Origin of the sequence: Pseudomonas pseudonitroreducens (genome assembly GCF_021603645.1) — a bacterium.
GTDB classification, from domain to species: domain Bacteria; phylum Pseudomonadota; class Gammaproteobacteria; order Pseudomonadales; family Pseudomonadaceae; genus Pseudomonas; species Pseudomonas pseudonitroreducens.
In genome coordinates this window covers 167,785-225,455 of record NZ_BQHJ01000007.1, presented here as the reverse complement: position 1 = coordinate 225,455, position 57,671 = coordinate 167,785, and the positions used below count along the sequence as shown (strand labels likewise).

The 57,671-nt window shown below is 59.0% G+C and carries 46 protein-coding genes (2 of these 46 only partly in view); 27 read left to right on the top strand and 19 right to left on the bottom strand.

Features of this window, described 5'->3' with window-relative positions:
- From L6D89_RS18585 to L6D89_RS18575, 3 genes are all read right to left on the bottom strand, one after another.
- On the bottom strand, positions 1–204 hold the 5' end (the start) of the coding sequence (locus tag L6D89_RS18585; RefSeq protein WP_236200747.1) for a cytochrome b family protein. 435 nt of this gene lie to the left of the window's left edge; only the first 204 of its 639 coding nucleotides appear in the window; its start codon is at positions 202–204; its stop codon lies beyond the left edge, outside the window.
- A 136-nt stretch (positions 205–340) separates the two neighbouring features.
- Positions 341–1,651 carry an ATP-binding protein gene (locus L6D89_RS18580; protein WP_236200746.1) on the bottom strand — a complete coding sequence of 437 codons (1,311 nt, stop codon included), beginning with the start codon at positions 1,649–1,651 and terminating at the stop codon, positions 341–343.
- Positions 1,648–2,388 carry a response regulator gene (locus L6D89_RS18575; protein WP_024767564.1) on the bottom strand — a complete coding sequence of 247 codons (741 nt, stop codon included), beginning with the start codon at positions 2,386–2,388 and terminating at the stop codon, positions 1,648–1,650. The genes L6D89_RS18580 and L6D89_RS18575 overlap by 4 nt, the downstream gene beginning before the upstream one ends.
- 225 nt (positions 2,389–2,613) lie before the next feature.
- On the opposite strand from L6D89_RS18575, the gene L6D89_RS18570 reads away from it, so the two are divergent.
- Both L6D89_RS18570 and L6D89_RS18565 read left to right on the top strand, forming a co-directional pair.
- Positions 2,614–2,886 (top strand): DUF2790 domain-containing protein, encoded by a 273-nt coding sequence (locus L6D89_RS18570; protein WP_236174836.1) that lies wholly within the window; start codon positions 2,614–2,616, stop codon positions 2,884–2,886.
- A 92-nt stretch (positions 2,887–2,978) separates the two neighbouring features.
- The gene (locus tag L6D89_RS18565; protein ID WP_236200745.1) at positions 2,979–4,199 is read left to right on the top strand and encodes a cytochrome c biogenesis protein DipZ; all 1,221 of its coding nucleotides are present in this window, start codon (positions 2,979–2,981) and stop codon (positions 4,197–4,199) included.
- A 68-nt stretch (positions 4,200–4,267) separates the two neighbouring features.
- Here the strand turns inward: L6D89_RS18565 and L6D89_RS18560 are convergent, their stop codons facing one another.
- The 3 genes from L6D89_RS18560 to L6D89_RS18550 form a co-directional block, all read right to left on the bottom strand.
- Entirely contained in the window at positions 4,268–4,993 is a 726-nt protein-coding gene (locus tag L6D89_RS18560; RefSeq protein ID WP_236174838.1) for a hypothetical protein, read from the bottom strand.
- A gap of 168 nt (positions 4,994–5,161) precedes the next feature.
- Positions 5,162–7,003, bottom strand: coding sequence for a sensor domain-containing diguanylate cyclase (locus L6D89_RS18555; protein ID WP_236200744.1), 1,842 nt, complete (start codon positions 7,001–7,003; stop codon positions 5,162–5,164).
- A gap of 181 nt (positions 7,004–7,184) precedes the next feature.
- The gene (locus L6D89_RS18550; protein WP_218435701.1) at positions 7,185–7,394 is read right to left on the bottom strand and encodes a cold-shock protein; all 210 of its coding nucleotides are present in this window, start codon (positions 7,392–7,394) and stop codon (positions 7,185–7,187) included.
- A 281-nt stretch (positions 7,395–7,675) separates the two neighbouring features.
- On the opposite strand from L6D89_RS18550, the gene L6D89_RS32820 reads away from it, so the two are divergent.
- Positions 7,676–7,846, top strand: a complete 171-nt coding sequence (locus tag L6D89_RS32820) for a hypothetical protein (protein ID WP_236225480.1) — start codon at positions 7,676–7,678, stop codon at positions 7,844–7,846.
- Positions 7,847–8,209: 363 nt separating this feature from the next.
- Here L6D89_RS32820 and L6D89_RS18545 read toward each other — a convergent pair whose 3' ends face one another.
- Positions 8,210–8,851: a substrate-binding domain-containing protein gene (locus tag L6D89_RS18545; protein WP_003158902.1), complete on the bottom strand. Its 642-nt coding sequence runs from the start codon at positions 8,849–8,851 to the stop codon at positions 8,210–8,212.
- 106 nt (positions 8,852–8,957) lie between these two features.
- Here L6D89_RS18545 and L6D89_RS18540 point away from each other — a divergent pair, with 106 nt between their 5' ends.
- Positions 8,958–9,278: a helix-turn-helix domain-containing protein gene (locus L6D89_RS18540; RefSeq protein ID WP_457926123.1), complete on the top strand. Its 321-nt coding sequence runs from the start codon at positions 8,958–8,960 to the stop codon at positions 9,276–9,278.
- 37 nt (positions 9,279–9,315) lie between these two features.
- Here the strand turns inward: L6D89_RS18540 and L6D89_RS18535 are convergent, their stop codons facing one another.
- Positions 9,316–10,206 carry a LysR family transcriptional regulator gene (locus L6D89_RS18535; RefSeq protein ID WP_023124781.1) on the bottom strand — a complete coding sequence of 297 codons (891 nt, stop codon included), beginning with the start codon at positions 10,204–10,206 and terminating at the stop codon, positions 9,316–9,318.
- A gap of 278 nt (positions 10,207–10,484) precedes the next feature.
- Here L6D89_RS18535 and L6D89_RS18530 point away from each other — a divergent pair, with 278 nt between their 5' ends.
- The 20 genes from L6D89_RS18530 (at position 10,485) to L6D89_RS18435 (ending at position 43,475) form a co-directional block, all read left to right on the top strand.
- Positions 10,485–11,393, top strand: a complete 909-nt coding sequence (locus tag L6D89_RS18530) for a BrxR family transcriptional regulator (RefSeq protein WP_023124780.1) — start codon at positions 10,485–10,487, stop codon at positions 11,391–11,393.
- 12 nt (positions 11,394–11,405) lie between these two features.
- Positions 11,406–14,639, top strand: coding sequence for a helicase-related protein (locus L6D89_RS18525; RefSeq protein ID WP_023124779.1), 3,234 nt, complete (start codon positions 11,406–11,408; stop codon positions 14,637–14,639).
- Between the two features lie 14 nt (positions 14,640–14,653).
- Positions 14,654–16,441 (top strand): DUF262 domain-containing protein, encoded by a 1,788-nt coding sequence (locus tag L6D89_RS18520; RefSeq protein WP_023124778.1) that lies wholly within the window; start codon positions 14,654–14,656, stop codon positions 16,439–16,441.
- Entirely contained in the window at positions 16,438–17,247 is an 810-nt protein-coding gene (locus tag L6D89_RS18515) for a DUF4391 domain-containing protein (RefSeq protein ID WP_023124777.1), read from the top strand. The genes L6D89_RS18520 and L6D89_RS18515 overlap by 4 nt, the downstream gene beginning before the upstream one ends.
- 26 nt (positions 17,248–17,273) lie before the next feature.
- Complete coding sequence (locus L6D89_RS18510; protein ID WP_012206008.1) at positions 17,274–19,259, top strand: site-specific DNA-methyltransferase; 1,986 nt, start codon at positions 17,274–17,276, stop codon at positions 19,257–19,259.
- A gap of 11 nt (positions 19,260–19,270) precedes the next feature.
- Positions 19,271–22,276: a type III restriction-modification system endonuclease gene (locus tag L6D89_RS18505; protein WP_008266576.1), complete on the top strand. Its 3,006-nt coding sequence runs from the start codon at positions 19,271–19,273 to the stop codon at positions 22,274–22,276.
- Between the two features lie 80 nt (positions 22,277–22,356).
- Positions 22,357–23,091 (top strand): vWA domain-containing protein, encoded by a 735-nt coding sequence (locus tag L6D89_RS18500; protein ID WP_012206007.1) that lies wholly within the window; start codon positions 22,357–22,359, stop codon positions 23,089–23,091.
- Positions 23,091–23,360 carry a WXG100 family type VII secretion target gene (locus tag L6D89_RS18495; RefSeq protein ID WP_012206006.1) on the top strand — a complete coding sequence of 90 codons (270 nt, stop codon included), beginning with the start codon at positions 23,091–23,093 and terminating at the stop codon, positions 23,358–23,360. Before L6D89_RS18500 ends, L6D89_RS18495 begins: the two co-directional genes overlap by 1 nt.
- Positions 23,361–23,421: 61 nt before the next feature.
- Positions 23,422–24,687 (top strand): hypothetical protein, encoded by a 1,266-nt coding sequence (locus L6D89_RS18490; protein WP_236200742.1) that lies wholly within the window; start codon positions 23,422–23,424, stop codon positions 24,685–24,687.
- On the top strand, positions 24,684–25,028 hold the full coding sequence (locus L6D89_RS18485; protein ID WP_031757237.1) for a hypothetical protein: 345 nt from the start codon (positions 24,684–24,686) through the stop codon (positions 25,026–25,028). Before L6D89_RS18490 ends, L6D89_RS18485 begins: the two co-directional genes overlap by 4 nt.
- The gene (locus L6D89_RS18480; protein WP_031757235.1) at positions 25,021–25,251 is read left to right on the top strand and encodes a hypothetical protein; all 231 of its coding nucleotides are present in this window, start codon (positions 25,021–25,023) and stop codon (positions 25,249–25,251) included. Before L6D89_RS18485 ends, L6D89_RS18480 begins: the two co-directional genes overlap by 8 nt.
- Entirely contained in the window at positions 25,248–27,923 is a 2,676-nt protein-coding gene (locus L6D89_RS18475) for an FtsK/SpoIIIE domain-containing protein (RefSeq protein WP_023124776.1), read from the top strand. Before L6D89_RS18480 ends, L6D89_RS18475 begins: the two co-directional genes overlap by 4 nt.
- Entirely contained in the window at positions 27,920–29,683 is a 1,764-nt protein-coding gene (locus L6D89_RS18470; protein WP_023124775.1) for a Card1-like endonuclease domain-containing protein, read from the top strand. Before L6D89_RS18475 ends, L6D89_RS18470 begins: the two co-directional genes overlap by 4 nt.
- The gene (locus L6D89_RS18465) at positions 29,680–30,168 is read left to right on the top strand and encodes a hypothetical protein (protein WP_023124774.1); all 489 of its coding nucleotides are present in this window, start codon (positions 29,680–29,682) and stop codon (positions 30,166–30,168) included. The genes L6D89_RS18470 and L6D89_RS18465 overlap by 4 nt, the downstream gene beginning before the upstream one ends.
- Complete coding sequence (locus L6D89_RS18460) at positions 30,165–30,881, top strand: PP2C family serine/threonine-protein phosphatase (protein ID WP_023124773.1); 717 nt, start codon at positions 30,165–30,167, stop codon at positions 30,879–30,881. Before L6D89_RS18465 ends, L6D89_RS18460 begins: the two co-directional genes overlap by 4 nt.
- Entirely contained in the window at positions 30,874–32,217 is a 1,344-nt protein-coding gene (locus tag L6D89_RS18455) for a protein kinase domain-containing protein (protein WP_014603592.1), read from the top strand. Before L6D89_RS18460 ends, L6D89_RS18455 begins: the two co-directional genes overlap by 8 nt.
- A complete protein-coding gene (locus L6D89_RS18450; RefSeq protein WP_008266894.1) occupies positions 32,214–35,570 on the top strand; it encodes a DEAD/DEAH box helicase in 3,357 nt (1,118 codons plus the stop codon). The genes L6D89_RS18455 and L6D89_RS18450 overlap by 4 nt, the downstream gene beginning before the upstream one ends.
- Positions 35,564–37,504: a hypothetical protein gene (locus tag L6D89_RS18445; RefSeq protein ID WP_023124772.1), complete on the top strand. Its 1,941-nt coding sequence runs from the start codon at positions 35,564–35,566 to the stop codon at positions 37,502–37,504. The genes L6D89_RS18450 and L6D89_RS18445 overlap by 7 nt, the downstream gene beginning before the upstream one ends.
- A gap of 2 nt (positions 37,505–37,506) precedes the next feature.
- Positions 37,507–40,143 carry a hypothetical protein gene (locus L6D89_RS18440; protein WP_023124771.1) on the top strand — a complete coding sequence of 879 codons (2,637 nt, stop codon included), beginning with the start codon at positions 37,507–37,509 and terminating at the stop codon, positions 40,141–40,143.
- Complete coding sequence (locus tag L6D89_RS18435; protein ID WP_012205995.1) at positions 40,140–43,475, top strand: cold shock domain-containing protein; 3,336 nt, start codon at positions 40,140–40,142, stop codon at positions 43,473–43,475. The genes L6D89_RS18440 and L6D89_RS18435 overlap by 4 nt, the downstream gene beginning before the upstream one ends.
- Before the next feature lie 30 nt (positions 43,476–43,505).
- Here the strand turns inward: L6D89_RS18435 and mobH are convergent, their stop codons facing one another.
- The gene (gene mobH, locus L6D89_RS18430; protein ID WP_023124770.1) at positions 43,506–45,362 is read right to left on the bottom strand and encodes a MobH family relaxase; all 1,857 of its coding nucleotides are present in this window, start codon (positions 45,360–45,362) and stop codon (positions 43,506–43,508) included.
- Between the two features lie 307 nt (positions 45,363–45,669).
- On the opposite strand from mobH, the gene L6D89_RS18425 reads away from it, so the two are divergent.
- The 3 genes from L6D89_RS18425 to L6D89_RS18415 are packed head-to-tail and all read left to right on the top strand — an operon-like array spanning position 45,670 to position 46,847.
- Complete coding sequence (locus L6D89_RS18425) at positions 45,670–45,987, top strand: type II toxin-antitoxin system PrlF family antitoxin (protein ID WP_014596084.1); 318 nt, start codon at positions 45,670–45,672, stop codon at positions 45,985–45,987.
- On the top strand, positions 45,987–46,445 hold the full coding sequence (locus L6D89_RS18420; RefSeq protein ID WP_023124769.1) for a type II toxin-antitoxin system YhaV family toxin: 459 nt from the start codon (positions 45,987–45,989) through the stop codon (positions 46,443–46,445). Before L6D89_RS18425 ends, L6D89_RS18420 begins: the two co-directional genes overlap by 1 nt.
- 27 nt (positions 46,446–46,472) lie before the next feature.
- Positions 46,473–46,847 carry a DUF3742 family protein gene (locus tag L6D89_RS18415; protein WP_014596086.1) on the top strand — a complete coding sequence of 125 codons (375 nt, stop codon included), beginning with the start codon at positions 46,473–46,475 and terminating at the stop codon, positions 46,845–46,847.
- Positions 46,848–46,866: 19 nt separating this feature from the next.
- Here the strand turns inward: L6D89_RS18415 and L6D89_RS18410 are convergent, their stop codons facing one another.
- From L6D89_RS18410 to L6D89_RS18365, 10 genes are all read right to left on the bottom strand, one after another.
- Positions 46,867–48,384 (bottom strand): conjugal transfer protein TraG N-terminal domain-containing protein, encoded by a 1,518-nt coding sequence (locus tag L6D89_RS18410; protein ID WP_023124768.1) that lies wholly within the window; start codon positions 48,382–48,384, stop codon positions 46,867–46,869.
- 12 nt (positions 48,385–48,396) lie between these two features.
- Entirely contained in the window at positions 48,397–48,768 is a 372-nt protein-coding gene (locus L6D89_RS18405) for a hypothetical protein (RefSeq protein ID WP_014596088.1), read from the bottom strand.
- Positions 48,765–50,171 (bottom strand): integrating conjugative element protein, encoded by a 1,407-nt coding sequence (locus L6D89_RS18400; RefSeq protein ID WP_008266424.1) that lies wholly within the window; start codon positions 50,169–50,171, stop codon positions 48,765–48,767. Before L6D89_RS18400 ends, L6D89_RS18405 begins: the two co-directional genes overlap by 4 nt.
- Before the next feature lie 10 nt (positions 50,172–50,181).
- Positions 50,182–51,129 (bottom strand): TIGR03756 family integrating conjugative element protein, encoded by a 948-nt coding sequence (locus L6D89_RS18395; protein ID WP_014596090.1) that lies wholly within the window; start codon positions 51,127–51,129, stop codon positions 50,182–50,184.
- Positions 51,126–51,572, bottom strand: a complete 447-nt coding sequence (locus L6D89_RS18390) for a TIGR03757 family integrating conjugative element protein (protein ID WP_008266034.1) — start codon at positions 51,570–51,572, stop codon at positions 51,126–51,128. Before L6D89_RS18390 ends, L6D89_RS18395 begins: the two co-directional genes overlap by 4 nt.
- A 164-nt stretch (positions 51,573–51,736) precedes the next feature.
- Positions 51,737–52,231 (bottom strand): RadC family protein, encoded by a 495-nt coding sequence (gene radC / locus L6D89_RS18385; RefSeq protein ID WP_023124767.1) that lies wholly within the window; start codon positions 52,229–52,231, stop codon positions 51,737–51,739.
- 178 nt (positions 52,232–52,409) lie between these two features.
- Positions 52,410–53,174 (bottom strand): DsbA family protein, encoded by a 765-nt coding sequence (locus L6D89_RS18380; RefSeq protein ID WP_023124766.1) that lies wholly within the window; start codon positions 53,172–53,174, stop codon positions 52,410–52,412.
- 15 nt (positions 53,175–53,189) lie between these two features.
- On the bottom strand, positions 53,190–56,099 hold the full coding sequence (locus L6D89_RS18375; RefSeq protein ID WP_236200741.1) for a conjugative transfer ATPase: 2,910 nt from the start codon (positions 56,097–56,099) through the stop codon (positions 53,190–53,192).
- Entirely contained in the window at positions 56,099–56,548 is a 450-nt protein-coding gene (locus tag L6D89_RS18370; RefSeq protein WP_012205987.1) for a TIGR03751 family conjugal transfer lipoprotein, read from the bottom strand. The genes L6D89_RS18375 and L6D89_RS18370 overlap by 1 nt, the downstream gene beginning before the upstream one ends.
- Positions 56,529–57,671: the 3' portion of a TIGR03752 family integrating conjugative element protein gene (locus tag L6D89_RS18365; RefSeq protein WP_012205986.1), read on the bottom strand. Its footprint extends 267 nt past the window's final position; the window shows 1,143 of its 1,410 coding nt (coding positions 268–1,410); the start codon falls outside the window, past its right edge; its stop codon occupies positions 56,529–56,531. The genes L6D89_RS18370 and L6D89_RS18365 overlap by 20 nt, the downstream gene beginning before the upstream one ends.

Sequence of the window (57,671 nt, the reverse complement as noted above, 5' to 3'; positions counted from 1 at the left end):
CAATGCCATCAGGGACGAGGCGAGAAAGGTGGCGAGGAACAGTGCGAAGGACGTGCGGGCGGTGACGCGGATCGCGCTGCGCAGGGCTTCGACCCATTGCGGTTGGCTCCACAGGGCCAGCGCGGTGACGAGCAGCACCAGGGCTGACAGCAGGGAGAACAGGCGCCAGCCATGCAGGCTGGCGTTTTCGGTGGGACGGTTCATGGCAGGCTCCTTTGGGGAACGCGGCGGGCGGGTTGCCGCCGCTGTTCGTGGAGCCATCTTGGCGAGGGGCTTTATACCGGATGTGTCCGGGGATGGCCGTCTTGTATCTCTGTGTACACCTCTCTCAAGAGCAGCCTCAACTGGCCGGGGGCAATTCCAGCTGCGCACACAGCCCGCCGCTGGCGCGGTTGGACAGGCTCAGCGTGCCACCCAGGGCCTGGCTCAGTTGCTGGGCAATCGCCAGCCCCAGGCCGGTGCCGCCGGTGCCGCGGTTGCGCGAGCTTTCCACCCGGTAGAAGGGTTTCAGCACTTCGGTGAGCTCGTCCTCGGGAATGCCGGGGCCGTCGTCGAGTACACGAACACACACGACACCCTGGGCATCGCGCTCGACCTCCACCTGGGCGGAGCCGCCGAACTTCAGCGCGTTATCCACCAGGTTGGTGAGCACCCGGCGCAGCGCGTGGGGGCGGGTTTCCAGCACGGCATGGCTGCTGCCCAGCAGCTCCACGGCCTGGCCGCTGTCCTGATAGTCGAGCACCAGGCTGTCGAGAAAGGCGTCGAGGTTGACCTTCACCGCCGCCTCGCTGGCGCCGTCCATGCTGCGGGCGTAGGCCACGCCCTCGCGGACCAGATGCTGCATTTCTTCCAGGTCGCTCCACAGGCGTTCGCGTTCGGGCGAGTCGTCCATCTGCTCGACGCGCAGTTTCATCCGCGTGATGGGCGTCTGCAGATCATGGGAGATAGCGGCGAGCAGTTGCATGCGCTCCTTGAGGTACGAGCCGATACGACCCTGCAGCGCGTTGAAGGCGCGGGCGGCGTAGGCGACTTCGCTGGGGCCGCGCTCGTCCAGCTCCGGCGCCGGGGCGTCCGGGTCGAGATGATCCACCGCCTGGGCCAGGCGCGTCAGCGGGCGAATCGCCAGGCGCACCGCAAGCCAGGTGCAGAGCAGCAACAGCGCCAGTTGAACGATCAGTACCCAGGGCAGCCACTGCGCCACGGGCACGCCCTTGGGTGTCACGTCGATGGTCAGCGGCATGCCGTCGGCGAGTTTCAGGTGCACCTGGAAGTGCGGGGTGGCGCCGGGGATGTTCTCGAAGCGCAGCCCGTAGCGCGGGCCGATGGCATCGGCGATGGAGGTCGCCGCCATCGGCGCCTGCGCCATGTTCATCGGCTCGCCGGGCTGGCCGCCATCCAGGCGGTAGCGGTAGTTGGGGCGCTGGACCATGGGCAGCCAGCGCTCGCGTTCGTCCAGCGGCAGGCGATCGAGCAGTGCGACGGCGGTGCTGACGTCGGTTTCCAGGTTGCCCAGCATCATGCTGCGCGCGCTCTGGTAGCGCTCGTAGAACTGCGAGCAGAACGACAGGCTGTAGGCGAACACCAGCCCGGCGAGAAAGATCAGCGCCAGGCGCGCGGCCAGCGTACGCGGCCAGTGCAGGACGGATTTCATGCGTTGGGCTCGAGCAGTTCGACGGCCAGGGCGAAGACGTAGCCTTCGCTGCGCACCGTCTTGATGTAGGCGGGTTCGCGGGCGTCATCCAGCAGGCGCTGGCGCAGGCGGCTGACCAGCAGGTCGATGGAGCGATCGAAGATGTCCGCCTCGCGGCCTTGCGTGAGGTTCAGCAATTGTTCGCGGCTGAGCACGCGTTGCGGGTGATCGACGAACACGCGCAGCAGGCGGTACTCGGCGCCGCTCAGGGCGACCAGGGTGCCGTCTTCATCGAGCAGGTGGCGCGCGGTGGTGTCGAGCTTCCAGCGACCGAAGCCGATCAGCCGGCTCGCCTCGCTGACCTGCAGGTTCGGCGGCAGCATGCGCGTGCGGCGCAGCACGGCGTTGATCCGCGCGAGCAGCTCGCGGGCAGAGAAGGGCTTGGTGAGGTAGTCGTCGGCGCCCATCTCCAGGCCGATGATGCGGTCGGTCTCGTCGTTGCGCGCGGTGAGCATCAGCACCGGTGTGGACTTGTGCTTGCCCACGCGCAGCTCGCGGCACAGCTTCAGGCCGTCGTCGCCGGGCATCATGATGTCGAGCACGATCAGGTCGACCGAGTTGGCATCGAGGAAGGCGCGCATCTGCCGGCCGTCCGCCGCCAGGCTCACGCGCAGGCCGTTCTTCTTCAGGTAGTTGCCGACCAGCTCGCGAATCTCGCGGTCGTCGTCGACGATCAGTACGTGATCGACATGGTCCATGCCGGTGCCTCATTCACAGTGGGTTGAGGCGAGTTTATAGCGCAGCGCCACGCTTGCCTTCCGTGCTTTGTATTCCACTGTATCTACAGCCGCCGCCGATACCCGGCGCGGCAAACCAAGGGCCTGCGCGACACAAGCCCGATACCTCCTGAACGTGAAATGGGCAGCAACGGCGAGGCACACAGCCTTCGCCGGCCAAACCCGACACAGGACAGGAGAACCACCATGAAAGCCATCCAGATCGCCAATGCTTGCCTCTTCGCCGCCGTTGCCGCCTTCGCCAGCTTTGGCGCCCAGGCTGCCGACACGCAGCCCGTTGAGCAGTACCACTACGGCCAGAAACTCGACGTGAAAAAGGTCGTTGCCATCCAGGAAGAGGCGGCGTCGCCCTTCGACTGCGGCATTGTCAACGCCCGCATGGATTACCTGGATTCCCACGGCCAGCCGCACAGCCTGGCCTATCGCAAGTTCGCCACCAACTGCAACGAAGGCGGCTGATTCCCCTGAGCCGCAGCCACGGATGGCCGCGGCGTTTTTCCTGCTGTTCACTCCAGAAAAAGCCCACGGGCCGCCGGCCCATCGAGGTTTCCATGCTGCTCATCGCCTTTCTCGGCGGGGCGCTGACCCTGCTCAGCCCCTGCATTCTTCCTGTGCTTCCATTGTTGTTGCAGCGTGTCGGCGGTCCGGCGTGGTCGCCGTGGGTCACGCTGCTCGGCCTGGCCAGCGGGTTCGCCGTGCTGGCGAGCCTGGCGAGTGTTTCCAGCAACTGGGTGATTGCCGCCAGCGAATGGGGCCGGTGGTTTGCGCTGGTACTGCTGTCGGTCTCTGCACTGGCGCTGCTTTGGCCGCGCTTCAGCGACTGGCTGGCGCGACCCTGGGCCTGGCTCGGTGATCGTCTGCACGGCGAAGCCCGATGCATGCCGCCGGTGTTTTCCGCGTGGATGATGGGCTTTGCCGCCGGCCTGCTGTGGGCGCCCTGCGCCGGCCCGGTGCTGGGGCTGATTCTCTCCGGCGCGATGCTGCAAGGCCCGAGTGCGCAGACCAGCCTGCTGCTGTTTGCCTATGGGCTGGGAAGCGCCACGGTACTGGGCGTGGTTCTCTTCGCCGGTCGCCGGCTGATGCAGCACTTGCGGCCGCGCCTGGCGGTCGTCGAAGGCCTGCGACGCGCCACCGGTGTGCTCGCCCTGCTGGCGGTGGTCGGCATCGCCAGCGGCACCAGCGCGCAGCTGGCTTCGGGTAGCTCATCGACCCTGGTGAACAGTCTGGAGCACAAGGTCATCGACGGCGTGCCCGCGCTCATCAGCCAACTGATGCCCGGTGACATGGCCCACGGCGCAGAACGCCTGCCCGACCTGGGCCCGGCCCCCGAGCTGCAAGGCGCGGTGGAGTGGATCAACAGCCCGGAACTGAACCTGCGCGACCTGCGCGGCAAGGTAGTGCTGGTCGACTTCTGGACCTACGACTGCATCAACTGCCAGCACAGCCTGCCTTACGTGAACGCCTGGGCGAAGAAATATGCGGACCAGGGCTTGGTGGTGATCGGCGTGCATACACCGGAGTATCCGTACGAGCGCGTCCCCGCCAATGTCCGCGCCGCTGTGCAGAAGCACGATATCCATTACCCCGTGGCGCTGGATAACCAGTACCGCATCTGGAACGCCTTCGCCAACCAGTACTGGCCGGCGCACTACTTCATCGACGCCCAGGGGCGCGTGCGCCACCTGTCGATCGGGGAGGGTGGGTATGAGGAACAGGAGCAGGTGATTCAGGCGTTGTTGAAGGATCGCGGAGCAGTCAGCCCGCAGATCTGATCTTGCGGTCGGCTGTTGTTTGGCAAGTAGATTCCGGTGAGTGCGAACTCACCGGGACCGTCCATGGGTTATGCGTCGACGAGCTCGCCGACTGGTTTCACGATGAGAGCCAACTGTTCCAATTGATCTTGACTGTCGGCCGCAATGAATACCTGACCACAGTTGCCCAGATGGAGCATCCCCCCAAGGCTGGGGAAGTGAATGGAAATCTGTTCACCGTAGACCAGTAGGTGATTGATGAACTCTTCTTCGGCACTCTGCGCCGGGTCTCGATAACCAAACTCCGAGAAGTTGTAGTAGACGGAGTTGCTCAGGAGGGCATGGAGTATCTCAGGGGAGGTAACTTCATAGCCGACGATTTCCTCCTCCAGATCCTTGAAGACATAGGCTGGCAGGTGGGCGCCCAGGCAAGCCGCAAGCTGTTCACTCTCTTGCTCAGCGACCCTGGCAACATCGGCAATCGATACACCGTCGTACTTGAACGACGCTGCTGTTTCCGGGTCCACCGCAGACATTCGTCGATACAGGTCGGTATAAGCACCAAAGCTCCAACTACGCTTCAGGCGTTTCGCCACATAGCAGGATTGTCCATCATCCAGATCGGAAGCAAGATTCGGGTCCGCCCGCTGGATTTTGCCAGTTAATGAAGGAATTCGATGGAGATCGAGTCGAACGAAGCCCGGCTCGGTCAATGAGCGGTAGAGATGGGGAATGTAGGAGTCGAGCTCCTCATTGCCGTCATTCTTGCCTTCGTCTTCCAGTACTTCTTCCAGGATTGCAGTCAGTTCGTCCATGAAATTCGTCATTTCCGTTCCTTGATTGCCTGCTTGAGGGGCCGTTATCCAACTTGCCCAAATATCATAGTCAGTACCGGCTGATGGCCTCCAGTTTGATGTTGCGCATCTGGGAGGTGGTTGATCTTACAATGCTTGTGCGATCGGGATCGACTGGCGCACAGACCGTCATGCGACTTGATTGCGCCCCTGCTTCTTCGCCTCATACAACGAAGCGTCTGCCTTAGCCACCAGCGTGTCGGCGGAGGCTTCCTGCCCCGGCGCTGCTGCGGCGATACCGATGCTGACGCTCACCCGCCCCAGTGGTGAAAGCTCATGGGGAAGGGCGAGGGCTTCCACCGCCTGCAGTAGCTTGTTCGCCATGCCACGCACGCCGGCGAGATCGGTCATTGGCGCGAGGAAAACGAACTCCTCGCCGCCGTAGCGCGCCACCAGGTCGGTGGAGCGGTTGACCGTGGTGGCGAGCGCCTGGGCGATCTCGCGCAGGCAGGCGTCGCCGGCGGGATGGCCGTAACGATCGTTGTAGCTTTTGAACCAGTCCACATCGACTACGGCAAGCGCCAGCGACTCACCCGAACGGCGCGCGTGCCCCCATTCCTGCGCCAGCACCTGGTCGAAGCGTCGACGGTTGGCGATGCCGGTGAGGGCGTCGGTCAGGCTCATCGCTTCCAACTGGTTGTTCAGCTCGCGCAACTCATCGGTGCGCTCGGCGACGCGCAGTTCCAACTCGTGCTCGGAGCTGCGCAGGTTATCCACAAGCTGCTGCTGGGTACGGATCAATTCCTCCTGCACCCTTGCCTTCTCCCGGCGCATCACGTTGAAGCGGTCGGCAAGGGCGAAGGCCAGCACGAGCATCTCCATCGCCGAGCCCAGTTGCAGGCCGTCCACGGTAAACAGGTTGGTCGGCACGATGCCCATGGCGCGCAGCGAGGTCATCGCCCCGCCCAGCATCAGCAACGCGAAGGCGGCGAGGAAGAAGAATGCGCTGCGCTGGCGCTTGAACGCGGCGACACCGGCGCCTGCCAGGAGGATCACCGCCGTGGCGAAGTTCAGCAGGATGCCTGCGCGGGACACATACGGCAGCGCGATGGCATAAGCGATGAGGCTGAGCAGGTAGAGCAGGATCATCCCCCGCAGCACCCAGTCCAGACGCGGCAATATCCGCTCGAACTGCATCATCCGTCGGGCAAACTGCAGCAGTGCCGCAAGTGCCAGTGACACGCCGGAGTAGTAGATGACGTTGGCGTTGAGCGGCATGCCGAACAGCGACCAGTCCGGCGCCAGGCCATTCTTGATCGCCAGTGCCCCGGCGGTGCAGCTCACGAAGACTACATAGAGCAGGTAGATCGGATCCCGCAGCGCGAGGAGCAGCATCAGGTTGAACAGGATCATCGCCACTGCGATGCCGAAGTACCACGCCTTGCCGGTGTAGTCGTCGCGTTCGTAGGCGTGGAAGGCCTTCACCGGCCACAGTTGCAGCGGTACCAGTAACCCGATGCTCGACTCGACCCGCAGGTAAAGCGTTTGCTCCGAGTGCGCCGGCAGCGTCAGCGGAAAGACGAAGTTGCGGTTCGGGTAGACCTTGCTCGACTGCGGGACGTCGCTGCCGGTATTGATCGCCCTGTACGAGCCATCCGCCTGTGGGATGTTCGCCTGCACATGGGAAACCCTCGGGTTCTCCAGTACCAACAGGCGCTGCAACGGCATATCGCTGGAGTTGCTCAGGTTCAGCCGCAGCCAGAACGCCGAGCGGGTGAAGCCCATCGCCAGTGAGCTGCCCGGCGGCTGATCGGCCTTGAAGCGGTTCTGCAGCTCGGTGGACTGCACGTCTGCCAGTGTCAGCTTGCCGGTCGGGTCCTCAAGGACAGAGACGTAGCTGGTGAGCGTGAGCGGCTGGGTCACGACGCTGGCGGCGTCGACCATCGGTTGCGCCCACGCCAGGCGAGCAAGCAGGAAGAGGGGAAGCAGGAGCCAGGACATCAGCTGCCGGTGCAATGCGGAAGCGGGCATACGGTGAGTCCGGGCTGAAGATGGGAGCGCTCAGGCGGTGGAGAGGGGAATTCTACAAGAGCCGCCGTGCCGCTGCCAAAAGGCACTGTGACCGTGATCAATCCGCTTGCAACGGACTGGAGAGCGCTCGAGCAGAAACGAAAAAGCCCCGCATTGGCGGGGCTTTTCCTAACCGTAGCGGTTAGATCACTTGCACTTGCTCGGCCTGCGGGCCTTTGGCGCCGGCAGTGACGTTGAAGCTGACGCTCTGGCCTTCGTCCAGCGACTTGTAGCCGGTACCTTCGATAGCGCGGAAGTGGACGAAAACGTCCGGGCCGCTTTCCGGGGTAATGAAGCCGAAGCCTTTCTCAGCGTTGAACCATTTGACGATACCGGTTTGGCGAGTTGCCATGATGAAACTCCAATCAAGAATTAATCAGGCCATGCAGCATGCGTGGTCTGACTGGATGCGAAGTGAAGGGACCGCAGAGATGGAGAATCAAGAAGACAAATCATCGAACCGGTGCCGCTAAACCGAGCAGGCAGACGGGCAGCATACAGAGTTGGCAGGGAATAGGTAGCGATTTCGCGGGAAATTACATAAATCGGTCCGGCGGTCGGGATAGCGAGCATTCCACGCGTATAGTGGTTCGCTAGCCGCCAATCTGGTGGCTCATCACCTCGGGTGACCTGATGTCCGATTCAGAGACGAAAAGCGCACGTTTGGAGCTGGATAAGAAAATCTCGGCCTTTCTCTCCAAGGGCGGGGAGATCCAGGAGATCCCCGCTGGGAAACACGGTCGCAAGGAGCCCTACAAACGGGCCGAATTCACCATCGCGAGGCCCAGAAAGCCTGACGCCTGATGTCAGCGCTGGTGCAGCGAAAAAGGCCGTATCGTTGGATACGGCCTTTTTTGTGCGCCATGGAGCGGCGGGTATTACCGGCGTCGTTTCGCCTGAATCACAGCAGGTGAGCTGCCCGCTCGCAGGTTGCTCGATGGACCGCCCCAGAAAACAAAAGCCCCCGGCAACTCAGGCTGCCGGGGGCTTTTATATGGAATCTGGAGCGGGCGAAGGGAATCACCCAAGGCAGCCAACCCATTGATTAATAAAGATTTTTTCTGGTTATTAAAACCAGAAGTGGCCTCTGAATGTACCACATCACCCCTCTTGGCGAAAGGCATAAATCCACCGCCTTCTGCTGGCAGCTACCGACAGCCACTGCGATCAGGAAGGGAGCGCTTTTGCGATCTGCAGTGCCCTGCGCTCGAACCGTTCGGAAACAGGGTTCGCTTGCCCCTGGGGCCTATGCAGGTGCGCCACGATTTCGTAGGGGCCGTCGTCCAGTGGTCGCATGCTGACTCCCCATCCAGGGGCGTGCTTGATACGCGATTGTGCGGATACCCCGACACCGTAGCCGGCAGAAACCCATAGCGCCATCATCTCGAAGGAAGTCACGTACTGAAGGTTCTGCGGGTCAGCAGGCAGACGCGCGAGCAGCCGACGATCCAGCGAAGAACAGGTCTCAGCCTCCCAGCGAAAGATCGGATAGTTCTGGAGGTCGGCGATGGTGAGCGATGCCTGCTCAAGCAAGGGAAGCCTCAGCGGTATCGCAACGGCCATGTGCTCAATCCACAAGGGCTGGGTTTCCAGGGCCGGATCGCTCGCTCCTTGAAGCGACATTCCCACGTCGTAGCGGCCTTCACGAAGCCCATCAAGCAGCTCGTCACCTGCCACTTCAAAGAACGTGATGCTGACCTCGGGTTCTTCCGCTCGTTGCAGCGCGAGCAGCGCCGAGAGCTGAGATGACGATACGCCTGGCGCAATCGCAAGCCTGAGGTGGGCGGGTTGGCTGGTGATGTTGTCCACGGAGAACCTACAGAAGCGACGAAGCAGGTCAAGGGCAAACCAGCATCATAGTAAAGAGAGAACTTTAACGTCTATATGTTTAACGTGGTTAATTTAAGATGATTGTTTGACGCTTCTGTCGATGCAGAAGCTTACTATTCAGCCAGGTCGTCCACCTGGCACACCCACCTATGAATCCGAACCAGCATTAGCTTTCGGGCGGGCCGTGCGTGCCGCTCGCGTCGCGCAAAGCGTCGCTCAAGACGACTTTGCATTTCAGGCTGGAATATCGCGTTCACACATGGGCAAGATCGAGCGCGGGGAGCATGTGCCGACGCTTCCCCTGATACTGAAAATTGCTGCCGCGCTCGGGATCAGCGCCAGTGAGTTGATGGCGGCGACTGAAAAGAACCTCAACTCTGGCAGTGAACCGCAAGGCTCGCCATAAACAGCCGCGAACTTCAGTAGCAGCCCTTGCCGCCCGATCAATCGCCCGAGTGCGCGCGCAGGCGCGCAATGAACCGCTCCGCCGACACCGGCATATCCACGCTGACGGGCCGAAGCAAGTAGGTCGTGATGACTGCGGAATCCATGGCCAGGGGGCGGATCACCACATCGGGGCGCTGGCTCGCCGCGACCCTGGTTGCCCTGATGAAGCCGACTCCGTAGCCCGCACCGACCAGGGTGAGCATCATGTCCAGCGAAGACACATGCTCGGCGACGTCAGGCTGACGCTCCAGCGGCCGCAGGAGCCGCGCCAGTTCACGGTAGTAGCCTTCGTATACCTGTGGATCGCATAAGACCAGTGGGTAGCTCGCGAGCTTGTGCAGCGGAACAGTCTTATGTGAAAGCAAGGGGTGCCGGGCGGGCACCGCAACCACCAGCGAGTCGTGCCAGAGTGGCTCGGTCAGGATGTCATCGCCGACCTCCGCCGTGTGCGCAAACCCGATCGAGAAGTCGCCCGAGCGCAACCCACGCAACTGCTCGGCCAGCGGCACTTCGGACAGGCGAATCTCGATCTCCGGCTCTTCCTCGCGGCAACGGGCCAGGAGAGCCGACAGCCGTGGATCGATGGCGCCGTCGGACACGGCAATGCGAAGGTTTCCACTCAGGCCTGCGGCAACCGCCTGGACGTTCTCCTGAGCCTGCTTGAGGACGGTGAACACCCTGCGCACGTCTTGCAGGAACGTTGCTCCCGCTTCGGTCAGTACCGTACCTCGACGGTTGCGTTCGAAGAGCAGCACGCTCAGATCGTCCTCAAGCTCTTTGATGGCACGGGACAAGGGTGGCTGTTCGATATGCAGGCGCTCGGCGGCCCGTGTGAAGTGCAGCTCCTCTGCGAGAGCCACAAAGCAGCGAAGGTGTCGCAGTTCCATAGGCCGTACTCCTGTTTCCTTTCAAGGATCTATTCGCGCCAGTTTTCGTCCGCGATGGCCTACTGGATGCATGCTATTGCACGCCGCTTCTGGTGCGCTCCGCTGGGCTGATCGCCTACTCGTCCACGTCAAATCGCTCATTTGCGCCTCAAAAAATGGTTATCATAATGCGGCATACTAACAAGCTGAATTTGATTTATAGACGTCTTTTTACACGGGCCATATACTTCCGGCAGAAGTCTGCATAAGCATTCGTCAACCCGAACGAGCTACCCAGGATGTCCCAGCAACAGCTTACCGATCTAACCCAGCCACAGCGTGACCGGCTCGCGTTCGTGGAGTTGCGCCTGCGCTTCATTGGGGAGATGCGCCGCCAGGACCTGGTTGCGCGCTTTGCTATCCAGTCCGCTGCTGCGTCCAGGGACCTGGCGCTGTACAAGGAACTCGCCCCCGGCAACATCGACTACGACGGCAAAGGCAAGTTCTACGTCCTCGGTCCGAGCTTCCAGCCGATCTTCGATTTCCCGCCCGAGCGAGTGTTGTCGTGGCTGACACAGGGGTTTGGCGACGGTGAGCCGATGCACATCAAGGCCTGGGTGGCCAGCGAGAGCCCGTCCCGGCTCACCCACCCTGACCTGGACATCCTGGCGAGCGTGACCCGTGCCATCCACTATGAATGCCCGATGGGGATCGAGTACCACTCCATCTCCAGTGGCCGCACCGTGCGGGAGATCGTCCCGTTCGCGTTGATTGACAACGGCCTGCGCTGGCACGTCCGTGCCTTCGACCGCAAATCGCAGGAATTCCGGGATTTCGTCATCACCCGGATCAAGCGTCCTGTGGTGCGCAAGGGGCAGCCCGTGGCGCCCCACGAGATGAGCGATCAGGACATTCAATGGACACGGATCGTCGAGCTGGAGCTGGTTCCTCACCCGGATCAGCCCCGGCCAGAAATCACTGAAATGGACTACGGCATGCGAGGCGGCGTGCTGCACATGAAGCTGCGCGCCGCCACCGCTGGCTACATCCTGCGCAAATGGAGTGTGGACTGCTCCCCCGACCATAGCCTGCGCGGCCCTGAGTACCGGCTTTGGTTGAAGGACCACCTCGCCATCTACGGCGTGCGCAATGCAGTGCTGGCGCCGGGGTATGCATCGCCGAGTGCAGAAACGTCGATTGCTGACTGAACGGAAACGACCATGAAGCTGATCCAAAACACCGGAACACAGCGCGTCATCGACTTGATGCAGCCCCACCTCAAGCACGGCAACCGACTCGACTGTGTAACGCCTTCGTTCTCTCTCTATGCCTTCGCAGAAATCCGAGAGGCGTTGTCCGCTTTGGAGCGAGTCCAATTGATTGTGCCTCCCGATAACGAGGCGCTTGAGTTCCTGGGCTCGGAAGGCGACCGTGCCGCGCGCAATCGTCTGCAGGCACGTTGGTTGGCCAATCAGTGCGCGAAATGGATCAGTGAGAAAGTGGAGCTTCGGCGGGCATCAAGATCGGTGCCGCAGGGGGCTGCCGTCATGCGCGGTCCGGAAGGGGCTCCAGCACAAGTAGTCCTGGGCTCGTTTGCCTTCAGCACGTCAGGCCTTGGCCTGACGCCAGGCAACCCATTGAACCTGATTCAGGCGTCAGAAACGGCCGACGAAGCCGCGCAGCTCGCCCAATGGTTCGATCACCAGTGGGCAGGCCTGCAAGGTGTTGCTGCAACCGACTCCGAGGGTCAGAGCAAAGGGCGCGAAGCCGTGCTTGAAGCACTGCAGGCCCTGGGCGAGCACCGTGACCCCTTCACCATCTACACCGTGATGCTGCATCACTTGTTTCGTGACAGCGGTGACGAGATGGACGAGGAGCGTATTGTCAAGTCCGCCACCGGCATCCGCAATACCGTGGTGTGGAAAAAGCTCTTCAAGTTCCAGCGCGACGGTGTGGTGGGCGCCATCGACAAGCTGAACCGCTTTGGTGGCTGCATCATCGCCGACAGCGTGGGTCTGGGCAAAACCTTCGAAGCCCTGGCCATCATCAAGTACCACGAACTGCGCAACGACCGCGTGCTGGTGCTGGCGCCCAAGCGCCTGCGCGACAACTGGACGCTCTACAAGGCCAACGACAAGCGCAACGTCCTGGCGGCTGACCGGTTCAACTACGACGTGCTCAACCACACCGACCTGTCGCGCGATGGCGGGGTATCTGGTGACATCGAACTGTCGCATGTGAACTGGGGCAACTACGACCTGGTGGTGATCGACGAGTCACACAACTTCCGCAACAAGGCCACGCACAAGGGCAAGGAATCGCGCTACGACCGCCTGATGCGACGCATCATCCGCGAAGGCGTCAAGACCCGCGTGCTCATGCTTTCGGCCACGCCGGTCAACAATCGCCTGGCCGACCTGCGCAACCAGATCGCCTTTGTCACAGAGGGGGAGGACACTGCCCTGATGGAGCACGGCATCGCCAGCATCGAGGCCACGACCCGCAAGGCGCAGGCGCAGTTCAACCGCTGGCTGGCACTGGACGACGCTGAAAAGACACCCACCCAGTTGGTGGAAATGCTGGGTTTTGACTACTTCACCTTGTTGGATCATCTCACCATTGCCCGCTCCAGGCGGCATGTGGAGAAGTACTACGGCACCAGCGAGACCGGCCGCTTCCCCGACCGGCTCCCGCCCATCAACATCAAGGCCGATGTAGACCTTGCGGGCGAATTCCGCGCCATCCGCGACATCAATCAGGAAATCCGTCGGCTCACGCTCGCCAGCTACGCGCCGCTGCGCTATGTGCTGCCCCACAAGCAGGCGGCCTACGACGCCAAGTACAGCACCCAGGTGCGTGGCGGCGAAAGTTTCTTCCGTCAGGCGGATCGCGAAGAAAGCCTGATCCACCTGCTGCGTGTGAACGTGCTCAAACGCATGGAAAGCTGCGTTTCGTCCTTCACCCTGACCGTGCAGCGCCAACTCAAGGATGTAGAGAACACGCTGGCGCGCATCGAATCCCATGCCGAGGCGCTGGAGGAAATCGACATTGCCGACGTCGATATCGACGACCCGGCGTTCGAGACCTTGTTGGTCGGGCGCAAGGTCAAGGTGCTGCTGGGCGATGTGGATCTGATTCGCTGGAAGCAGGATCTGCTGGAAGACCGCAACCGCCTGGCGACCTTGCTGGCGGCAGCCCGCCAAGTGGATGCCGCGCGTGATGCCAAGCTGGCAGCCTTGCGCGACATGATTGCCCGCAAATGCCTTGAGCCCATCAACACGCACGATGGCAAAGCCAACCGCAAGATCATCGTGTTCACCGCCTTCTCGGACACGGCGCACTACCTCTACGCCCAGCTTGCCCCATGGGCCAGGGATACGCTGGGCATGCATGCGGCGGTCGTCACCGGTAGCGCCGGCATCCAGGTCACGTTGCCGGGCCTGCGCAAAAGCATGGGCGATGTGCTTTCGGCCTTCGCGCCGCGCGCCAAGGAGCGCCCGCAAGACATGGCGGGTGAAGGCGAGATCGACTTGCTGATCGCCACCGATTGCATCTCCGAAGGGCAGAACCTGCAAGACTGCGACTGGCTGATCAACTACGACATCCACTGGAACCCGGTGCGCATCATCCAGCGCTTCGGGCGCATCGACCGCATCGGCTCGCCCAACCAGCGCATCCAGCTCGTGAACTTCTGGCCCAACATGGAGCTGGAGGAATACATCAACCTGGAGCAGCGCGTCAGCGGTCGCATGGTACTGCTCGATGTCTCGGCCACGGGCGAAGAAAACCTGATCGAGCAGCAGTCCGGCAACGCCATGAACGACCTGGAGTACCGGCGCAAGCAGCTGCTCAAATTGCAGGACACGGTCATCGACATGGAAGACCTGTCCACTGGCGTGGCGATTACCGACCTCACCCTGACCGACTTCCGCATCGACCTGGCGCAGTTCCTTAAAAGCCACCCCGGCAAGCTGGACACCCAGCCGCTGGGTGCTTATGCGGTCACCACCACGCTGGATGTCGACATTCCGCCCGGCGTGATCTTCTGCCTGCAAGCCTGCGGTGGGGCGACAAAGACCGCCACATCGTCCGACTACCCGCTCGCGCCGCACTACCTGGTGCATGTCGGCGATGACGGTACCGTGTTGCTGCCGTTCCCGCAGGCCAAGCGCATCCTGGATCGCCTCAAGCGCTTGGCGCTGGGGCGCGAACGGCCGGATGACAGTGCCTGTGCGCGCTTCGACAAGGCAAGCAAAGGCGGCGAAGACATGCGCCACGCCCAGAAGCTGCTCGCAGCGGCTGTGGCATCCGTCGCCGGCAAGCAAGAGGAACGGGCCGTGGCCAGCCTGTTCACGCCCGGCGGCACACACGCCATGAAAGGCGAGTTCGCCGGCAGTGGCGACTTTGAGGTGGTGGCATTTCTCGTCGTGCTGCCCGATGAACAAAGTATTTGATTACAAGGACCCGCATGAGCTTTCGCACCGCCGAACCCGCATTGAAAGATGTCCTCGATGGAATTGCATCGGGGCAAATCCAGCTTCCTGACTTCCAACGCGGTTGGGTGTGGGATGACAACCATATTCGGTCATTGATTGCGAGCCTCTCGCTGTCCTACCCGATTGGCGCAGTGATGTTTCTGGAAGCAGGCGGTGTGCCGTTCAAACCTCGCCTGTTTGCCGGCGTCAACCTGCAGCCTGCGCCTGCTCCAAAAACCCTCGTACTTGATGGTCAGCAACGCTTGACCTCCATGTACCTGGCGCTGCGCAGCGGCCAGCCCGTGCCGACACGCACGGAGAAAGGCGCGAATATTCGCCGCCTGTACTTCCTTGACATGACCCAATGCCTGGATGAGTCGGCAGACCGGGAAGACGCAGTTCTCTCGCTGCCGGAGACACTGCAAGTCACGTCGGATTTCGGCCGTAAAGTCGATCTGGATGTCCGCACACCTGATTTGCAGTACGACCAGCGGCTCTTCCCGGTGGCATTACTCTTCGATATTCAAGGTTTTATGGCCTGGGAAAGCGGCTTCAGCGCGCACCATCAGTTCGCAGCGGAAGCCATGCAGTTCATGCAGCGGTTTCGTAACGAAATCTGGCTGCGCTTCCAACAGTTCAAGGTGCCTGCCATCGAACTGACCCAGGACACGCCGCGCGAAGCCGTGTGCCAGGTCTTCGAGAAGGTCAATACCGGTGGCGTGACGCTCACCGTCTTCGAGCTAATGACGGCAACCTTCGCGGCCGATGAATTCAACCTGCGCGATGACTGGGAAGCTCGGCAGGAGCGACTGACGGCCAAGCACGACGTGCTCACGGCGGTGGACGGCACCAGCTTTCTCACCGCAGTGACCCTGTTGGCCAGCTACCGTCGACACAAAACGCATGGCACATCCGTCAGTTGCAAGCGTGCCGACGTGCTGAAGCTGCCGCTGGCGGACTTCAAGGCGCTGGAATCTGATTTGGAGAAAGGCTTCAAGCGGGCAGCCGAGTTGCTGGCGGAGGAAAAAATCTTCGACGACCGAAGCCTGCCTTATGCCACGCAACTCATTCCGTTGTCGGCCATCTGCGCTCATTTGGCAGACCGCACCACGCAACATGGCGTCAAACAAAAGCTGCTGCGCTGGTACTGGAGCGGCGTTCTGGGTGAACTGTACGGTGGCGCCAACGAAACCCGTTTTGGCATGGACATCCAGGATGTGGTCGCCTGGGTCGAAAGCGGCAGCGAACCGCGCACGGTGCGCGACGCCAACTTCGCGCCGACGCGCCTGCTGTCCCTGCAAAGCCGCCTCGCAGCCGCCTACAAGGGGCTGGCCGCCTTGCTCATGAAACATGGCGGCCGGGATTTCGTCAGCGGTACGCCGATTGACCTCAACACCTACTTCAACAACGCCATCGACATCCACCATGTGTTCCCCCGTGCCTGGTGCGAAAAGCAGAAATTGCCCAAGGAGAAATGGAACAGCGTGGTCAACAAGGCCCCTCTGGCCGCTGGCACCAACCGTTTCATCAGCGGTGATGCGCCCAGCATGTACCTCGCCCGCATCCAGAAAGCCAAGCAGGTGGCCCCCGATAGCCTGGACGAGTTTCTGCTCTCCCACGTGATCCCGGTGACCGCGCTGCGCTCTGACGACTTCGATGCGTTTATCCGCCAACGCGCCGCCGCACTGTTGACGCTGATCGAACAGGCCATGGGCAAAACCATCGCCGGGCGCGACAGCGAAGAAACGGTCAAGGCATTTGGGGCGACACTCTCGTCATGAACAGGTCGGATGTCGTCAGTGCCCTGAATCTCCCGGATAGCGCACGGGTGGACCAGCGCGTGCCCAAAAAGCTGTTGCTGGAGAACGGTGCGCCCACGGCGTCCGACAAGCGCTTGATCACCGATGCCATTGAAGACATCCAGTGGCTGGCCGCCCTCAAGCCCAACACCATCGGCGTGCCCGAGTACCGCGATACGCAACGCGAGTACCTGGAAATCGCGGTGCTGGCGGTCACCTTGCGCGGTGCCATCAAGCCCACCAGTCTTTCACGCCTGGTCGAATTGGTGCATCGGGCCGTGCCTTACCCGGTGCTGTTACTGCTGGGTGAAAAGCGGGCTGAAGGGCCAACAATGACCCTCTCGCTGGCGCATAAGCGCTGGGCGCATAACGAGGCGGGCAAGATCGTGCTCGACGGTGACGTGGTGTCGGCCTCGCTGTTTCAAGCAGCCGATGGCTCACCTGGAGCTGATGCGAAGGCGACGTCCCACATTGAGCAGGGTTTCATGCAGTCGCTTGCGCTTGCGCGTCAGCCCCAGGCTTCGCTACATGCCCTCTATCAAGGCTGGGTCGAATGCGTGCAGGCCCTGCACGCAGCGCGAAGGACGGGAATCTATCAAACCGCTGCAACACCCGAACAGACCGCGGCGCGACGACAGGCATTGATCGATTGCCAGCGGCTGGAAGGCGAAATCAGTCGCCTGCGGGCCGAGGCGGCCAAAGAAAAACAACTGGCGCGCCAGGTGGAACTGAACCTGACGCTCAAGCGCATCCAGTCCGAACTGGCCGCTGCACAACAACAGCTTTGAAGATTGAACGAATGACGGAGAAGACCATGGAAAAACTCACGGCAGCCAGCCCCGAAGCCCAGTCCGCCGACTTGGTGGCGGCAAATATCGAACAGCTCAAGGCCCTGTTCCCGGAATTGATTACCGAAGGCGCGGACGGCGTGGCGGTGAATGTGGACGTGCTCAAGGCGTTGGTGGGTGATGCCAGCGTGACCGACGCCGATGAGAAGTACGGCCTCAACTGGCACGGCAAACGCCGCGCGCGGCAACTGGCGCTGACGCCCAGCACCGGCACCTTGCGCCCCTGCCCGGAAGACAGCGTGGACTGGGAGACCACCCAGAACCTGATGATCGAGGGCGACAACCTTGAAGTGCTCAAGCTGCTGCAAAAGAGCTATGCCGGCAAGGTTAAGCTGATTTATATCGACCCGCCGTACAACACCGGCAAGGATTTTGTGTACCCGGACAATTTTCAGGACAACATCAAGAACTATCTGGAACTGACCGGACAGGTAGAAGGTGGGCAGAGAATTAGCAGCAATACCGAGGCCAGCGGGCGGTTTCATACCGACTGGCTGAATATGATGTATCCACGACTTAAGCTGGCAAAAAATCTTCTTCTCGATAGTGGATTAATAATTATCTCCATTGACTCTTCTGAAGCCACTAACTTGCGGCTAATTATGGACGAAGTTTTTGGTCAAGAGAACTTCATCGGCTTACTGCCGACTATCATGAATCTGAAAGGCAATAACGATGCCTTCGCTTTCGCGGATACTCATGAATTTACAGTTGTTTATGCTCGGAATAAAGAAAAATGTGTGGTTTTTCAACTTCCAGTGTCAGAGGAATCGCTAGATGATTGGCTGGAAGATGAGCGTGGCCTCTACAAGCGCGCTGACACTTTAAGGCGGACAGGGCAGGATGCATCGAGGGAGCGCCGTCCTAACGGGTGGTTTCCAGTCTTTATTGACGAAAAGGGTGAAGTCTACGCGACGCTTGATGATGAGCCTCGCTCAGGTTCAGATTTAACTCTATGGCCAGTTTCAGAGGCAGGCGAAGAGCTCTCTTGGACGTGGAGCAAAAAGAAAATAAACGATGAAAACTTTAACTTGATTGTTGTTGAAGGTAGGTCAGGAAAGAATATCTACAAAAAACAACGAGCCACTCTCGGCGACCTCCCAACCAGCAAGCCCAAATCGATTCTCTACAAGCCTGAGTACAGTAGTAGTAATGGAACGGCCGAAATTTCATCGTTGCTGGGAAGCAATGTGTTCGATAGCCCTCCAAAACCTCGCTCATTAATTCGTGACTTTGTAACAATTGGTACGTCTCCTCAGGACATCATTCTTGATTTCTTTGCTGGAACTGGAACAACTGGTCATGCAGTAATGGCACAGAATTTCTTAGATGAAGGAAACCGTAGATTTATTCTTGTTCAACTCCCCCAGTATCTCGATCCGGAGGATAAGGGGCAGAAAAATGCAGCCGAATTCTGCGACCAGATCACCAAGCCTCGTTCTATCGCAGAACTCACTAAAGAGCGCTTACGCCGCGCAGGCACCAAGATTAAGGCTGAAAGCTCTGGCTGGCAGGGCGACACCGGCTTCCGCGTCTTCAAGCTCGACACCTCCAATATCCGCGTCTGGAATCCCAAACCAGACGATCTGGAAGCCACACTATTCGACCATCAGGATCATCTGCTCGAAGGTCGCAGCGAGGCTGATGTGCTTTACGAACTGCTGCTCAAGTTGGGGCTGGATCTGTGTGTGCCCATCGAACAGCGCAATATCGAAGGCCTTCACGTCCATGCCATTGGCGGCGGCGTGCTGCTGGCGTGCCTGGCTGAGACCATCACCCGCGAACAGGTAGAGCCGCTCGCCCAGGGCATCATCGGCTGGCACAAGGCGTTGGCCCCTGCCGGTGACACCACCTGCGTGTTCCGCGACAGCGCCTTTGCCGATGACGTGGCCAAAACCAATCTCGCAGCCATTCTGGAGCAACACGGCATCCAGAACGTGCGCAGCTTGTAAGGGGGCTTGCCATGAAACTGCACTTCGAGCCCAACCTCGACTACCAGATGCAGGCCATCGAGGCTGTATGCGATCTTTTCCGTGGTCAGGAGGTCTGCCGCACCGAATTCACGGTGACCATGAAATTGCCCGATGACGTGCAGATGTCACTGGGCGTGGCGCAGTCCGACCTTGGCGTTGGCAACCGCTTGACCCTGCTCGATGACGAGCTGCTCAAGAATCTGGCTGACATCCAGTTGCGCGGTGGCTTGCCGCCTTCCAGTTCGCTGACTTCGGGCGACTTCACTGTGGAAATGGAGACCGGCACCGGCAAGACCTATGTGTATCTGCGCTCGATTTTCGAGCTGAACAAACGCTACGGCTTCACCAAGTTCGTGATCGTGGTGCCTTCAGTGGCGATCAAGGAGGGTGTTTATAAAACCCTGCAGATCACCGAGGAACACTTCAAGGGGCTCTACGCGGGCGTACCCTTCGATTACTTCCTATACGACTCCGGTAAGCCGGGGCCGGTGCGCAATTTCGCCACGAGCTCCAACATCCAGATCATGGTGGTGACGGTGGGCGCCATCAACAAGAAGGATGTGAACAACCTCTACAAAGAGAGCGAGAAAACCGGCGGCGAGAAGCCCATCGACCTGATCAAGGCAACCCGGCCGATAATCATCGTGGATGAGCCGCAAAGCGTGGACGGCGGCATGGAAGGCCGTGGCAAGGAAGCACTGGACGCCATGAACCCGCTCTGCACGCTGCGCTACTCCGCTACCCATGTGGACAAGCACCACATGGTATTTCGCCTCGATGCCGTCGATGCCTACGAGCGCAAACTGGTCAAGCAGATCGAGGTGGCGTCGGCCACGGTAGAGGACGCGCACAACAGGCCCTTTGTGCGCCTGGTGAAGGTGGAAAACAAGCGCGGCCGCATCAGCGCCAAGGTCGAGCTAGATAAACAGACCGCCACTGGTGTGCAGCGGGCTGAAGTGACGGTCAGCGACGGCGACGACCTCCAGCAGAGCGCCGATGGCCGCGCGATCTATGCCGATTTTCGCGTCGGCGAGATCAACACGGCCAAGGGCGAAGCGTTCATGGAGCTGCGCTACCCCGGTGGCGAGGTGTTTTTGCAACCTGGCCAAGCCCACGGTGATGTGGATGCGCTTGCCGTGCAACGCGAGATGATCCGCCGCACGATCAAGGAACACCTGGACAAGGAGAAGCACCTGCGCCCGCTGGGCATCAAGGTGTTGAGCCTGTTCTTCATCGACGCGGTGGACAAATATCGTCAGTACGATGCGGACGGCCAGCCGGTCAAGGGTGTGTATGCGCAGATGTTCGAGGAGGAATATCGCCGTGCCGCCAAGTTGCCGGCTTACCAGAGTTTGTTTGCCGAGATCGACCTGGAGTCCGCCGCCGAAGAAGTGCACAACGGTTATTTCTCCATCGACAAGAAAGGCGGCTGGACTGACACCGCCGAGAACAATGCGGGTAACCGGGAGAATGCCGAACGCGCCTACAACCTGATCATGAAGGAGAAGGAGAAGCTGCTGTCCTTCGGTACGCCGCTGAAGTTCATCTTCTCCCACTCCGCCCTCAAGGAAGGCTGGGACAACCCCAACGTGTTCCAGATTTGCACCTTGCGCGACATCCAGACCGAGCGCGAGCGCCGCCAGACCATTGGCCGTGGCCTGCGTCTGTGCGTCAACCAGGATGGCGAGCGGGTACGCGGCTTTGAGGTCAACACCCTGACCGTGGTGGCCACGGAAAACTACGAACAGTTTGCCGAAAACCTGCAGAAGGAAATCGAGAAAGACACAGGCATCCGCTTTGGCATCGTGGAGCAGCACCAATTTGCCGCCATTGCCGTGACTGGCGCTGATGGGCACGCCGCACCGCTGGGCATCGAGCAATCAAAGGCACTGTGGGAGCACCTGAAAGCCGCCGGCCATATAGATGCCAAAGGCAAGGTGCAGGATTCACTGAAAACGGCGCTGAAGAACGGCACCTTGGAACTGCCGGACGAGTTTGATGCGCAAAAGGCCCAGATTGCTGAAGTGCTGCGCAAGGTGTCGGGCCGGCTCGATATCAAAAATGCCGATGAACGCAGGCAAGTGCCGCTGCGCAAGGGCAAGGATGGCAAGGCCGTTTATCTGAGTGACGAGTTCAAGGCACTGTGGGACCGCATCAAGCACCAAACAACGTACCGCGTGCAGTTCGATAACGCCAAGTTGGTGACGGATTGCATCGCAGCGTTGCAGAAGGCCCCGGTGATTGCCAAAGCACGACTGCAATGGCGCAAGGCCGACATCTCTATCGGCAAGGCGGGTGTCGCCGCGACGGAGAAAGCGGGCGCGGCGACCGTGGTGCTGGACGAGGCGGATATTGAGCTGCCGGATTTGCTGACCGACCTTCAGGATCGCACCCAGCTCACCCGGCGCACCATCGTCAGCATCCTGACGGGAAGCGGTCGCCTGAACGACTTCAAACGCAATCCGCAGCAGTTCATCGAATTGACTGCCGAAACCATCAACCGCTGCAAGCGCTTGGCCCTGGTCGATGGCATCAAGTACCAGAAGCTGGGTGACCAGCATGTCTATGCGCAGGAGCTGTTCGAGAAGGAAGAGCTCACCGGCTATCTCAAGAACATGCTGCTGGATACCCAGAAGTCGATCTACGAGCACGTGGTGTACGACTCGACCACTGAGCGGGATTTCGCCGATGGGCTGGAGAAGAACGACGCCATCAAGCTCTACGCCAAGTTGCCAGGCTGGTTCAAAGTGCCCACGCCGCTGGGCACCTACAACCCCGACTGGGCCGTGTTGGTGGAAGAAGACGGCACTCAGCACCTGTATTTTGTGGTGGAAACCAAGAGCAGCCTGTTCACCGACGATATGCGCGACAAGGAAAGCGCCAAGATCGAATGCGGCAAGGCGCATTTCACTGCGCTGGAGGGCGGCGAGAACCCAGCCCGGTATGTGGTTGCGCGCTCGGTTGGTGATCTTTTGACCGAGGCGGCAAAGGGGTAGGTTCTGCCGTCGCGACGGCACGATAAGTTTTCGTCATGCACACGAGCGGACACCGTAGCTTTGAATAAAGGAGTTTTTATATGAGCAATATCCCATTCGACCCGTCGAAATTCACGGCACCGAAAGCGAAGCCTCTACCAGTCGTGCTTCTTCTCGATGTCAGCGGCAGCATGAGCGGAGAGAAAATCCGCAATGTGAATGATGCCGTTCGCGATATGTTGGATACGTTCAGCGACACCGAGAACGGTGAAACTGAAATCCATGTTGCGATCATCACTTTCGGTTCTCAGGTAGCGCTGCATCAGCCGCTTGCCAGCGCCAGCGATATTCATTGGCAGGACCTTTCAGCTGGCGGCATGACTCCGCTTGGCACGGCATTGCAAATGGCCAAAGCGATGATCGAAGACAAAGATGTCATTCCTTCGCGTGCGTATCGTCCAACGGTCGTATTGGTCTCTGATGGTGGGCCTAATGATGCGTGGGAAAAACCTCTGAACGCGTTTATTAGCGACGGACGCTCTGCAAAATGTGACCGTTTGGCAATGGCGATAGGCGCTGATGCTGACGAGGCGGTACTTGGGAAATTTATCGAAGGCACCTCGAATCGCCTCTTCTACGCAGAGAACGCCAAGCAGCTACGTGACTTCTTCAAGTTTGTCACCATGTCGGTGACCATTCGCACGAAGTCACAGACGCCAAATAATGTACCTGAAGCGAGCACCATTGACATCCAGCCGGCCACAATCGAAGCACGCCAGGATAAACAGAACTCTGTGACACAAAGTTCTTCGACAGAAGATGGAGGGTATTGGTAATGGCACAAGCAATCGGCGATCCAGAAGAACTTGAGCGCTTCGCATATTCGTTACAACAATTTATTGATTCGCTCAACGATGCTGTCGGCAATCTTAACGGTGCCTTTGCTTCACTCGGAGACACCTGGCAAGACGAAAAGCGGGCGCGATTTGAGGAGGATTACAACGCGCTCGTTCAGCAGTTGCAACACTTCAACGACAACGCGTCTGAGCAGGTTCCATATCTGGCAGCGCTCGCGGCGCGGCTGCGGGATTATTTGCAAAGCTAAGGGCAGCGAGGTCGCAATGGCACAAGTTTCAATTGGGCAAGTGGAGAATTTGGAAGACCTCGTGCGCGATCTGCAGTCAGTGCGCGAGGCGCTAGAGGCCGCATGCCGCGAACAAATTGCTGTTGCGGAGCAGAAATGCGCAGAGGCTCGTGAAGAAGCGCAGAACAGCGCAAGCATGTTGGAAAGTGCCATCCAGCAGGAGCAAGCCGCCACGCAAAATGTTGACGGCGCTGAGCAAGCGCTCGATAGCAGTCAGAGCTCGCTTTCTTCCGCCGAGTCTGCGCTATCTGCTTGCCTTGCTCAGCCGCACGATGACGATGGACGTTGCCCGGACTGCTCCGGCGAGGACTCTGCCGTGGCTGAAGCAGAAGCCGCTGTTGAGCAGGCTCAGAGCATGCTGGAGCAAGCAAGAGCAGAGCTTGAGGTGGCGAAAGGAGATCGCATATCCATGGAGCAGCGCGTGGATCTTGCGAATCAGGCCGAGGCGATGGCGGAACATACCCTGGAGCAGACCCTACAAGCATGCAATGCGCACTTGGCAACTGTCGATCAGGCGATTGAAGCTGGCACTGCACGCTTGATATCCGCGCAACAAGCACTGGATGCTTATCTCGCGACAAACCCGTCCGCTGCGCAATTCCATGCTTGGTTGAAATGGGACCCTGCCAAAGATGGCCGCCCTGTGACTCCGGATATGTTGCGAGACCGCATGAACCTATCGTCAGAGCAGAGACGATTGCTTCAGGAATATCTTTACGACCGTGATCCAGCGTATCGCAAGCAGGTCGATAAATTTCGGAACCAATGGGTAGCCGCCAAGGGTGATGCAGAGCGAAACATCGTCGCACGTAAGGCACGGATACACCTGAGCGGTGAATTCGGGGAGCAGATAGTTCGGCACGCACTTGCGCCACTTGGCGGCCGGATCGAGACGCAAGGGCGAACCTTTGTGGGCGATAACGGACGCTACACAAAAACAGATTTGATAGTCACTGACTTGCGGGTTCCGGTCATTCTGGGACGTGGTGAGGGCATGGGGGCTCCTGTGGGAGGCTCGATGGCATTCGAAGTGAAATGCGGCAAGGCGGAATACCTCTATTCGCAGAAAGATCACATGATTTTTCAGGCCGAAGGGCACAAGCAAGCAGACGCGCAATGCACTCTTTGCTCACGAGACATCCACGATTTGCCAGAAGAAAAACAGAAAGAACTGCGCGATGCCCTGCGCGAAGCTGGCTCACCGATGGTGGGAATGCTGCCAAGGAAAAATGAAATAGATCAGTCCTGTCTTGATTTCATCCGCCAAAACGAGGAGGAGCAACCATGAAAATACGTTTCGCAATTATTAGCCATGACCTTCTCGCGCAAGTTCGAGCTGAGGTTGATGTCCTCCTGCATGCAGTAAATGTCGGAAATATGGACGGTGTGGATGCGTCCACCGCACGCCTCTTGGAGCTGACAGTTAATTGCAGATCGATTGAGTTGTCCGAGCAAGAGTGGCGCGCATTTCTAAGCGAACTCAGGGCCAAGAGCCCGGAGTTCGAATCGAGCTACCTTTTGCCTGGGACTATTTGCGCACCCCTGTTTCCCAAAGTCTCGGTAGCTGACCACTATGTTCTCGAACTTCCAATCGATGGTGATATGGAAGAGGAGGAAGCTGATGTTTGATGAGGCTTTTGGAATGGCTGCGATGTGTGCTGGAAAATTTCGCGAGGGAGTGCGTGATACGTTCGGCGCGTCCATTGTTGCCGATGTACTTGATCCGATTCTCAAGGAAGTCGATTCACTCTGCATTTTCAATGCTGCTTTTCAGCAACAATCGCTCGCCATTGATCGAACTTTGAATGACGTTCGCGAGCTTCAATTCAAAGACAGCGGGTGGAATCAATGAGTGGAAGCGCAAAGGATTTTCAGAGCATCATTTCCAAGCTACACAAGGCAGTTGCGGACTATCAAGAAGGTTGTGCGCGCATCGACCGCGAATTCGATACCACCAAAAAAGCATTAAGCGAAGACCAGGAACGCAATCGAAACATAAGGAGGTCGAATTGGCAGGCAGGTTTTTCCAAAGAGTGGGAAAGAAATGCAACTGCTATAGCGAACGCAAGCTCGCAGCTCAGACAACAACAACCTGCCTTCGTGGATTTTTGTGTAGATAAGCCATTGATGGCATCAGAAATTCCAGCAGGTCTTGTGCTTGGCACGGAGCAAGTCTCTTTTGAGAAGCTATCTTGTCAGGCCCCTAAATTCATCTCATTCCCCTTATCCAGTGCTCTTGTTTTTTCACAAGGCGATGCAGAGCAGAAACGCCTCGTGCATTGTCTCTTGTTACGGTTGCTGCAGGCTTTGCCAGTAGGTCAAGTAGAGTTGACACTGATTGACCCCCTGCAGCAGGGGCAATCGGTCGAGCCGTTCCGGCCATTGCTGAAGGTAGAGCAATTGGTGCCGCAAGGTCATGTTCTTACTCGTTCGGATGAAATCGAAGCTGCGCTCGGAAAGCTGACGGACGAAATTGAGGAGTTGATCCAGCAGCGGTTCAATGACAAGGCATCCAACTGGTCGGAATACAACGCGATCAACCCCGGCAATTCATTACCTCACAAGGTGGTGGTGCTTTTTGATGTGCCAGAGCAGATGTCGGAAAAATCTCTCTGGTTTCTTGGCCGCATTTTTGAAAACGGTCCACGCTGCGGCGTGCTGCCCATCGTTGCAATTGATGAGCAGCGCATGGAAGACCGGCGATATGAAAAGCTCAACGCCACGCTGAAAAACTCAACCATGCAACTGAATGATCTGTTGCAACGCGCTGGGGCTGGCGAGCTGTCATTCACATACCAGCCGGAGCAATGGCCGCGACAGGATGTGCTGGATGGCTTTCTCGCAAAGCTCGTTGAAGATTGTGCTGCTAAGACGCGCTTCAAGAAAACGATGCCTGATCTCTGGACGAGCTTCGGCAAGGGTGAGACGACTCTTGCTGGCTTTGATATTCCCATCGGCTGGACGACCACAGGCGACTTCGCTCCCCTGAGACTGGGCGCGACGGACTCCGAGCATCATGTACTGCTTGCGGGGAAGACAGGCTCGGGAAAATCCAATCTGCTCCATGTTTTGATTCACACGTTATGCGAGAAATACCCGACCGAGGAGCTTGATCTTTATCTACTGGATTACAAGGAATCGACTGAGTTCAATATTTACGCAACTCCCCCAGTCCCACAAGCCCGCCTTGTCGCTACGGAAAGTGACCCTGAATATGGCGTCACTGTATTAAGGCATCTTGTGGATGAACTGGAAACGCGTGCACGCATATTCAAGTCAAAAAATGTCAACGATTTCAGCGAATACCGAAAATCAAGCGGGATACGGTTGCCACGCGTCCTGCTAGTCATAGATGAGTTCCAAATTCTGTTCTCAGAAAGTCGCCAGGTGGCAGAAGCTGCTGAGCAGTTGCTGTCGAAGCTCTTGAAACAGGGGCGCTCGTTCGGTATTCACATCCTCCTGGCTACTCAGACTTTGAAAGGCATCAACGCACAGTCAATCGGAAGCATCATCACCCAGTTGGGATGCCGTATTGCACTGGCTTGTGGGCAGGAAGACTCCGCAATGATCCTCGGGGGCGGGAATTGGGCAGCCGCAGAGCTGCGCAGCCCACCTGAAGGCATCATCAACAATGCTAATGGTGCCAAATCCGGCAATGTGAAGTTCATGATTCCATTCGCCGGAGAAAGTGAGCATCGACGTGATTTGTTGACGAAGTTGATAGCGCGTACATCTCTTTCTGGGGTGGCTGAAAAAACCAAAATCTTCAGCGGTGCATTCCTTCCGCAGATACCGTCTCCCTTTGAATATCAGACAGCTTGTGCGCATGAAGAAGCTCTTCTTTTGGGCGAAAACCTCGCATTCGATTCAAAACCGTTGACGGTATCACTTACTCGTCGATCCGCGTTCAATGTTCTATTCAGCGGCTACAATGACCACATTCACGATGGACTCCTGTCCGCTACGCTTTTTAGTCTGACTTTCGTCGATGGCTTTGATGAAATCGTGTACTTCAACGCGCGCGGGATCCCCCCAGGAGGAGGATTCTCAGCCGCAGCGCAGATGCTCGGTGCACGCCTCAAGATATTCGACGATATATCCGAGCTACCACTTCAAGCGATATCAGACGATATTGGGAATCGCCGCGTAGCATTGATTATCGATGGCCTGGATTCCGAGAAAGTACTACAGCCAGCCCCAGCGTTTAGATCGCCCAAGCCTGGCGAACCACCTACCCCGGCTGACTTGTTAAAGCGTCTCGCCGAGGACGGCCCAAGAAAGGGGACGTTTGTATTTATTTTTGTTGACCGTTGGCAGCGCTGTGCCAGTGCCTGCAAAGACCTTTTCTCCTTTTTCGAATTGCGCGTGGCGTACTGCATGAATGAAGACGATGCCGGATCGCTTGTGAGTGGCGGTGTTGGTAAGTTCAAAGGTATTGAAAAACCGAGCCGAGCTGTATTCGTAAACAAAATGACGAATGACATCACATGGTTCCGGCCATATGTTCAGGAAAGCACTCAATGAAGAGATTTCTGCTCACGTGGTATGGAATCACCGATTTTCGCGCGTCTCTGGGGTTTGAGAATACCGACGGCCCTATTGCGAGCGCCCTTGCGGGCGCGTCCTACTCGGACATCATTATCCTGGGTTACACCCGGACGGATAATGATGCCAGCGAATTGATCGAGGCACAGAAGACGTTCACGCTTGAATTGGCGTCAATACGAAGCATGGGGCAAGAGAAAGACTGGAAGCTTACTAATCAGTTTGTCTCCAGGTTCGCCAATACCTCTGTCGCACATGAACATTTTGAAGCCTGGCTGAAAAAGAAAGCCGCCGCCCTGGGCTGCAACGCAAGGATCCGTTTAAATAGCGAGAAACTTTACCAGCTCAACGACACCGAAGGTATTTACGCTAGCGCAATGCGGGCGCTGGATGGGGTTGAACAGGAGCCAGGTGAAAAGCTCGTCACGCTCTATCTCAGCCCAGGAACTCCGGTGATGGCCTTTGTCTGGGCGCTCGCGGCGCTGAGCTACCCTGAGCTCAAAAAAAGACTCATAGCATCGTCCATCATTGGCAAAGCACCTGAAGTCATAGCGTTGCCTGCTGAGTGGCTTGAGCGACACAGCTCAAAACAGGCTGCGATCCGAGGCATCTCCAACGGGTTCGATGTGACATTCCATCTTTTTGGTGAGCAACGGATGCCTGCCTTGTTGAGCATCCGGCAATTTGAGTCGGCGCATCACATTTTTGTCAACTCAAAAGACTTCCCTGCTGCATGTATGCAAACCTTTATTGGCTCTCGGGACCTGCATGAACTTACCGTTGACCCCTGGGATGATCGCGCTGTTCACGAACAAATCACCGAGCTGGCAAAGCAATTTCCAGAAAAAACACGAATTGGAATCAATTTAACTGGCGGCACAAAATTGATGTTTGCTGGCGCGCTCTCTGCTGCACGTGAACTGGGCGCTGTTCCGTTTTATTTTGACAGCAAGAATCGTCGCGTCATATTCATTGACAGTGTTCGGCGCGAAAAAATCAGGCAGATTGATTCAATCGAGACATTTTTGCACCTGAATAGCGATGGTTTGGAGATTGCAGGCAGTTCCTTCATGAAGGATATATCGCCAAGTCGCCAACTTCTGACCGAGACCCTTTGGCTGCATCGTGACAAGGTGCGTAGATTTTATAGAGAACTGACCGACTATAACAATGCATTCAGGCCATTCGAGATTTGTCGTGACGGCTTCAATTTCAAGCTGGATGACATGGAGGCAGTATCCGTCCAGGGCTACGGATTAGATCTGAGATTTGAGAAGTGGCCTGATTTCGCCAAATACCTATCTGGCGGCTGGTTCGAGGAGTTTGTTTATTTGCAGTGCAAACCCTACGAGGATGCTGGAGTCATTCAAGACTTGCGCATCAATGTCAAGCTGAACTTGAATTTAGAAGAGTCAAAAGGCTATTCGAGCTTCGGTGTTGAATACAACGAGCTGGACATCACATTCACCGACGGTTATTCGCTTTATATCGTGGAATGCAAGGCGGGCAATGTAACGCAAGAGCAGATTATGAAGCTGCAGAACCTTGTGCGCTTCTACGGAGGAATTGAAGGTCGCGGTATCGTTGCCTGCTGTGTTCTCCCAAATACTGAGTCGGTCAAGAAAAAAATAAAAGATGCCAGGCTGATGCTTTGGAGTGGTGCATCATTTTCTGAGCAGATAACGGCAATGATGAACAGCATCACTGAGCGGGCTGAAGCGAGTGAGGCAACGCCATGATGCTCCATTTGGTTTGCGACATCTCCGGCAGCATGAGTGAAGGAGGCAAGCCCTTCATCCTGCGAACCTTGGCCACGACCGTGGCGCAATGGGTGCGGCATGGGTATGGACAGGCGGAAATCCGCCTTTGTGCTTGGAGCAGCGAGGCACGCAGCATCCCGAACTGGAGCGTCACGGACGATCTCCCGGTGGAAATGCTGGTTTGCCATGGAAGCACCAATGGCGAGGCGCTGGTTCAACTGTTGGGTAGCGAGCCGGATGGAAAGGTTCTGATTCTCACGGATGGATTCTGGACAAGAGACGGCGTGAAGACTCTGAGCCGCTGGCAGGAAGGCCTACCGCCGGATACGCTGCGCGTCATCCAAATCGGCGCGGATGCCAACCCGCATCTTTCCAAGGGGCTCAAAGGCGCAAAGGTGTTTGCCGCAGAAGAAGTGCTCGCCGTACTCGATAACTGGCTGCAGGCGGATGAGGAATGGGCATGACGCTTTGGAAAAGTTTTGGGGCAAGCGTTCGCGGCCCGAGCCATATCGCCGAAGGTTTGCCAAATCAGGATGCATGGGCGAAGTTTCACCATGTTTGGGGTGATGGCATCGTCGTGTCCGACGGGGTTGGCTCCAAGCCCTTCTCCAGCTTCGGCAGCCATGCTGCCTGTCTCGCCGTCGAGTTCGCAGCCCGGGCTTGTTGCACCAGTGGTGAAATCGAACACAACGCGCTGTTTAGCAACATCCAAGCTAACTGGCTGAGGCTTGTCGCTCCGCTGGAACCTCGCGATTGCGCGGCCACCTGTCTTTTCGCACTACGCCTGGATGGCGTAATCCACCTAGGGATGCTTGGCGACGGACTTGCCGCTATTGCCAAGTCCGATGGATCAGTCGTTTCGCTGTCGGAAAACAAGACACAAGGCTTCTCCAATATCACCATTGCGCTGTCCTCCAAGGTCTCCGCCAAAGACTGGCAGTATTTGTCGCTGCCGGGGGAGCAGTGCATCGCAGTATTGCTCTGCACTGATGGGGTGGCTGACGATTTGGATAACGCTGACGGGTTTGTGAGCAGTTTCGCCGAAACGCATCGAACCCTCGCGCCGGTAAGTGCCAACCGGCGCATCCACGAGATGCTCGAAAACTGGCCCACGCCCAAGCACAGCGACGATAAAACCCTCGCCTGCCTGTGCAGTGAGGAGGTTGCAGATGAGTAACGCCGAACACCAGGCTCTGAAGCCACTTGTGGATGAATACGACAATGTTCATCAGATGGCCGATGAGCTTGCGCGCGGTGGACAAGGCGTGGTCTATCGCACCAAGGATGCGGATTTGGCCGTCAAGCAGCCGCTGGACGCAGCCGGCCAGCCGGACAAAAACGCCAATCTGCGCGAGCGCTTCCAGCACGTCCGCCTGTTGCCCATACCACGGCGCATCCCCGTTTCCCTGCCACTCGCCATCCTGCGCGACGAGCCGGGCTATGTGATGCGTCTGTTGAGCGGCATGAAGCCCTTCGCCAGTTTCGATTTGGACGGCAGAAGCAAAAAGAAGCTGGAAGATCAAAGCCAAGCCTTGCCCCAATGGCTGACGAAGATTCCTGACAAGGACCTGGCGCTGCGACTGCTGCATTACGCACAAACTGGCTCCACCCGCCGCCGTTCGCTCGCGCTTGCCAAGTGCGCTGCCATCCTCGCCCGCCTGCACAGCGCGGGACTGGTCTATGGCGACATTTCCACCAACAACGCTTTCATTGGCGAAGACGACACCACCGATGTCTGGCTCATAGATGCCGACAATATGCGCCTGGAGTTACCCAGCGGCGGCGTGTCCGTCTATACGCCGGGCTACGGTGCACCGGAGGTAGTGCTGGGCCGTGACCAATCCCGCCCGCGAACCGACTGCTGGGCTTTCGCTGTGATGACATTCAAGCTACTGGCGCTTTGCCACCCTTTCATTGGCAAGAAAGTACTGGAGCCCGAAGATGAAGAAGACGGCTGGGATGCCGACCCTGCGCCCAATGGCACTGCCACCGATCTGAACGAACAGGCATTCGCTGGTTTCTTGCCTTTCGTGGATGACGAAGATGACGATTCCAACGAAGGAGTTGGAGGCCTGCCCCGTGTATTAGTCGCAACAGAAGGATTACGCCGCCTGTTTCAGGAAACTTTCGGTGCAGGACGTGAACTGCCGCACCGCCGCCCGACAATGGCGTTCTGGATATTGGAGCTTGCGAGGGCGGCGGATCAGTCGCTGGATTGCCTCGAATGTGGCATGAGCCATTTCGCCGATGAATACGCGCAATGCCCGTATTGTGGCGCGGCGCGCCCGGCTTTCATTCGCGTCAAAACGCCACGTTGGGAAATCCTGATTCCTGGTGGTGCCACGGAGTTCAGATTGCCGCAGCGGCTTTTTCACCCGTTTTCATTCGAGTATTTCGATAACACAGCATACGAAGCCATGCTGAACTTCGCGGCCAAAACCGCAGTCCCCGTGCGGGGCACGCTGCCTTTCCCGGACAACCTCACCTTTGAGTTCGTGGAGGCCTGCAAATGAAGTTTCAGGACATTCCTGTCAACATCATAACTGTCCGCATCAAGCGGTCTGACAATGTCGAAGCCCTGCAAGAGCAGCCAGTATTCTCGGTAGAGGCCAGCCTATCCCGCGCAGATGAATTTGAAATCCGCCTGAGAGACGCGGTTGTTTTCGTTCGCCCCGTCGCGGCTGTTGACATCCGCCGCCTCAACGCTGAACTTGCCAGTGGGCGTTCCCTGCTTGCACAACTTGAAAACCCTGCCGCCGATGGCAGCATCGAGCTGAAGATCGGTTTTTTCACTGGCGTCTGCCTGGAAATGGGCGATGTTGAAATCGGTGTGGATGAGTATGTGCAAGAAAAGATGCGGACGAAGGGCGAGGCACTTTACAAGAGGCTGGGCGAACTTTGCTGCTTCCAACTGGGAAACGACGCATTTTTCTTCCTGACTGCTGGCCCGGCGATTGATGAAGAACTGAAACCTGTCGGCGAGGACACGCCACGCGATGCAGCTGCGGAGCCGACCCGAATAAACGCTTTCTGTGTTACTGGCGAAGGTATCCGCTTCATTGCCACCGAAAAAGCAATGCCAGGCGGCCAAACCATCTACATCGCCACACGCATAACCAGGACCAAAAAAGAACCCGACCGCGCCCTGCGCCTCGCCAAAGGCCGGCTGCGTTTTGCCGATTGGACACAAGCAGGGCAAGTGCAAACTCTTGCCAAAGCGCAAATGCGCGCTCTTACCCAAGACGACAACAGCTACCTGAAAAAGTGGGATGAATTTGGTGACATGGAGGGCGAATTGCTGCTCAAGCAAGCGCGCGAAGTGGGGGCTTTACAATTCACAGAGATGGCTCAGGAGCGGGATGGAACCGTCACGGTTCGCATTTCACAGGCACTTGACTCTGCATTGAAAGCGCTGGGGAACGGTGCCGTACCTGAAGTCGAGTTGGTGGATGAACTGCCGGACTATTTGAAAGATGAACGCTTGAGCTTCAAGGATTTTGCAAGTGGAATTGAGCAAGCGGAGAAGATCAAGCAGGGCGACGGAAATCGCGAGCAACGTGAAGGAAAGACCTACCTTGATGTCGTCGGGTTTGACCAGGAAACCCGTGTACTTACGCTCAAAATCGAGGCTCTGCCCAAGGAATCCGGCACGCTCATCCTGTCGCTGGCCGGTGAAACCACCCAGATCAAACGGCGTATGGCGGCCCGTCAAGCCATTCTGGAAGGCCGTTCCGCCAATCCACAGCTTGGGCTATTGATTGAGGAACAGGGGCAAATCACACAAGTCCGCCCGCCGCAAAAAGTCCAGTCACTCACCGCATTCGTTCGCAACAAGGTCTTTCGCAATCCGCCAACCGTCATGCAGGAAAGGGCTATTGAGGTTGCGCTGAATACGCCAGATCTCGCGCTTATTCAGGGGCCGCCGGGAACGGGAAAAACCACCGTCATCGCCGCCATTCTGGAGCGGCTGAACGAGATGGCCGACAAGCGCGGCGCGAACATCAAAGGCCAAGTGCTGCTGACCGGCTTTCAGCACGATGCGGTGGAAAACATGATCGAGCGGCTCTCGCTCAACAGCCTGCCCGTGCCGAAATTCGGCAAACGGTCTGGCGCGACGGAAGACGATCTCAGCACCTTCGAGCGCAATCTTGAAGCCTGGTGCAGCTCGCTTGCCACCGAACTGCGCGAGCGCAATCCCCAGATTGCGGAAGCCGAGCAGGAGCGGGAAATAAAAAACCTGTGCCTGCAATATGTCCAAGCCCCGTCACGCGCGCTCGCCGCCAACCTTGCTGGGAAAATCACAGCGCTCGGCAGTGTAATTCTTGGCGAAGACGGCGCTCGGCGGTCGGCGAATTTGGCGAAAAAGCTCGCGCACGAGGAAAACCTCAACGATGGCTCCACCCAATGGCTTGATGCAGCGCGCCGTCTGCGTGTTCGCCATGAAAGCTTTTCTGACGACGGGCCAGAAAGGGCGATGGACGCACTGGATGACCTGCGTGATGTGCTTGAAGAAGACGAACGCAAACTGCTGGACAAAGCCAGTCTGTGGCGCAATGAAGATGGCCCAGCGCCATTTTTGGACAACCTGGTCGCGTTGAAAAAGAGGCTCTTCGCCCGGTTCACCGCTCCACCGATTTTTCGCGTGGAAAAGCAGAACGACGCAGTGCTTGCATTGGCAGAATTCGCCATACAACGCATCAAAAACGCCGAGTATTCGGCTAAGGATAAAAAATCTGCTGCGCTGGCCGAGTTTCTGGCCGAACTGGAAGGCAACCCCTATGGCATGGTAGATGCCCTGTCCGAATACAGTTTTGCCTTTGCCGCCACCAGCCAACAGAGCGTCAATCGTGATATGCAAAAGCGCAAAGGGCTTGTCGGGCGCGACGTCAATGAAAACCAGAAAGGCATGGAATACGAATATGTCATCGTGGATGAAGCCGCTCGCGTTTCACCCCGCGACCTGATGGTTCCGATGGCGCAAGGCAAGCGCATCATTCTGGTGGGCGACCATCGGCAGTTGCCGCATATCATTGATGAGGAGGTAGCACGCCAAATGGAGGCTGGCGAGGCAGCATCGGCCGACGAACCGGCACAGAATGAAACTGACTGGCTCAAGAAATCCATGTTCCAGTATCTGTTCGCCACCCGCTTGAAAACGCTGGAAGACGGCGACGGTATCTCCCGCCGTGTCACGCTCGACAAGCAGTATCGGATGCACCCACTGCTCGGCAGCTTTATCAGCCGCAATTTTTATGAACGCTTCGATCCGACGGAACAATTCGGCTCTGGACGGCCTGAAAGCGATTTCGCCCACAACCTGCCCGGCATAAACGGTAAACCTGCTGTGTGGCTGGACGTGCCAGCGGCGAAAGGCAGACACCAGCGCAGCGGAACCAGTTGGACGCGCCCGGCAGAGGCCACCGTTATTGCCCGCCAATTGCAGGCGTGGATGAGTTCAGATGCAGGCAAAGACCTCTCGTTCGGCGTGATTTCGTTCTACAAGGCGCAGGCCGAACTCATCAAGAGACAACTCGGCAGCATCGCGGACGACGAGAGAAAACTCCGCGTCGGCACGGTGGACTCATTCCAGGGCATGGAGTTCGATGTCGTCTTCCTCTCAATGGTGCGAACCTTGCCGCATAACTGGAAATCCAAGAGCGATGACCGTGAAAAGCAGGCCACAGGGTTGTTCGGACACCTTTGCCTTTACAACCGCCTGAATGTCTCGATGAGTCGTCAGAAGAAGCTACTGGTGGTCGTTGGCGATACGGGTTTGCTGCAAAGTGAACTCGCGGCGGACTTTGTGCCGGGACTGGTGGATTTCCTTCGACTATGCCGCGAGCAAGGAGTGGTGCTGCCATGCTGAAGCTCCTTGATTACGGTAAACCTGCCCCCTTCGGAGGGATCATCGGCAGGCCTCGCCACCTCGCGTGGCCGGTGAACGTATACCGCGTGACCTTGCCCAGAGTTCTTGACGATGGCGATGGCTTGAACGCATTTGAACGCGTCATCCTGAAACTGCTTGAAACTGTCGGCTTGATGAACGCCGATGCGCTGGCGGATGAAACCCGCATTCCAGTCGATTTGGTCAAGAGCGTTCTGCTCCGTTTGCAAGACAAGGACTTGATTGACGACCACCATGCCATCATTGAGCGGGAGCGCGAAGAAGAATGTGCCCCGGCATTCGTTACCGCGCTTTTGTTCCGCGAACTCGCCACTGGAAAAATTCTGCCCTTCCTGCATTGGCTGGACGACAGAAACCCCATGCGGAAAAAGGAAAACGAGGACAAAGACTTCCGGATAATCCGCTGGGATGGTGTCCAAAGAAAAGCGATACCCGCGCCGCGTGATGTAATCAGAACTTTGCGCGCAATGAAAAAGCGCTCGTCTGCGTTCGGCAAGGACACCAAGATGCCCGTAGTCCAGCAGATCACGATAGTCGCCGAGCCCGACCTGCTTCACCTTGACTGCCCTATCGCCATCCAGAAAAGCGATGGCGAATTCCGCATCGCCGACCCATTCGGCAACGGTTTTTCCTTGATTCTCGAAAAATCGTTCGAACAGTTGCTTGAGCAGGAGGAAAGCCTGACCACGTGGCTGCATGGTTGGAAGCAGTCATTGAGCACTCCTCGTCCAGAAAAGCAGGATGCCACGGTCAAAGAGCCGTTCGACAACGATGCCAACCGGCAACGCTACCCGAAGCTCGTCGCCAATTTGCGCCCCTTGCGGAATAGCCCGTTCCGCTCCATCGCCCAAATTCATGCCGCAATCGAATGGGCGCTGTTCTATACCTGCTGCCGCAGACCGGTTGATTCCGTTATTGCAAGGCTGAAATTCACTACGCAAGACCAACACGCAGCCCTGCTTGAGCAGGCCGCGAAAGCCCTCGGTCTTGAGCAGCCGCCGATTGGCTTCAGGCCGATTCGGGAAGGTAAGCTGCGGGAATTTGAGGACGGCGGCGCGTTCCAAGAGACGGTTCTTGCCATAGCTTTGCTTCAAGCGCAAGACGACGCTTTGCATCCCTTGCGCCGTGTTGCGGCCGCGTATTCAGACCTCATCACTCGCCTGTTCGCTATCAACGCCAAACGCAACGAGAAGGGCCACGGCAAGGGCGGCGCAGACGCACCGCAGCAGGCACTAACTGACGATTCGTTCATGCGCGAAGTCGTTCATGCGCTTGTGCCAGGCATCGTGTTTACCGACACGCCTCCTACCGCGCCAGACAAGGACGAGCAGGGTGATGCACTGCTGGATGCCCGCACTAGCATTCAGGAGGAGTTCGGCCACCAGTTGTTCAACCGCCTGGGCGCAAACTTGCAAGACCGGCTGGTTCACGCGGAACGTTTTTTCCAGTCTTGCCATGACGGGGATGACGCTTTGGCCTATGTCCGCGACCTTTATGCCGCAATCCAGTCATCATTTGAGAGAGCTTTGACAGGCAGGCTGCCGTCCGATACCAGTGACGCGCAGCTCAAAGACACGGCTGAACGCAAGGCTGTTGAGGCTGGTTTCTGCGAAGGCTTGTCGGAGAGCCTGCGAACCGTCAAAACATCGGCTGTGCGCCAGGCATTGCAAGGCGGCAGCCAAACGCTCGGGGCTTGCGTTCTTGCATGGCTGCTGGTGAGCGATGCTGATGAACTTGCCGCAATTCATGACACGCAGCCGTCCTTGATCGGCGATATGGCAAACCTTATCGCTCGGCGTGGGCATGGCAACGAGCCGCTGCCATTGCCCAAAGAGAACATCGCACAGCTTCGCAAAGCTGCTTTCACAACTATCAGAACACTTATGGAATCTTGAAAATGAACAGCCCCGTCCAACCCGACACCGAAGCCCAGCGGCTTGCCGATTTGAACGCGCGTGAGAGCTGGATAAACACCAAGGAAAGCGAAATCGCCAGCCGTGAAACCGCCGTGGCTACACGTGAAAGGGATGCGACTGCAGAGCGTCAAGTCATCGAGCAAGACAAGGCCAAGCTGGCGCAGCGCGAGCAGGCCGTCACGCAGGCTGAGCAAAAGTGTGATGCAGGTTTTGCCGATGAACGAGCCGCGCTGAATGATGAGCTGCGTGAAAAGCGCGCCCAGGGCGAAAGAGCAATTGCCGAGATGCGAGAGAAAAACCTTTCAGCGTTGGAGGTTGAAATTTCCGAGCTGAAAGCAAAGCGACTGGGTGCGGTTGCCCATGCCGAAAACGCCGAACGGGAGCGCATTCGGACAGAAATCGCCCAAGAGCGCGATGCATGGACAAAACAACAGGGTGACGCTCGAAAGCAGTTGAATGCAGAGCGCACGGAATTTGAGAAACAAAAAGGCGCACTCTCCGCCTTGCAAAGCGAAGTCGAAGGAAGACAGGCAGAGCTTGAGACTTCAGAGCGGACACTCGAACGCAAAGAACAACGGCTGGAACAGCAGAACCAGAGGCGCAGCGAGCAACTGGACGATGAGGTTGAGAGGCGTGTTGAGGATCGCCGAAAATCGCTAGAGGCTGCTCTGCAATCTGCCAAAGAGGAAAACATTCGACTGCGCGAGGCGTTTAAAACTCAAGACGAACTTCTCGGCGCGTTCGAACAGTTAAAGTTGCAACTTGGTGGCAAAGACCCTGCTGAAATTCTGCGTGCGCTGAACAGCCAGGCTGACGAACTCAAACGCCTACGAGAGGAGCTTGCTACCCGACCTACTGAGGAAATGCGCGAGCGGTATCAAGCCCTTGAATCAGAAGCCAAAAATCAGAAAACACGGGCAGACCAGTTAGAACGGCAACTTTCCACCAATGAGGCTGCGGTCGCTGAAATTGGCGAGCTGCGCCGTCAAGGCTCGGAGCTCAACGCCGAAAACAAATCTCTGGCGCAAAGGGCATCCATCTTCGAGGGAGCAGCCAACGAAGCGCAAGCCGAACTCAAGCGTTTGCGTGCAGCTTATGAGCGCCCTGCTGAAGTTACCGCTCGCTACAAAGAAATTGAGATGCCGCACATCAGTGTGGATAAGGTCAAGCAGCCGGTGCAGCACGAGATCGATGAGCTAACTTGGCTCACTGGGATTGGTAATGCTTGCGATACATACGGACTACATTTCAATCCACGTATTTTGAAAGCTTTTCATACAGCTCTCAAAACAGCGGAATGGTCGCCGCTCACTGTCCTGGCAGGGGTTTCCGGAACCGGAAAATCCGAACTGCCGCGCCTCTACTCGCACTTTGGCGGAATTTATTTCGAGCCGCTGTCTGTCCAGCCTAATTGGGATTCGCAGGAATCCATGCTGGGCTTTTTCAATTCCATAGACAATAAATTCGATGCACAGCCGGTGCTGCGTTTTCTCGCGCAAAGTCAGATATCAGGCCGCGAACAATATGAACAGCGCATTAGACGTTGGCAGAGTATGTCGCCAGATCAGCAAATAGCACTTGACCCTGAGAAGGACAAAGAGCTGATTGAAGCGTTGAAACAAGCAGATTATCCAGGATTGCAGGACGCAGTGTGTCTTGTTCTGCTTGATGAGATGAATCTGGCACACCCTGAGCTTTATTTTGCAGAGTTTTTGAGCAAGCTAGAACTGCGGCGTGGCAGAAAGGGTGATGATGTTCCGTTCATACCGGTGAAAATTGGCGCCGGCATGGAACCCTATAAGCTTCCCCTCGGTCGTAATGTACTCTGGACAGGGACGATGAACCAGGACGAAACCACCAAGTCCCTTTCGGACAAGGTGCTTGACCGTTCCATCATCATCAACTTTCCGCGCCCGACGGAACTCAAACGCCGCCTGAAGCTTGCTCCACTTGATGACAAAAATCGAGGCCCGGCGCTACACAAAACGTCGTGGCAGAGTTGGCTAGCACAGGGCAGCAACTTCTCCGACGATCAAGTCAGCCCGTTCAAAAAATTCATTGAAGCAATCAATGCTTCTTTAGCGGTTACAGGCCGTGCCCTCGGTCACCGCGTTTGGCAATCCATTGAATACTACATGGCCAATTACCCGGATGTCCGTGCTGCACGCGATAAAGATGCGCTTGCCAGAGCTATGCATGTCGCCTTCGAGGATCAACTCGTGCAGAAGGTCATGCCCAAATTGCGGGGTATTGATACACGCGGCAAGAGCAAGACAGAGTGCCTGGACAGGATTCGTGGACAACTCGTTACAGGAATCGGCAGTAACTCATTCAATCTGACAGAGGATTTCGACCTTGCCTGTGATCTTGGCTATGGTCAGTTTATTTGGCAGTCGGCAAATTACCTAAACGTCGGTGACACGGAAACCAATGATAGATCCACGGCCGGTCGAGACTCGGACAATGCTGAATTGCCACACTCCCTTTTTATGAAAGATGAACCAGATTCAGACAAGCGTCATAAAATGTGGAACTTAAAGACACCAGAGCAACGAGATGAGCTGCGCGTGAAACTTGAAGAAAATGCCAGAGCAGGAAGGATTCACGCCAAGCAATGAGTATTACTCTAGAAAAAATCTATACCGACTTCCGTGCCAAAGAAAAACTTGCCAAAAAACTGCTTGAGCAAATGAATTGGTTTGGTTCAATCACGGATTTCGATCCTAAGACCGGCGCGGCTCTGCCGAAATCCTTGTCAGGGTTCCTCGCCAAAGTCGCACAGCCAGAAGCGAGTGAGATAACCCGTGACCGCCTTTGGCGCATAACGGAACACTGCCGCGCTTCTGTCGAGCGATTATTTCATTCTCTCAACGAAAGTCCTCGCCGCGAACACGCTCTACTGCCTGTTCATGCTGTGCGTGAACTGGATGCCAACAGTTTTATTAAGCTGAGTAATCGTCCGGGTCGTACCATTCGGGAAAAACTGGCAGGTAACCCCTACATACAGGCTGTGCGTCGTTTTCAATCCGTCGACCTGCCGGAAAATCGCTTGCTGAAAGCCTTTGCCATTCGCCTTGCGGAAATGCTTGATTTACGCGGTGATTGTCTCGGTCAAGAGGATGAGCTTCTATCAAAAATCTACTTATGGTTGCGTTCTGATGAGGCGCAAGCCATCGGCAATTGGGAAAATCTGCCACCTAACAACACGCTACTAGCACACCGAGATTACCGTCACGTGTGGGATGCATGGCGCTGGCTGCAAACCCTCGATGAGGACATCACCAGCGACCTTTCTCAACTGGATGTCCGCGAGAAAACCATGCGCCTTTGGCAGCAATGCGCGCAAATGTGGCTTGATGGAAAGCATCTTTTTGCTGAGATACCGTTACTATTCGATTATGAAAAGTTTGAGATTCTTCCGTGGACTTCCAAGCCACCTTTGTTCAAGGAAGTGAAGTACAAGATGCCCCGGCATTTGCGACAAAGCGCGAGTGCCGAACCAATTTGTGTTGATATCACAGCCCTGCATCCCCGCTATGCCAGTGGTGACGGAAAAGGAGCGCAGTCGCTGGCGGCCCCCTTTCTTTGGCAGAGGTGGCAGCGCGAAAATGAAACCGTTGACATCGAACTCTTTGGTTCCGATGCCGTTTGGCTGAATCCCGATGCGACCACCATTTCTGCGCCAGATCTGTTTTTCGCCAAAGACAACGCCACTGAGCTTTTTGACCCCGCCGCCCGCGCGTTCACTACTCGGCTACGCGAAGAGTTCAAGAACGATACACTCATCTGGCTTGCGCCTGACTTTCTCAACGATTTCGAGCTTGAAGTCATCCGTCGCAACCTCAACGCGCGTTTCCCGAATGCCGAGCCGTTGCCGCGAAGTGTGGCGGCCGTGTTCGCTCAAGCTGACCCGGCCAAAATCACGGGCGAGGGTTACGCCATCATCGTCGTTGATTCCATTGGCGGCAAGACGACCGCCACCAAGCTCATCGCCAAGCGCGACAAAGACCTGGCGAAACGTCTTCCCATCACCAAAGGCTTTTATTGGGAGCGTTGCCCGCCGGTTGTTATCCCTGGCGAGGAAGCAGAAAGGCTAGGTGGCAGCGGCTACGACATCATCACGCTGGATGCCAACGGGCGGTGGCACGATGCGATCCGCCCGGCAAAGCCCCCATTCATTGAGGCAGCACACCTGAAGCGTATTCCAAACATCGGGAATTTCGCGTTCTGCATCAATTTGATGGAAAGCCCCGTTATGGGCGGAATCCATCTACATGCTTTACAACAACAGGTGGCTGATATTCCACTTTGGCGCGACCAGATTCCTGAGCTTTCAGTCAAAGTGATGAAGGATGGACATCAGCAACGATTCCACCTGGTTTTGCGCGGAACGACAGTCAAACCCATTCGGGGTAAACCCGTCACCATCCCGGTTGATGAATTCTTCACACTGCCCGCTGGCAGGCCGCATTACTCGTTTCCGCTCTATGTCGGCGACAAGGGTGACGACTTCGGTTTCTCTGCTCGTCTCGATTCACCCGCCTTCCCATTGGAAAACAAGGTTGACTGCGAGTTGAACCTGACCTTTGAATACGGCGCGGATGATCCCTATAAACTCGTCTTCACACCGCGCGACAAATCTTTCCCACCCATCCGCGCTACCTGGCGACGCACGGAAGAAATCACCGATGCCCCTGCGCCGGAATATCCGCAGCCAATGACTTGGGCGGAGTTGCAGCGGTTTCCGAAGCAAGACAGTAATAAAACCTCTGATCTGTTGGACTGGGTGGAAAGGGCAATTGAACAGCTTGACCGTGATTTTTACATCCGCCCCAAACAGAGGACGACTGGCACGGTAAACAGAAAGTGGCTGACCGACAAAATAGGCGGGCAGTTTACCTTTGCTACATGTAAATCCACCGATGAGTCTGTATTCATTCATCAGAACAGTTTTGTTCATGAACTGAGCTACGCCGACTTCACTGAGGGGGCAGAAATTTCATTCGAGCTACAGGAGCGCGATGGGAAATTCTCTGGCTGGAAAGTGGCAGGGCCGAGATACAAAGATGAAGTGCGTCTGAAAAACTTTGACGAAGAATCAGCAAAAAATCTGGTTGCCAGTATACGCAAGAGACTTTACTTTCCTGTCATTCAGGTTTGGCGCGATGGGCGCTCGACTGGAGACCGTGAATGTCCGAAAGGGTTTGCCGACGCAATGAAGGCCAGAGGAGAACACCTCGTTGCCCTGCTGAACGAGAGTGGCATTCCTGAGCAAGTAAAGAATGAAATTCGATTTCTAATGGCCTGTATGCACAAGGATGCGCCTGAAAATTGCGTTCAGTGGATAACCGGGCAGGTTGAGGGTCAGAAAATTCGTGACCTGCGAGCCGTCGGCTTCGCGCTTGGTGATGTTTCGCAGCAATGGCAGAAAGATTTGCTATCCCAGCTCGTTGCGAATCCGTCAAATGACGCGCTCAGTATTTTGGCCTATGCCATCTGGCGAGAGCAGCAGTTTGTTGAGAAATTCAGCCTCGCCAACTTGCAGTCCATTCTGAATGCTCTGAACATCATGCTCAACATCAAGCAATATCCGCCCCGGAAAGACGAGTGGACTGCTCGCAACTGGATTCGCGCCACGACAGAACCGCTTGAACTTCTGCTCGGCCTGCTTCGCACCCGTGCATCATCCACCCCCGAAATCAAGATTCTCCTTCAGCCGCATCAAAAAATCACCAAGGAATTGGCCAAGAAAATCGAGCGAGTGACAGAAATTGTCACACTGTCCAACATCAAGCTCTTCTCCCGTGTGAAAATCAACATCCAGAAACCCTCAGGCGACCGCACCCCCGATCTGCTCTACGCGCTGCGCCTGTACCTCACTGGTGACGATGGTGCGAACGCTATTCACATATCTAGTGTTTCTGATGGAAATACTGATGAGACCATTTAATTTTGATAGATGATTTTCATATCTTGATCTTCATAGGCCGGGAAATTTCATTGAAAATAGATATGGGTTATTTGGAGGCGTAAATTCGAAAACCATTTCTGGTTTGATAAGTAAATAGCCATGTAGCTTCCTCGATTTTCTGGCGCCTGTGACTTCGCAAGTCCAGATGTTCAGGCCACTTGGTTGCTTGCGATGCAATTGCAGTCGCTCGAAGCGCTTCTGCACCCACTGCCAATCCTGCAGGTTCTCCTGTTTGGCCAGTTTGCCTACCTGCGGGTGTTCCTGCGCATAGCGCTGGAACACGCCAGGGCTGACCAGGTAGGCGGTGTCGCTCACGGTATGCACCAGCGCTTTCGCATCGTTGATGATGAGCCGCCGCGTGGCGATGCCATGTTTCAGCCACGCCATGAAGTGCTCGCCGGATGGCTGTGTCGTCGAGGACGTGAAGGCCGGTGACGAAGGCGCAGCGGCGGCCAAGGGCGGCTGGGTCGCATCGGGGAGAGTTGCGGGTACTTCGTCCGGGACGGTTTCCACATCCTGATCTGTGGTTGGCGAGTTTCCCGTTCCCACCATCGCCAGCATGTCCGCTATGACGTCGGGGCTGGCCTGGGCCTTGGGTGGAGGGGCTGAGGTGATGCCACTACCCTCCGCTGGCGGAGCGTTTGGATTCTCCAAAGCGGACGTCGCGCCGTTCGCAGAAAGGGTGGCTCCTGCTTCGACATCTTCAACTGCGGTGGGCGTGTCGATCGTCAACGTCCCGGTGAACGGTGCCGGTCGCTCACCAGATTCCCAGATCAGCGCGGGTGCCAGCCGTAGCAACGTAAACGAGTGGCTCCAGCCGGTGGAACTGGTCACGGTCGCACGCCAGATCGCTTTGCCGTCCGGCGTGGGCTGCAACATGCCGTGATCCTGCAGCACGTTGAACACGGCGGTGTTGTTCGCTGGGATGCCGTCGATGCCTTGGGACAGCAGATGTGCCCGAAGCTTGTCCGAGACCGTCTTGCTCACCAGCCACAAACCATCCTCGGTGAGCCAGCCATCCGAGGCTTCGTGTTGGTTCAGCTTCAGCTCCTCCTTGAGCAGGTAACGCAGCCCGTCGAGCAGCTTGCGTTGCAGTGCGTGCTTGGGCGCGGCCATGGCGCGTGTGGGATCGCCGCCCAGTTCCTGGGCCACGGAAGCTCGGTCGGCCTGCACCACCAATTCGCCCAGCACGCCAGCGTGCTCGTACTGCCCGGCCAGGACGTAGAGCAGCGGTGCCCACAGCGACGGATAGCAGCTGAGCCAATCCAGGACTTCACGGTCAAGCAGTTGCCGGTAGAGCAAGCCTGTCGCGGCGCTGTGGAGCCGGTACTCGCGATCGTCTCGGTAGCGGAAGCGGTATGGCTGGCACAGCGGGCCGTGCCACGGATGCCAGATCGAGCCGTCGGCCAGCTCGACGTGCAGATCGACGGCGATCTTGCCGATGTCGTGCAGCAGTGCGGCGTAGGCGACGGCAGCGGTCCAGGCTTCGGCTTGCGCAGCCTGATCCTCGGGGTTGGCGCCGATGGGCAGCAGATGAGACTGGCGCAGCTTCAGGCTGTAGGCGACGATTTCCAGGCCGTGGTCGAGCATGCCGCCTGGGTAGGCATGGTGATGTGCTTCGGATGCAGGGAAAGCCTGAACCAACTCGGCATAACGTTCCATCGGCGTGCGGTACAGCGCGGCGAACTGCTTGCGCGAGAGCGAGGTGCGCTGCCAGATGTGTTCCAGCAGCTTCTGCCGGCGCGGTGTCGCCAGCAGCGATGCGGCCGATTCCGGTTGCAGCAGCCCTTTCGGGAGATCGGTGACGGGTGCAGGCGACGGAGCGGCAGCGACCGGAGGCCGTTTCCGCTGGAACAGAGAGAGCATGTGGGTGTCCTGGTGGCGGGCAAGCGGGCGGCCTTTTCGCCTTTTCGGGTAGGGCCTTTCCCCTTGCACCCCATTCCCTTGCCGTTTCGGCCCTTTGGCCTTTAGAAGCCTTTGGATATAGAGCGGTGAGCATTGGTTGTCCACCGTCAATGCGGGTATGGCGGGGCCGGATTGATGCAGGAAGGCTGGCTGTTCCCACCCTACGATGAGATTCATTGTTGGATGCTGGAGGACCCCGGTGAGACCTTTCATTGACGAGGTAAGGATATTTCCTTACAATACGGGCATTGCGATCAAGAGAGCCGCCATGCCTGCCATTCACGAAGTTGCCACGCTGACCTCCAAAGGCCAGATCACACTACCCAAGTCCATCCGACAGGCACTTGGGGCCGATACCGGCAGCAAGCTTGCGTTCGAGCTTCGTGGCAGTGAGGTCGTCGTGACCCGCGCCGATGCCGAGCACGAGGACCCGGCCATTGCCGCGTTTCTGACCTTGCTGGCCCGCGACATTGAAGCGGGTCGGAATGTGCGCGGCCTGCCCGAGAATCTGGCTCGCACAATGCTGGAGCACGCGGGGCACAAGGTGGACCTGGGCGATGATTTCGATGAGGACGTGGAAATCTGATGCAACAGCATGGCTGGACACTGCTGTTCCACGACAACCTGATCGAGCAGTTGATGAAGCTGCGCGCGGCTGTGCTGCGCGCCCAAGGCAACGACCCGGAAGGGTTCGGATCGAACGCCAACGTCAAGTTCTTCCGGGCCTTGACCCAGTTGATACAAGACGTGATACCGAGTGACCCGGCGCGCGATGAGTACCGGCAAGGCAACACCATGGGGCCGGCATATCGCCACTGGCGGCGGGCCAAGCTCGGAAGGCGATACCGGCTGTTCTTCCGCTACGACTCGAAGGCGAAGGTCATCGTGTACGCCTGGGTCAACGATGAACAGACCCTGCGGTCTTCGGGAAGCAAATCAGACCCGTATGCCGTGTTCGAGAAGATGCTCGGGCGCGGGAATCCGCCGGACGAATGGAGCGCATTGGTACAGGCAAGCAAGCAGGATTGGAGCAAACTGGAGTAGTGATTTCACATATAGCAGGTGACGACCATGAACACGACGACCCGCATCAGCACCGCAGAACGCCTCGGCCGTAGCTTTGGCCGTGGATGGCGCGCCTATGCGCGTGGCGAACGGCGGGCGTCGAGCTGGTTGGTGTACAGGGGCGTGCCGGTAGTTGGTGCCACCGTGCTGTTGTGGGTGGTCAAGCTGGCCGTGCTCGGTGTACTGCTCTATTCCGCGTTCTGGCTGGCACTGCTGTTGGTTTGTGTCGTGGCTGTGGGATGGGCAGCAAATCAGAGCCATTCAGACGAAGAGTTCCATTTGCAGTTTCCTACCACCTTGGAAGAACTTCGAGAGACACCGGGTTATGACCCGAATCTCTACAACGACACATCTCATGAGATGTACAAGGATGATGACTGACACTCGGCTTGAGCGTGCGTCACTTCAACTTCCTTGACATTGCGCCAGCTCCTTTTCCACCGGCAGCGCCTGCGTCCCTCGTACCTGCTGAGAAACTGTTTGCGATCGTTCCAGCGCGGATTCCGGCCCAGGTCAGCGCACCGATCCAAAAGGTGGGCAGCACGATGAACATCGTCCCCATAACGAAGTTCAACAACAGGTCGCCAAAGGCGTTGTTCAGCCCCACCAGTGGATCGAAGTTGGCGTGTGGCCGGTTCCAGCCGAAGCCCCAGCCATAAAGCGCATCGAGGATGGTGCTGTCGATCCAGCGCGCGAGCTGGAACCAGAAATCGACGAAGAACAGCGCGAACTGCACGACGCTCACGGTAACGACCGTCTTCAAGTCATAGGTGCCCACAACCAGCACCAGCGGGATGCAGATGACCAGCGCCATCTTGAGCAAGCCGAGCACCATGGGCAGCGCTTGGCGCACCACGTCCATGGCGGGAAACGCGGCAATCGCGCCGACAGCCATGCCGACGTCGCCCGTGGCCCGCGTCACGATGTTTGGCAGGGTCTTGTCGATTTGGCCGCCGTAGTCCGTATAGACGTTGCCCTGGTTCAGTTTCTGCTGCCGCGGCGAGGCGATGGTGCGGATTACCGAGTCGTCCACCTCGGCTCGGCTCAGAAAGCCGGCCCAGCCCGCCAGGCGATTCAGCAGGCTTGGGTCTACCTGCCCCAGCAGGCGTGCGCGCAGGCCATTGCTGCCATCGGCCCACCACTGCCTGCAGGACGGATAGCCGCCACCGCTGGCCACCTGCGCAAGCCCGGCATCACGGTTGCTGTCGTAGGGCCAGTCATCGCGTGGTGTGCTGGAGCGATAGCTGTCGTAGTAGCCGCCGGTGTCCGTGAAGAAGCGCGAGCCGATCCAGGTCACGTCGTGCATTTGTGTCTCATCGAGGTCCGGGCGCTGCATGAAGAGCTTGGCGCGTGCCGGTCCGTAGCAGTCCCGCGAGAAATCCGCCACTTCCTGAGCCAATACCGGGTCGTCGATGCGCGTCGCGTCGATCTCCATGCGCATCTGCCGCAAGTCGGTGCCGCAGGGAATCGCCGCCACAGAGGCACCGGTCACTGCTCGCGAGAGTGTGTGCATAAAGGCCCACCAGACGGGCACCTTCGCCGACTGGTTGTTGATAGTGCTGAAGGACTGCGACCAGCCGGTATCGGTGGGCTGCGGCACGCTGACTTGGCATTGGGCCGAGCGCGAGCTGTCGTAGCGGATGGTGTTGAGATCCACGTCGATGAATGGGATGCCGGCGAACATCACCACCACGATGGCGACGAACACCCGGTTCTCAATGCGCGCAGCCGAGAGCACGCCCTTGTTGCCTTCGTCGGCGCCCTCCGCACGGGCCTTCAGCCATTCCTGCACGATGATGGCAATGAAAGGCAGCGCGAATACGCCGCTCGCCACCAGCACGGCCCAGATGCCGTTATGGACGATCCACGACACCAGCGTCAGGTAGTACTCCAAGTAGTCGGTGGTGAAAAGCGTCATGTCCTCGCCCCTTCAAGCGGCCTGCATCAACAGGCTGGCTTCCAGCGCCACAATGGCGGCGACGCCGGCGATCTCGCTGCGCAGCAGGCGCCGTCGCGCCTGCCTATCAGCCCCGCGTTGGGCCTCACGCGCCAGCAGCCGGCGGCGCATCCAGACCCAGCCGTAGGCTGTCGCGCCGTACAGGCACATCCGCCACACTAGAAAGTAGCCTGCCGTGGCCGCCAGCCACCGCTCCCAGTTGGCAACGCTGCCGACGAGATAAATGCCGACGATGTTGGCGCCCACAGCGGCGGCAACGAGCAACACCGTCCACAGCAGCGCCTTCATCGCGCGCCGGTTGAACAGCCAGCGCGGGCGCAGCCAGCTGGCACGCGACGGGTTCATGGGTTGCCTCCCGGATTGCCCTTCTGGAGCCGGTCGAGGCGGTCGGGAATGGGATCGCCTTCGTAGATGCCACGTGAGCCAGCCGCGCGTGTGCCATGGCGCTGGATGATGGCCATGGGCGAGTTGTTCGCCAGCTCGCGGCGCAGCTCCAGCTCGGTCTTGAGGTTGCGGATTTCCTGGTCGAGCGTGTCGCTCTCGTGGTTCACGGCCTCGACCGCCAACTGGTTCGCCGCGACGTTGGGCTCCTTCTTGCCGGTCAGCAGGGTGCGCTGGAGCAGCAATGCCTTCTCCAGCACCGACGCCAGCGCGACCTCCGAGGCCAGGCGCCGCGCCAGCAGGTCTTGATCCGGCTCGTCGCGCAGCGCCTCGATGACGCCGCGTGTGATGGGCAGCGAGGTGCTGCCAGCCGCACGCAGGTTCTCGAAGGTGGTGTTGCGCGTTCCCGAGACCAGTTCCTGCAAGGCTTCCAGCTTTGCCTCGTACTCCTCCTGGATCAGCGGCGTCAGCCCGACGCCGGGCACCGTTTCGGTCTTGGTGCAGGCATCGCAAGTGCGCTGCACCTGTTCGCCGAGAACCCGTGTGGCCCATTCGGTCGCCTGCTGTGGCGAGGTCCAGGTCTGGCAAGACAGACTCGCGCAACTGGCGGCAGCGATGGACGATGTGTCGGTCACGCTGCGGCCGTTGACCAGGTTGTAGCCTGCGCGGGTGACGTCGCCGACCACGCGGATGGCCGACTGGCCTGCGCCGCCCGCATTGCTACCACCCACCCAAGGCACGCCGTCGTTGCCGCGGCGCGTCTCCGCCTGTTCAATTGCCGACACGGCATCCGTGCTCGACACCGCATCGCGCAGTGCCATGCCTTCGGCCATCTGGCTCCAGCCGAGTTGTCCGCCCGCCGTGTCGGCCATCTTCTCGGCCATGGCACGGCAGGTCAGCTTGGAGCGGTCGAAATCCAGGCGCGCCTGCAGCACGCCGTTGGTCAGCAGGTTGTACAGGCCGGGATCGGCGCGCTGGATGATCAGCGCAGGCAGCGATGCCACCGCGCTGGTGGCGCTCTGGATCACGTTGCTCATGATCTGCTGAAAGCCGTTGGTGACGCCGTTGAGCTGGTTGCGCAGCGTGGTCTGGATGCTCATGTCGCCGCAGATCAGGTTGCTGTTCCAGCCCACGCCAACGCCGATCGAGCGCATGCCGGCCGCGCGGCCCATGGACACCGCGCTGCCGCCGCCAATCGAATACATCACTTCGTCGCCGATCACGGAGCCGCCGGTCTGAAATCCGGCCTGCGCCCACGCCAGGCCGCCGCCAAGAACGAGTGCGCCAGCCAGCAGCCCAGCCAATACCGTGGGACGCAGCAGGCGGCACGCCTTGGTGGAGAGGTTTGTCAGTTCAGGACGCTTCATCGCCGTACCCTCATTGGAAATCGACGCTGCCGAGGAATACCTGGCCGCGACGTTCGCAGCACGCATAGGGCCGCCACAGCGCCCAGGCGTAATCGCCCTGCTGCGCCTGGGTCAGGAAGCCGCTGCGCGGGAACACCGTGCAGGACGAGGACAGGACGGGCGTGAGTTCCTGCCACTTGCCCGTCGAGGCATCGCCTTCCATCAGCGCGCCGGCAGGCCAGTAACCGGGCCGCGAGTTGGCGAGCAGCGGCTGATAGACGTGAATCTGCCCACGGCGCGTGACGACATCGCCGGCGCGCTGGGCCACCACGGCGCCGGCCTTGTGGTCGTCGGCCTGGTGCAGGAAGCCGCCGCGCGGATAGACGTTGCCCCACAGGTTCATCGTGGTGCGCGCGCCGACCTCGCGCCTGCCCGGAATTAGTGCCTCCGGGTAGGCCATATCCGGCACGTTGTAGCGCCAGGCCAGTGTGTCCAGGGTGCTGAGCAGATACGGCATGAACGCCGTGCCCGCGCCCTCGCAGAAGTAGCCCGACGATGAGACGAACTGGTTGAACACCTCGACGCCGGGATGGCCGATGACGTCCGCGTTCTTGAACTTGGCGAGATTGTTTTCGTGGTCTTCGTTGGTGGTGCCGTCCCCGCCGGCCTGCGCGGATGGGTTGGGCGCGCTCATCGCCCGGACTTCGACCCAAGGGTTCTCGCCGGTGTTGCTGTAGCTGGAGACGACCGCATCGGGGATGTAGTGGCGGACCTTGATGGATGTGCGCACCGTGCAGCCCGTCCAGGTGCAGTAGAGCCAGTAGCAGATGCCGACGACGCGGTATTCGAGGCAGTCCGGCGATGCCACTGAGCCAACGATGGTTGCGGTGTTGAGGGCGTAGCTGCCCGTGGCGCTGAGCAGCAGCACTGAGACCACGCCAGCACGCAGGCGGCGCATCCGCTCGAAGGGTCGGGTCATGGCTGCGGCCTCCGGTGTTGCTCGATGCGCGCGACGGCACGGGCCACGTCCGGCTCGCCATAGACCACGTAACGCTGATCCACCACGACCGCCGGGATGCTGGTGACGCCCAGGCTCCATGCGTCGGCGACGCCCTGGTATGCGGAAGCAATGCGGCGCTGGAGGTCGGCACCGCCGTTGTTCAGACGGCGCTTGACGATGGCCGTGGCCTGCTCAGGATCGGCGGGCAGCTGTGCGGAAAGCTCGGCTTCGATGCGCGGGCCTTCATCCAACTCGATCAACCGCTCGCCACCCATGGTCTTGACCGGGTGGCGGCTGTCGGTGACGACCACCACATCGGCGGCGAAGGTGGCTGGGCTGAAAACGGCCAAGGATGCCGGCAGTGCAACGGCCAGGCCAAGGGTTCGCCAGCCGGATGCGAAGCGGAATAAAGATGCTGGCATGTCGCGTGCCCTGGAAGTTGATCAGAGCCATAGTCGAACGCGAACCCGCTGCCGCCCCAACAAACAATGCGCATCGCGGGCACCCCGCATACCTGTTCGGTGCTGCCGCATGGAAAAAAGCGGAGGCCGAAGCCCCCGCTGTGATCAGTGAACCACGGGCCTTCCTACAAAAGACCAGACTCGGCGAACGAGTACGGTGTGCCCTGACCAATCACGAAATGGTCAAGTACCCGCACGTCGATAAGCGCCAAGGCCGTCTTCAACTGCTCGGTCAGCAAGCGATCCGCATTGGATGGCTCGGTGGTGCCCGAGGGGTGCTGATGGGCGAAGATGACCGCAGCGGCGTTCAGTTGCAAAGCGCGTTGCAGCACGACACGCGGATAAACCGAGGTCGTATTGATCGTTCCATGGAACATCGGCTCCACGGCCAGCACGTCGTGCATGCTGTTCATGAACACGACGACGAATATCTCATTGGGCTCGGCGACCAGCTTCAAGCGAAGGTAGTCCCTGACCGCAGCGGGCCGTTCAAGACGTGGCCCTGCTTTGAAAACCCGTCGCTCCAGCAACACGATGGCTTGCTGGACGATCCAGTCCTCGTTCTGAACAGAAATATCGGAAAGCGACTCCAGGCAGGAGTCATTGATGACGACAGACATGGCGAACCTCCAGGCAGGGAAATCGGAGGGCGCACATGCCCCTGGAGGGCAGGCCCTCCAGGGAATGGAACAAGGTGCATCCATCACCGCAGCAGCGGTGATCGTTCGCGGCCAGGATGCGGGGCGAACGGGTAGCGGTCAGCGCAGCGTGCTGCGCCGTAGCCTCAATGACCGCGGGCTACCTGGGCATGTCGCCGACGACGTCGGCAGGCATTTCCGTAGTGGGTGAAACGACCGAATCCTCAGCTGCCAGCATGTCCATGGCCGACAGCAGTGCATCGCCTTCGATAGGCCCCTGCAGCAGGATCGCCTGGCTGGTCTGGCGATCGTGTAGTCGCAGGGATGGCGTCGCGGTCACGCCGCCCTTGGTGGCTTCCTCGGCCTGAGCGCGAATCAACGTTTCGGGCCGCTCGCTGGCCAAACACTGCTCGACGGCTGGGTTTAGGCCGGGATAGCGCAGGCCCTCGGGCAAGCCCAGGCCGTCACTGCGCGTGTGCGCATAGACCCATTCAATGGCCTGCCAAAAGGCCACATGCCCGCCACTTTCGGCGGCGCACTCGGCCAGGCGTGCCTCGGCAGAGGCGGCCGGTTCGTGCGCGGCCAGCGGCTGGTGCTGCCATTGCAGGGCTACGTCCGCGTTGGCGCCCACCCAGCGTTTGAGTTGCGGAAAGTACTCCCGGCAGAACGGAAATTCGAGGTCGGCATAGAGCGTCAGCGTGAACCGGCCCTGCGCGTTGCCCATTTGCCAGGGCGGCCCGGCCACCTGCGCGGTACTGACCGGCGCGGGAGCCAACGACGCGGGTTCGCTGGGTGCGCGGGACACGAGCCAGATCAGCAGCAGCGCGATCAATCCAGCGGCCAAGAACCAGGGCCAGCGCTTGCGCGAGCGCCGATGGCGGAGCGCCTGGACTGGCATCGGAATGGAAGGATGTTTCGGTTTCACGGCAGTCTCCGGCGGCTATTGCGGCAGGCCCAAGGCCGGCGACTCGATGCCGCGCGCCTGGTCGATCTTCTCGGCCACCTTGAAGGCCGCGTCGAGTTCACTGATGCCGTGCTGTTGCATGAGTTGGTAACGCTCGGCTTTCTCCTCGGGTTCGGTCTGCGCAAGCGCGAGATAGAGGCTCGGTGGCACGGCCCGAAACAGCACTTCCAGGCTCTTGGAGAGGATGACGCCCTCGGTGAACTTCCCGGCTTCCTTGCGCGCCGAAAGCATCACCGCCTTCTGCGCAGGCGAGAGTTCGCGGAAGCGGGCGATCTTCTCCACCTCATCGGGTGGCATCGACAGGCAGATCCACCACTCGATCATGTTGAGCATGGGCTCTGCGGCGCGCGGCAGATCGTCGATGTTTTGTGTGGCGAGCCAGAACCAGGCCCCCAGCTTGCGCCACATCTTGGTGATCTTCACCACGTAGGGGGCGAGCAGCGGGTTCTTGGTGATGATGTGCCCTTCGTCGGTGACGTTGATGATCGGGCGGCCCAGGTACTGATCGCGCTCGGCAATGTTGTTCACCGTGCTGATCAGGCTTATGTAGGCAATGGAGAGCTGCGCGTTGTAGCCCTCGCGGGCATAGGTCGCCAGATCGACCAGGGTGATGTCGGCCTCGGGCCACGGCGAACCGTCGCGGTCGAACATTTCACCGTCCGTGCCTTGGCAGAACATGTCCATGGCGTCGGCCATCTCCAGCAGTCGCACACGCCGCATTTCCGGCAGCGTCGGGTCCTGGCTGCGCGTGCGCAGCGCATTGCGCACATCGCGCGTGAGCACGGTGCGCTTCTCGCCATCCTTGCTGTGGCAGTGTTCTGCGGCATCGAGGATGCACTGACGGATCAGCGAGCGGTCGGCCCGCGTCATCCGGGCTTCTTCCTTGTCTTCGCCACCGGTGATCATCAGCCTCGCGGTGATCTCCAATTCGCCCAGTACGTCGCGCTGCTCATCTGCCTCCATGGCCACAGCATCGGGCGGCAGGTCTTCGTCCAGGGCATCGGCGTCGAGCGTCTGCACGTCGCTGGGCGTCTCGATCAGCCGGCGCGCATCCGCGAACGGCGCCAGGGTAACGCCCGAGCCCGGCGCGAGCTTGACCCGGTTCACGGTCAGGCCCAGGCGCCGGGCAAAGTCGCTGAACAAGCCAAAGCTGTTGCCGGCCTCGACAATGAACAGGCGGGGTCGGTAGATCGCCGTGACCTGATTCAAGAGGTTGTTGAGGGTCGCCGACTTGCCCGAACCCGTCGGGCCGAACAGGAACAGGTGGGCGTTCATCTGCCGGTCCAGGCGGTTGAGCGGGTCGAAGGTGATCGGCCCGCCGCCGCGGTTGAACATCGTGATGCCGGGGTGCCCCGTACCCTGGGCGCGGCCCCACACCGGCGAGAGGTTCGCCGCGTGCTGGGCGAACATCAGTTGGGTGTACCACTTGCGCCGATCCTGGCCGGGGTTGTAGCAGCACGGCAGCCAGCGCAGGTAGCTGTTGAGCGGTGCCACCTCGTCGTCCTCGCGCACCGGCTGCAGGCCAGCGTTGAGCATGACGTTCGCCAGATCCAGGCCGCGTCGGTCCAGTTCCGCCTCATCGCGCCCGCGCAGGTAGAACGCCAGCGTGCCGCGATAGAGCTTGTGCGCGCTGCCGATCAGGGAACGGGCTTCATGCACGTCCTTGAGCGTCTGCTCCGACGCCAGGGTTTCGCCGACCGCTTTCTTGGCCAGGTGGTTCAAGTCCGCCTCAAGGACATCCTGCGGCGTGGCGACCATCGTCAGGCAAAGGGTGGTGTCCTCGGGCATCTGGTCGAACAGCGTGTTGATGGCATCGCCTTTGCGTGTCTCGCCGGTCAGGTGCCCTGTGCCCGGCGGCATGCGCAGGCGGTCGGTGATCAGCACGCGGTGCGGCAGGCCGTCGAAATGCCAGGTGCCCTGCGCCACGTCGGAGCGCGGCTGGCCGAAGAACAGCCGCTGGCTGAAATCCCGCCCGCTCGCCAATTCGATCTCGCCGTCTTCGCCGGCCTCCGTACTGTCGGGGTAGCGCGCCAGCGCATAGAAGCGCTCCCTGTCTTCGGCCCCAGGCCCAAGCAACGTGGGACGCGGGTTGAACCAGCGCAGCAGCCAGTCGTGAACATCCGCAGCCACCATGCGCCGGGCCTGAATGCCGGCGTTCGCCAGTCCGCCGCACAGGCGGTCGCAAACGATATTGAGCATCTGCTCGGGCGTCTGCCCGCGGCGGCTGTTTTGCCCTTGGCCGGTCACGCGGCGATAGACCACCATGCGCACACGCCGGGTCTGGCCGCGCCAGCGCAGCCGTGTGACCACCGTGTCCTCGAACAGACCGCCCGGCTTGGCCACCGCGCGCAGGTGATGGCCGAAGAAGCGCAGGTAGAACTCGGTGAACGCCGTCTCACGGGCGCGCGGCTGCACATAGTCGCGCAGGGTCTGCATGTACTGGTCGAAACTGGGCTCGTCCTGAGCGTAGAGCTGCAGCACCCAGGGGTTCTCATCCAGTTCATCGAAACTGTCCTGCAGCGCGTTTTCCAAGGCATCGCGGGCCTGCGCGAGCCAGCCAGGTTCCCGGCCTTCGGTGCCCAGCGGCACCAGCTCGTAGAACGCCGCCACCGATTGCCCGTCCTCCAGCAACATGGCTTTCGACTGCGCCAGGAACTCCACCCAGGGCAGCAGTTCCACGAACGACGGCGCGACCTCGTACAGCGCCTGCTCGTCTGCCAGGGTCGCCGGCCTGCGGCCTTGCACCGCCGTGCCGGGTTCGGGGATGCCGACCTGGCGCAGTGCCTCGACGTGGCGTTGCCAGCCGTCCGGCTGCTCGTCGTCGTCAGCATCGGATGCGGCCAGCTTCGGCGCGGTCGGCTTCGGTCTGGGGAGTTTCCAGCGCATCAGTAATCCTCCACGCGCTCGCCTGGCATGGCGTACTGCACGCGCTGGTACAGCGGGAACACGGTCGTATAGCCCGGAATCGGCACTGGGTCGGTGCCCGCCAAATGCGGATACACGTACATCACGAGATCGGGGTTGGGCAGGCGCTGGAACTGGCGGTAGACCTCGTTGCGCGCCGTGCGCGTGTAGCGCATCTGCTCGGCAGGCGCGGCCTGCACGTCCATCTCGGTCAGCGGCCTGCGCAGGCTCTGGCGCGCATCGAGCAACTGCCTGCGCGCTACCTGGCCGGCACCACCGCCGCCGTCGCCGGCGTTCTGCTGCCAGATGTTCATCATCGTGCTGTCGCCGTGGGTCAGCAGCTTTTCCTTGCTGGTGGCGCAGCCACCGAGCAGCGCGACGGCCAAGGCCAGCGCCAGGCCCTGAGCCCAGCTATTCAAGTTCGAGGGCATGGCTTTCTCCTGCGCGGTGATCGACCTTGCGGCCTTCGGGATCGAAGTCGATGGCGAGCGGCTTTTCGAGGTGGACGGCGACCTTGGCACCGGGCTGCACATAAACGGCAGCGAAGGCCTGGCCGTAGAGCTTGTTGACCCAGCTCGACATGTCCTGGACGCCGCTGGCGAGAATCCGGCCCACGGCTTCCTGGCCGCTGATGCCCACGCTGCCGATGGAGCCGTCGGCGCCGACATAGGACGCCCTGCCACTGTCGGATTCGATCAGCGAGGCCACGCCAGCCCCAGCCGCCGTGATCAGCGCCTGGGTGCCGAGGTACTGCTGCGCATTGCTGCGCCGCTCGCCGCTGACACAGGGAATGCCGTGCGGGTCGCTGATCCAGCCCAGGCCGTCGCGTTGTTGGTTGTTCTGCTGGTTGCCCTCACGATCCTCGGGGATGGTGCGGATGGTCCCGTCATGGAACACGAAGGTGATGCTGCGCACCTGGCCGCGCACGCAGGAGAGCGTCCAGTCGCCCGATGCGGTGCCGGAGAACACGGCCCCGGCCACATCGGGAATGTCGATGCCGTTCGCGGTCAAATTGTCAGGCCCGACCAAGACCTTGAAGGGGTATGGATCGTTCACCGTGCCGTCGATCGGCACGCGGCCAATCAGCGCCGTCATCGCCACCGACCCCATCAGCGTCGAGTTGGTCGGCACGGTATAGACGGGCGTCGGGCTCTTGACGCCTGCCGCGCGTGCGCCCGCGTTCGCCACGGTTTGCGCTGTGGTTTCCAGCGTGCTCTGTGCGGAACCGAAGCTGGTGGGGAAGCTTATGCCGCCATTCGACCTGCCACGCCCGTCGCTTTGTTTCGCGTCATCCGGCTCCACCCAGCGCATACCGCCTTCCATGCCGGCCTCGTCGCCGTCACGCAGGCCCAGCCCCACCGGCAAATCGGCATGGCCGCCGCCACGCCCGCCGATGCTGTCCAGGCGCTGCTGCAGGTCAGCGAGCAGCCCCTCGGTCTGCTGGCGCGCGCTGGCCGCCTGCTGTTGGTCGCGGCGCAGGTTGGAGCGCTCGGATTCGAGGGCGGAACTGATGCGTTGGTCGATGGCGTTCTCGCGCTGGCGCAGTCGCTGGTT

Excerpts from the sequence above, each read along its gene's own strand:
- L6D89_RS18565 (WP_236200745.1), top strand. The coding sequence starts at position 2,979 with ATGCTGCTCATCGCCTTTCTCGGCGGGGCGCTGACCCTGCTCAGCCCC.
- L6D89_RS18415 (WP_014596086.1), top strand. The coding sequence starts at position 46,473 with ATGAACACGACGACCCGCATCAGCACCGCAGAACGCCTCGGCCGTAGC.
- L6D89_RS18520 (WP_023124778.1), top strand. The coding sequence starts at position 14,654 with ATGAGCTTTCGCACCGCCGAACCCGCATTGAAAGATGTCCTCGATGGA.
- L6D89_RS18510 (WP_012206008.1), top strand. The coding sequence starts at position 17,274 with ATGGAAAAACTCACGGCAGCCAGCCCCGAAGCCCAGTCCGCCGACTTG.
- L6D89_RS18515 (WP_023124777.1), top strand. The coding sequence starts at position 16,438 with ATGAACAGGTCGGATGTCGTCAGTGCCCTGAATCTCCCGGATAGCGCA.
- L6D89_RS18390 (WP_008266034.1), bottom strand. The coding sequence starts at position 51,572 with ATGCCAGCATCTTTATTCCGCTTCGCATCCGGCTGGCGAACCCTTGGC.
- L6D89_RS18530 (WP_023124780.1), top strand. The coding sequence starts at position 10,485 with ATGTCCCAGCAACAGCTTACCGATCTAACCCAGCCACAGCGTGACCGG.
- L6D89_RS18505 (WP_008266576.1), top strand. The coding sequence starts at position 19,271 with ATGAAACTGCACTTCGAGCCCAACCTCGACTACCAGATGCAGGCCATC.
- radC (WP_023124767.1), bottom strand. The coding sequence starts at position 52,231 with ATGTCTGTCGTCATCAATGACTCCTGCCTGGAGTCGCTTTCCGATATT.
- L6D89_RS18455 (WP_014603592.1), top strand. The coding sequence starts at position 30,874 with ATGAGTAACGCCGAACACCAGGCTCTGAAGCCACTTGTGGATGAATAC.
- L6D89_RS18440 (WP_023124771.1), top strand. The coding sequence starts at position 37,507 with ATGAACAGCCCCGTCCAACCCGACACCGAAGCCCAGCGGCTTGCCGAT.
- L6D89_RS18495 (WP_012206006.1), top strand. The coding sequence starts at position 23,091 with ATGGCACAAGCAATCGGCGATCCAGAAGAACTTGAGCGCTTCGCATAT.
- L6D89_RS18550 (WP_218435701.1), bottom strand. The coding sequence starts at position 7,394 with ATGGCAACTCGCCAAACCGGTATCGTCAAATGGTTCAACGCTGAGAAA.
- L6D89_RS18555 (WP_236200744.1), bottom strand. The coding sequence starts at position 7,003 with ATGCCCGCTTCCGCATTGCACCGGCAGCTGATGTCCTGGCTCCTGCTT.
- L6D89_RS18525 (WP_023124779.1), top strand. The coding sequence starts at position 11,406 with ATGAAGCTGATCCAAAACACCGGAACACAGCGCGTCATCGACTTGATG.
- L6D89_RS18480 (WP_031757235.1), top strand. The coding sequence starts at position 25,021 with ATGTTTGATGAGGCTTTTGGAATGGCTGCGATGTGTGCTGGAAAATTT.
- L6D89_RS18580 (WP_236200746.1), bottom strand. The coding sequence starts at position 1,651 with ATGAAATCCGTCCTGCACTGGCCGCGTACGCTGGCCGCGCGCCTGGCG.
- L6D89_RS18470 (WP_023124775.1), top strand. The coding sequence starts at position 27,920 with ATGAAGAGATTTCTGCTCACGTGGTATGGAATCACCGATTTTCGCGCG.
- L6D89_RS18445 (WP_023124772.1), top strand. The coding sequence starts at position 35,564 with ATGCTGAAGCTCCTTGATTACGGTAAACCTGCCCCCTTCGGAGGGATC.
- L6D89_RS18420 (WP_023124769.1), top strand. The coding sequence starts at position 45,987 with ATGCAACAGCATGGCTGGACACTGCTGTTCCACGACAACCTGATCGAG.
- mobH (WP_023124770.1), bottom strand. The coding sequence starts at position 45,362 with ATGCTCTCTCTGTTCCAGCGGAAACGGCCTCCGGTCGCTGCCGCTCCG.
- L6D89_RS18425 (WP_014596084.1), top strand. The coding sequence starts at position 45,670 with ATGCCTGCCATTCACGAAGTTGCCACGCTGACCTCCAAAGGCCAGATC.
- L6D89_RS18575 (WP_024767564.1), bottom strand. The coding sequence starts at position 2,388 with ATGGACCATGTCGATCACGTACTGATCGTCGACGACGACCGCGAGATT.
- L6D89_RS18370 (WP_012205987.1), bottom strand. The coding sequence starts at position 56,548 with ATGCCCTCGAACTTGAATAGCTGGGCTCAGGGCCTGGCGCTGGCCTTG.
- L6D89_RS18485 (WP_031757237.1), top strand. The coding sequence starts at position 24,684 with ATGAAAATACGTTTCGCAATTATTAGCCATGACCTTCTCGCGCAAGTT.
- L6D89_RS18535 (WP_023124781.1), bottom strand. The coding sequence starts at position 10,206 with ATGGAACTGCGACACCTTCGCTGCTTTGTGGCTCTCGCAGAGGAGCTG.
- L6D89_RS18475 (WP_023124776.1), top strand. The coding sequence starts at position 25,248 with ATGAGTGGAAGCGCAAAGGATTTTCAGAGCATCATTTCCAAGCTACAC.
- L6D89_RS18395 (WP_014596090.1), bottom strand. The coding sequence starts at position 51,129 with ATGACCCGACCCTTCGAGCGGATGCGCCGCCTGCGTGCTGGCGTGGTC.
- L6D89_RS18405 (WP_014596088.1), bottom strand. The coding sequence starts at position 48,768 with ATGAACCCGTCGCGTGCCAGCTGGCTGCGCCCGCGCTGGCTGTTCAAC.
- L6D89_RS32820 (WP_236225480.1), top strand. The coding sequence starts at position 7,676 with ATGTCCGATTCAGAGACGAAAAGCGCACGTTTGGAGCTGGATAAGAAA.
- L6D89_RS18375 (WP_236200741.1), bottom strand. The coding sequence starts at position 56,099 with ATGCGCTGGAAACTCCCCAGACCGAAGCCGACCGCGCCGAAGCTGGCC.
- L6D89_RS18560 (WP_236174838.1), bottom strand. The coding sequence starts at position 4,993 with ATGGACGAACTGACTGCAATCCTGGAAGAAGTACTGGAAGACGAAGGC.
- L6D89_RS18400 (WP_008266424.1), bottom strand. The coding sequence starts at position 50,171 with ATGAAGCGTCCTGAACTGACAAACCTCTCCACCAAGGCGTGCCGCCTG.
- L6D89_RS18450 (WP_008266894.1), top strand. The coding sequence starts at position 32,214 with ATGAAGTTTCAGGACATTCCTGTCAACATCATAACTGTCCGCATCAAG.
- L6D89_RS18570 (WP_236174836.1), top strand. The coding sequence starts at position 2,614 with ATGAAAGCCATCCAGATCGCCAATGCTTGCCTCTTCGCCGCCGTTGCC.
- L6D89_RS18465 (WP_023124774.1), top strand. The coding sequence starts at position 29,680 with ATGATGCTCCATTTGGTTTGCGACATCTCCGGCAGCATGAGTGAAGGA.
- L6D89_RS18460 (WP_023124773.1), top strand. The coding sequence starts at position 30,165 with ATGACGCTTTGGAAAAGTTTTGGGGCAAGCGTTCGCGGCCCGAGCCAT.
- L6D89_RS18500 (WP_012206007.1), top strand. The coding sequence starts at position 22,357 with ATGAGCAATATCCCATTCGACCCGTCGAAATTCACGGCACCGAAAGCG.
- L6D89_RS18410 (WP_023124768.1), bottom strand. The coding sequence starts at position 48,384 with ATGACGCTTTTCACCACCGACTACTTGGAGTACTACCTGACGCTGGTG.
- L6D89_RS18435 (WP_012205995.1), top strand. The coding sequence starts at position 40,140 with ATGAGTATTACTCTAGAAAAAATCTATACCGACTTCCGTGCCAAAGAA.